The organism is Pseudomonas sp. NPDC087690, from assembly GCF_044743175.1.
In the GTDB taxonomy this organism is placed as follows: Bacteria; Pseudomonadota; Gammaproteobacteria; order Pseudomonadales; family Pseudomonadaceae; genus Aquipseudomonas.
Genome location: NZ_JBIUVX010000026.1, coordinates 1 through 55,258, shown reverse-complemented (window position 1 = coordinate 55,258; position 55,258 = coordinate 1). Strand labels below are relative to the sequence as shown.

Sequence of the window (55,258 nt, the reverse complement as noted above, 5' to 3'; positions counted from 1 at the left end):
AATGTGCACTTCCAGCCGCAGATCGACGCGCGGGATAACCGCATCATCGGCGCCGAAGCCCTGGTGCGCTGGAATCACCCGGAACTCGGCGCACAATCGCCCACAGAGTTCATCAAAGTGCTGGAAGACAGCGGTCTGATTCTCGAAGTCGGTACGTGGATCCTCGACGAAGCCTGCAATGCATTCAAACAACTGATCGCGCTGAAACTGGTCGACCCGCTCAATTTCAGCCTGTGCGTCAATATCAGCCCGCGACAGTTTCGCCAGAACGACTTTGTCGAGCGCATCGAACACAGCATGACCAGCCATGGCCTGCCGTGCTCGTTGCTGAAACTGGAAATCACCGAAGGCATCGTCATCCAGAACCTGGAAGACACCATCAGCAAAATGCGTCGTCTGAAAAAGCTCGGCGTGAGTTTTGCCATGGACGATTTCGGCACCGGTTATTCGTCGCTGACTTACCTCAAGCGTCTGCCAGTGGACACGCTGAAAATCGACCAGTCGTTTATCCGTGATGCGACCACTGACCCCAACGATGCCGAGATCATTCGCGCGATTGTCGCCATGGCCCGCAGTCTGGAGCTGGAAGTGATTGCCGAGGGCGTGGAAACACCGGAGCAACTGGCATTCCTGCAAGGGCTGGGCTGCCATTTGTATCAGGGTTATTTGCACAGTCGGCCGGTGGCGCTGGAGGATCTGAAAGTGCTGCTGGAATGACGGGCACAAAAAAGGGCGCCAGTGGCGCCCTTTTCATTGCTCGGTCTTATTGCAGAACCGGCTTCTCCACCCCGTTGATCGGAATGCGTTTGGCTTTTGCCTCTTCCGGGATCACTCGCAACAGGTCGATGCTCAACAGACCGTTTTTCAGATCCGCCGCCTTGATCTCGATGTGATCAGCCAAGCGGAAAGACAGCTTGAATGCACGCTGGGCGATGCCTTGGTGCAGGAAGGTCACGCCTTCGTTGGCGTCACGTTTGCCGCCACTGATGGTCAGCACACCTTTCTCGACTTGCAGCTCCAGGTCTTCTTCCTGGAAACCGGCGGCGGCGACGACAATGCGGTACTGGTCATCACCGTGCTTTTCGACGTTGTAAGGTGGGTAGCTGCTGCCTGGCTCGTTGCGCAGGGCGGTTTCGAACAGGTCGTTGAAACGGTCGAAACCTACCGAGGAACGGAACAGTGGCGCGAGGGAAAATGCGGTACTCATGGTGCAAATCTCCTGAAAAAAAATCAGCAAGTTTTCTTGTCTCCGCGACCCGTATTCGGCATCGCGTAACCCTTAAATAGGGACCGCTGAAATGATTTCAAGAGATTATTTGCAGATTTTTTTCAGGCCGCTTCGGCGACTGGCAGACCGAGCAAACGCGAAACATGATCCGGCTCGGTCTCGCGCCGCAGCACGGTAAACAGCTCCGTAGCCTCAGGATAATTGCGCGTCAGCATCGCCAGCCATTGCTTCAAACGGCCCGGCGATTGGCGTGCGGTCATCTGCGCTTTGGCTTGCAGCCAGAAGTCCTGAATCAACGGCATCAGCTCGGCCCAGGTCATTTCGACGACGTCTTCACCCGCGCGCGCAGCAGCGATCTGTTTGGCCAGATCGGGGCGCGAAACCAGTCCGCGACCGAGCATGATGTCTTCCACGCCGCTGATTTCGCGGCAACGGCGCCAGTCTTCGACGCTCCAGATATCGCCGTTGGCGAACACCGGGACCTTGACCACGTCCTGTACACGCGGAATCCATTCCCAATGCGCCGGCGGCTTGTAGCCGTCCATCTTGGTTCGGGCGTGAACCACAATGTGCTCGGCGCCACCTTCAGCCAACGCCGTAGCGCAGACCAGCGAACCGTCCGGGCTGTCGAAACCGAGGCGCATCTTCGCCGTCACGGGGATGTGCGCAGGTACGGCGCGGCGCACGTGCTCGACGATCTGGTTGAGCAGTTCCGGCTCTTTCAGCAGTACGGCGCCGCCTCGGGACTTGTTGACGGTCTTGGCCGGGCAGCCGAAGTTGAGGTCGATCACTTCGGAGCCGAGTTCGCAGGCCAGCGCAGCGTTCTCCGCCAGGCACACCGGATCGGAACCGAGTAACTGCACACGCAATGGCACACCGGATGCGGTGCGGGCGCCGTTGAGCAGCTCCGGGCCGAACTTGTGGAAGTACGCTGGAGTGAGCAACTGGTCGTTGACCCGAATGAATTCAGTCACGCACCAGTCGATGCCGCCAACGCGGGTCAGCACGTCGCGGAGGATGTCGTCGACCAACCCCTCCATGGGCGCCAGAGCAATTTGCATGGGAAAAACACTACTTGAGGAAAAAACGTGCGGCAGTTTACTGGATATCGCACAAATCCGCAGAACAACACATATTCCTTGTAGGAGTGAGCCTGCTCGCGATAGCGGTGTGTCAGTCACATATGTTTCGACTGACACACCGCTATCGCGAGCAGGCTCACTCCTACATTAGATTTGCGCAGACTCTGAGAGCAGGATAGCCGGGCCATAACCTTCGATGAACTCTGCCGGCATGCGCTTCGGCTTACCGGTGGACAGCTCAATGCAGACAAACGTGGTTTGCGCGCGCAACAGCGTGGTGTTGTCGCTCGGGCGCTTGAGCTGGAAATGCCGGGTCATCTTCAGGCGCTGATCCCAATCGACGATCCAGGTCGCCAATTGCAACTCATCGCCTTCATAGGCGGCGGCCAGATAATCGATCTCGTGACGAACCACGGCCATCGCCCGATCCAGCCGCCGATATTCGACCAGATCCAGGCCCAGACGCTGCGAATGGCGCCAGGCGCAACGCTCGAGCCAGGTCACGTACACCGCGTTGTTCGCGTGGCCGAGCCCGTCGATGTCCTCGGCGCCTACTTGCAGATCAATGGTAAACGGCGTTTCCCGATCCCAGCCCATGCCCCACTCCCGGTCAGTTATTCAACCGGGGCAGTGTAACGGAGCTCACGCCGATTGGCGCGTCTGAAGGCTGCGACCGGCCAGCAGTGATAACACCCCATCAATCACCCGAGGGTCGGCCAATACGCGCTGATGACCACCGCCCTCGAGGCGCAGCAAGCGACTGTCGAACCAGGATTCGTGGATCAATTGCGACTCTTTGACCGAGACGAAGTTGTCGTCCTCGGCGTGCACGATCAGGCCGGGCATATCCAGTTGATAGTGCGCGACGTCCAGCGTGGCAGCGCGCATGCCGACATCCTGCTCGACTTGACGAATGAACGCGGAGCGGGCTCGCGGCGGCATACCGACGTATCGGGCAAAACCACGCAGCACACCAAGAATTCGCGCTGGAGCAGCGATGCTGACGAGGGTTTCGGTGCGCAAGCCCAATTGCACGGCGAGCATCGCGCTGGCGCCGCCCATGGAGTGGCCGATGACTGCTTGCAGCGGCGGTAACTCCGCCGCCGCTTCGAGCATCGCCCGAGCGAACAACACCACATTGGCCTCACGCCCCGGCGAACGACCGTGGGCCGGACCATCGAGCGCGACAACGGTGTAACCGGCATCGACCAGCGCGGTGATCAACGAGGCGAATTGAGTGGGCCGCCCTTCCCAACCATGCATCAGCAGCACGGTCGGACCTTGACCCCAGCGCAGTGCCGACAGACCGAAGCGCAACGTAATCCGCTCGGCATTGGCCAGCATCGGCAGTTCCCATTCGCGCAGTGGCAGCGCGCGCGGCGTCATGAATGCCAGACGCATTTTGCTCGCCACCCGTTTCGGTGCAATCCAGCCCAAGGTGCCATTAACGCCACGAACCCACTTCAACGTGTTCATCGCTCTCTCCTCAGGCGTGTTGCCTTCAGGTCAACGCACCGCCGACTTGGCAGCGCGCAGCAATCGGTCGGATAAATCTCCCGGACCCAGCGCTCTTGCGAGTGCCAGACCACCCACCATCAAGGCCATGTCGGCCAGCGCTTTATCGGTGTCCTCAGGGCTGGACGCCAACTGCGCCACCATCAATTCCAGGTGTTCGTTCAGCGCAAGCCGGAACGAGTCCGGCAAACGACCCAGTTCGCCAATGGAAGCCGGAATAGGGCACGCCGCTTCGCTGGAGTCACGGTGCTTGCGTGACAGATAGAACGCAGCGACCAGAGCACGGCGTTCTTCACCGGTCAGTTGCGTGTCCATGTCAGCAATCAGGTCGCGGCGGCGACCGAGCAATTGCTTGAACGCTTCAAGCATCATCGCGTCCTTGCTTTCGAAGTGCGCATAGAAGCCGCCGACGGTCAGGCCGGCTGCGCCCATCACTTCGCCCACGCTAGGGTCTGCCGGGCCACGCTGAATCAGTGCGGAGCTGGCAGCCTTGAGGATGCGTTCGCGGGTTTGAGCTTTTTTATCGTTCATCGTTGCCTCCGAATATTACGACTAGAATATTATTCGCATAATAATATTCTGCAAGTCAAGGATATGACCGCTGGTCTGAAGCACAGTGTAAGGAAAAAGGAGAATTGGCCAAACGCCAGACAAACAAAAGGGCCATTCAATAATTGAATGACCCTTATAAAATCCCGCAGAGCGGGTAATCGTGGCGTCCCCTAGGGGACTCGAACCCCTGTTACCGCCGTGAAAGGGCGGTGTCCTAGGCCACTAGACGAAGGGGACACAAACCTTCTATACAACTGATCAGTGCTGAGAGCTGATCGATTCAAGGCCGGTGTGGCCAGACCTTGAACCTGTAAATTGGTGGAGCTTAGCGGGATCGAACCGCTGACCTCCTGCATGCCATGCAGGCGCTCTCCCAGCTGAGCTATAGCCCCTCATCGTTGATGTCATCGCTGAGGACGGGGCGAATCTTAAGGGCGTATCGAAAGCCTGTCAAACTTATTTTTGAAATTTTTCAAAGTTTTTCGTCGGCATAACAATCACTTACCGCCCTCCTCCCGAAAATCCGGGACTTGGGATAAAGCATGCCCCTGTAGGAGCTGCCGAAGGCTGCGATCTTTTGACGTTGCCGTTTAAAGATCAAGATCAAAAGATCGCAGCCTTCGGCAGCTCCTACAGGGGGGTTAAGCTATCAGGCGATAGCGCCCAGCAGCTTTTCCCACTCTTTGTTTTCTTTCTTCGACACGCCGCCCAGCAGGTCGATCGCCTGACGCAGACGGAAGCGGGTCAGATCCGGGCCAATGATTTCCATGGCATCGAGCACCGATACCGAACTCGCCTGCCCGGTGATCGCAGCAAACATCAGCGGCATCGCATCGCGCAACTTCAACTCAAGGGATTCGACCACGGCCTGAATCGTTGCGGTGATGTTGTCCTTCTCCCACTGACGCAGGCTTTCCAGCTTCCACAGGATCAACTGCATCAACTGCCGAACCTGATCACCGGAAAGCTTTTTCGATTCGAACAGCTTGGCATCCGGGTTAACACCACCGGCGAAGAAGAACCCGCCCAGCGGTGCAACCTGGCTGAAGGTTTCAACGCGACCTTGAACCAGCGGCGCGATCTTCATCATGTATTGCGGGTTCAACGCCCAGGTCTGCAAGCGGCTGGCGAATTCTTCCACCGGCAGATCACGCAGCCATTGGCCGTTGAGCCACGACAGCTTCTCGATGTCGAAGATCGGCCCGCCAAGGGACACACGCTTGAGGTCGAAGTTGTCGACCATTTCCTGCAGCGAGAACTTCTCGCGCTCGTCCGGCATCGACCAGCCCATGCGGCCGAGGTAATTGAGCATCGCCTCAGGCATGAAACCCATGCGCTCGTAGAACGTCACCGACGTCGGGTTCTTGCGCTTGGACAGCTTGCTCTTGTCCGGGTTACGCAGCAGCGGCATGTAGCACAGCTCTGGTTGCTCCCAGCCGAAATATTCGTAGAGCAGAATCAGTTTCGGCGCTGATGGCAGCCACTCTTCACCACGCAGGACGTGGGTGATGCCCATCAGGTGATCGTCGACGACGTTGGCGAGGAAGTACGTCGGCAGGCCGTCGGTCTTCATCAACACTTGCATGTCCATGCGATCCCACGGGATCTCGACGTCGCCACGGAGCATGTCCGGGACTACGCAAACGCCTTCGCTCGGGACTTTCATGCGGATCACGTGGGGTTCGCCGGCAGCCAGACGAGCCGCGACTTCTTCTTTCGACAGCAGCAGCGCGCGGCCGTCGTAGCGTGGAGTTTCGCCGCGGGCCATTTGCTCGGCGCGCATCTGATCGAGCTCTTCAGCGGTGCAGAAGCAGGGGAACGCGTGGCCCATGTCGACCAGTTGCTGGCAGTACTTCTGGTAGATGTCGCCGCGCTCGCTCTGCCGGTAAGGACCGTGCGGGCCGCCAACGTCCGGGCCTTCGCTCCAGTCGATACCCAGCCAGCGCAGAGCGTCGAAGATCTGCTGTTCGGACTCGCGGGTCGAACGCAACTGGTCGGTGTCTTCGATCCGCAGGATGAACTCACCGCCGTGCTGCTTGGCAAAGCAGTAGTTGAACAATGCGATGTAAGCGGTACCTACGTGGGGGTCCCCGGTAGGCGATGGCGCGATGCGAGTGCGGACGGTGGTCATGGCATGTCTCGAAAAGAATGAAAAGCAAAACAATCAAGCGGCGAATGGTAACAGGCGACACCCGCCCCGCTCCAGCGGGCAGGGCATTTAAGCCAAGTTTGCGTCTGTAAGGCCCGTAAGCCGTGATGAATGGCGGAATATCAGCAGATGGCATTTACCGTTTATCGGCTGTATGCCAGATTCGCCGGCTGATAACTTTCCTTACAATTCCTCGACTACAGTTTGCCCATGCCTGCTCAACTCAAGCGTCGCCTGTTGATTTTCCTGCTGCTCGTCCTGCTGATTGCCGGGGGCTTCTTCGCCCATTGGTTTTTCAAGGGACGCTTTTATGAAAGCACCGACAACGCCTATGTCCAGGGCGAAATCACCCGTGTGTCGAGTCAACTGAGCGCGCGCATCGACGAAGTGCTGGTGCAGGACAATCAGCATGTCGAAAAAGGCCAGTTGCTGGTGCGCCTCGAACCGAATGATTTCCGCCTTGCGATTGATCGTGCCAACGCCGCCCTCGCCACCCGCGAAGCCGAACGCCTGCAGGCGCAAAGCAAACTGACCCAGCAGTCGAGCCTGATCGCTGCCAGCGATGCTCAAGTGGCGACCACCCAAGCGACGCTCGGCCGCTCGCAGATGGACTTGTCGCGAGCAGAAACCCTGCGCAAACCCGGTTATGTTTCCGAAGAACGGGTGACCACCCTCTCCGCCGACACACACATTGCTCGCTCGCAAGTGGCCAAGGCGCAGGCCGATGCACAGGGCCAGCGCCAGCAGGTCAACGCCCTGAACGCGGAAATCAAACGCCTCGACGCGCAGATTGCGAACGCCCGCGCCGATCTCGCGCAAGCCGAACTCAACCTGACCCGCAGCGAAATCCACGCACCGATCAGCGGCCTCGTCGGCCAGCGTGCCGCCCGTAACGGCCAAGTGGTGCAGGCCGGCGCTTATCTGCTATCGATCGTTCCGGACGAAGACATCTGGGTGCAGGCCAACTTCAAGGAAACCCAGATCGGCCACATGCAGCCCGGCCAGAAAGCCGAGCTGACCTTTGATGCGTATGGCGACACGCCGATCGAAGCGCGGGTCGACAGTCTGTTCGCCGCGTCCGGCGCGCAGTTCAGCCTGCTGCCGCCGGACAACGCCACCGGCAACTTCACCAAAGTCGTGCAACGAATCCCGGTGAAACTGACCTTCAAGGCCGATAACGCGCTACACGGCAAGATCCGCCCGGGCATGTCCGTCACCGCCACCGTGAATATCAAAGACGCCCCAGAAGATGGCCGGTGATTCATTGATCCGACCGGTCGGCGAACCGACCCGGCGCGACTGGATTGCAGTGATGAGCGTAATGCTCGGCGCCTTTATGGCGGTGCTGGACATCCAGATCACCAACTCGTCGCTGAAAGATATTCAGGGCGCGCTGTCGGCGACCCTGGAAGAAGGTTCGTGGATTTCCACCTCCTATCTGGTCGCGGAAATCATCATGATTCCGCTGACCGCGTGGCTGGTGCAGCTGCTCTCGGCGCGACGTCTGGCGGTGTGGGTGTCGCTGGGGTTTCTGGTGTCCTCGCTGCTGTGCTCAATGGCCTGGAGCCTGGAGAGCATGATCGTTTTTCGCGCCATGCAGGGTTTCACCGGTGGCGCGCTGATCCCGCTGGCGTTCACCCTGACGCTGATCAAACTCCCCGAACACCACCGTGCCAAAGGCATGGCGATGTTCGCCATGACCGCCACGTTCGCGCCGTCGATCGGCCCGACGCTGGGCGGCTGGCTCACGGAAAACTGGGGCTGGGAATACATCTTCTACATCAACATCCCGCCGGGCCTGATCATGATCGCCGGCCTGATGTACGGACTGGAGAAGAAAGAAGCGCACTGGGAATTGCTGAAAAGCACTGACTACACGGGCATCCTCACGCTGGGCATCGGCCTCGGGTGCTTGCAGGTTTTTCTCGAAGAAGGCCATCGCAAGGACTGGCTGGAATCGAGCCTGATCGTGACGCTGGGCAGCATTGCGCTGGTGAGCTTGATAACTTTTGTGATCGTGCAGATCTCCAAACCGAATCCGCTGATCAACCTTGGCATTCTGCGCAATCGCAATTTTGGGTTGTCGAGTATTTCCAGCCTGGGCATGGGCGTCGGGTTGTACGGTTCGATCTATTTGTTGCCGCTGTATCTGGCGCAGATCCAGAACTACAACGCCCTGCAGATCGGCGAAGTGATCATGTGGATGGGCGTGCCGCAGCTGTTTCTGATTCCGCTGGTGCCGAAGCTGATGAAGATTGTCTCGCCGAAATGGCTGTGCACGCTTGGCTTCGGGTTGTTCGGCTTGGCGAGTTTTTCTTCCGGAGTGCTCAACCCGGACTTTGCCGGACCGCAATTCAATCAGATCCAGATCATTCGGGCGCTGGGGCAGCCATTGATCATGGTGACGATTTCGCTGATCGCCACCGCGTACATCCTGCCGCAGGACGCGGGGTCGGCGTCGAGTCTGTTCAATATCCTGCGCAACCTTGGCGGTGCGATTGGCATTGCCTTGCTGGCGACATTGCTGGATGCACGCACCAAGACTTACTTCGATTATTTGCGCGAGGCGGTGGTGCCGACCAATCCACAGGTGGCGGAGCGATTGGCGTCGATGACCGATCGGTTTGGCAATGACACGGCAGCGTTGGGCAAGCTGAGTGAGATCGTCCATCAACAGGCGGCGATCATGGCTTACAACGATGCGTTTCATTTTGTCGGGATTGCGTTGGGGATCAGCATGCTGGCGATTCTACTGACCAAAAAATTGCCGGAGGGGTTGAAGGCCGGGGAGTCTCATTAAGACCGCGTCGCCTCAATCGCGAGCAGGCTCGCTCCTACAGGTCTTGTGAGCGCCACAGAACCCTGTAGGAGTGAGCCTGCTCGCGATGAGGCCCGACCAGACAACACAAATCAAACAGCCAAAAGCCGCTCACGCAGTTTGGCAATCTCATCACGCATCTGCGCCGCCGCTTCAAACTCCAGATCCCGCGCCAACTGGTACATCTTCTCTTCCAGCGCGCGAATGCGCTTGGTGATCTCGCTCGGCGAGCGCAATTCGGCTTCGTACTTGGCGTTCTCTTCGGCGGCCTTGGCCATGCCTTTGCGTTTCTTGCTGCGCGAACCCGGCACGGTGGCGCCTTCCATGATATCGGCGACGTCCTTGATCACACCGCGCGGGGTGATGCCGTTTTCCAGGTTGAAGGCAATCTGCTTGTCGCGACGACGCTCGGTCTCGCCAATCGCCCGCTCCATCGAACCGGTCATGCGATCGGCGTAAAGAATCGCCCGGCCATTGAGGTTGCGCGCCGCACGGCCGATGGTCTGGATCAGCGAGCGCTCGGAACGCAGGAAGCCTTCCTTGTCGGCGTCGAGAATCGCCACCAGCGACACTTCCGGCATGTCCAGGCCTTCACGCAGCAAGTTGATCCCGACCAGCACGTCAAAAGTGCCAAGGCGCAGGTCGCGAATGATCTCGACGCGCTCGACCGTATCGATGTCCGAGTGCAGATAACGCACGCGCACGCCGTGATCGGCGAGGTAATCGGTAAGGTCTTCGGCCATGCGTTTGGTCAGCGTGGTGACCAGCACCCGCTCTTCGACCGCCACGCGTTTGCTGATTTCCGAGAGCAGATCGTCGACCTGCGTCAACGCCGGACGCACTTCAACCTGCGGGTCGACCAGACCGGTCGGCCGCACCACTTGCTCGACCACGCGCCCGGCATGTTCGGCTTCGTAGTTGCCCGGTGTCGCCGAGACGAAAATGGTCTGCGGGCTGACCCCTTCCCACTCGTCGAAACGCATTGGCCGGTTATCCAGCGCAGAAGGCAAACGGAAGCCGTATTCGACCAGGGTTTCTTTGCGCGAACGGTCGCCCTTATACATCGCGCCGACCTGCGGCACGCTGACGTGGGATTCGTCGATCACCAGCAAGGCATCGGCCGGCAGGTAATCGTAAAGCGTTGGCGGCGCTGCCCCGGCCGGACGTCCGGACAGGTAGCGCGAGTAGTTTTCGATGCCGTTGCAGTAGCCCAGTTCGAGGATCATTTCCAGGTCGAAACGGGTGCGCTGCTCAAGGCGCTGCGCTTCCACCAATTTGTTGTTGCTGCGCAGGTATTCCAGCCGCTCCTGCAATTCGACTTTGATGTGTTCGATGGCGTCGAGCAGGGTTTCCCGTGGCGTCACATAGTGACTCTTCGGATAGAACGTGAAACGCGGCATCTTGCGGATGACTTCGCCGGTCAGCGGATCGAATGCGGAAATGCTTTCGACCTCGTCATCGAACAGCTCGATGCGGATCGCTTCCAGATCGGATTCTGCCGGGTAAATGTCGATCACATCGCCGCGCACGCGGAAGGTCGCGCGGGCAAAATCCATGTCGTTGCGGGTGTATTGCAGGTCGGCCAGACGGCGCAGCAGTGCGCGCTGATCGAGTTTGTCGCCGCGATCGACGTGCAGCACCATCTTCAAATAGGTTTCCGGGCTACCGAGACCGTAGATGCACGACACCGTGGTGACGATGATCGCGTCCTTGCGCTCCAGCAACGCTTTGGTCGCGGACAGACGCATCTGCTCGATGTGGTCGTTGATCGACGCATCCTTCTCGATGAAGGTGTCGGACGACGGCACGTAGGCTTCGGGTTGGTAGTAGTCGTAGTAAGAAACGAAATATTCAACGGCGTTGTTGGGGAAAAACGCCTTGAACTCCCCATACAACTGCGCAGCCAGGGTTTTGTTCGGCGCCAGCACCAGCGTCGGGCGCTGAATCTGCGAGATGACATTGGCGATGCTGAAGGTCTTGCCCGAGCCGGTCACACCGAGCAGCGTCTGGTGCGCCAGCCCGGCTTCGATGCCCTCCACCAATTGGCGGATGGCTTCCGGCTGATCGCCGGCGGGCTCAAAGCGGGTGACGAGCTGGAATTCGGACATATACACCTCTGGGATCGCGGTGTTCCGCGCAAAGCGGAGCACTACGGGGACAACCGCAAACGACCGGTGTCGCGCAAGAAAAAACCTGGATTGTGCTCAATGTGGTGGCGATTGCCCGCTCTTTCAAGGCAAACGTCCTACATCCGCTAAAGACTCTGACAAGAGCAGTCGACTAACGGTCAAGAAATAATCGGAAAAACTTACCCTAAAAGCCGAATCGCCTGTCGCCATTGCTCAGTAATGGCCTCTATACTAGCTCCCCGTTTGTGCACCGCTCTAGTGCATTCGGCTGGAGCGCCACACGTCCCTCCACTATCCATTCAGAGCCGCCGTAATAATGAGCCTGTTCTCCGCTGTCGAAATGGCACCCCGCGATCCAATCCTGGGCCTCAACGAAGCATTCAACGCCGATACCCGGACCACCAAGGTCAACCTGGGCGTTGGCGTGTACTGCAACGAAGAGGGGCGAATTCCACTGCTGCGCGCTGTAATCGAAGCCGAGACGATTCGCGTCGCTCAACACGCTTCGCGCGGTTACCTGCCGATCGATGGCATCGCTGCCTACGACCAGGCCGTGCAAAAGCTGCTGTTCGGCAACGACTCGCCGCTGATCAGCGCCGGTCGCGTCATCACCACTCAGGCCGTCGGCGGGACCGGCGCACTGAAAATCGGTGCCGACTTCCTCAAGCAATTGCTGCCGAACGCCGTTGTGGCGATCAGCGACCCGAGCTGGGAAAACCACCGCGCGCTGTTCGAAACCGCTGGTTTCCCGGTGCAGAACTACCGCTACTACGACGCAGCCACCCACGACGTCAACCGTGCCGGCATGCTCGAAGACCTCAACGCCCTGCCAAACGGCTCGATCGTTATCCTCCACGCTTGCTGCCACAACCCGACCGGCGTCGACCTGACCCCGGCGGACTGGAACAACGTCCTGGAAGTGGTCAAAGCCAAAGGTCACGTGCCGTTCCTCGACATGGCTTACCAGGGTTTCGGTGACGGTATCGACGAAGACGCCGCAGCCGTGCGGCTGTTCGCTGAATCCGGTCTGACTTTCTTTGTATCGAGCTCGTTCTCCAAGTCGTTCTCGCTGTACGGCGAGCGCGTTGGCGCCCTGTCGATCATCAGCGAATCGAAAGAAGAAAGCGCGCGCGTGCTGTCGCAAGTCAAACGCGTGATCCGCACCAACTACTCCAACCCGCCAACCCACGGTGCAAGCATCGTTGCTGCGGTGTTGAACAGCCCGGAACTGCGCGCGCAGTGGGAAGCCGAGCTGGCCGAAATGCGTCTGCGCATTCGCGGCATGCGCGAGCAGATGGTTGCCCTGCTGGCGGAAAAAGCGCCGGGCCACGACTTTAGCTTCGTCGGTCGTCAGCGCGGCATGTTCTCCTACTCGGGCCTGACCACTGAACAAGTGCATCGCCTGCGTAACGAGTTCGGCATCTACGCACTGGACACCGGCCGCATCTGCGTGGCTGCGCTGAACCAGAACAACATCAAGGCTGTGACAGATGCGATCGTTCAGGTCATCTGATAACGCTGCGTGATGAAAAACGGGAAGCCTTGGGGCTTCCCGTTTTTATTTGTCCGAAGGAATGCCACATTCCCTCTAAACTGCACACAAATCAAAACTGTAGGAGCGAGCCTGCTCGCGATAGCGTCTTGTCGCCCGAAGCATCACTGTCTGACGCACCGCTATCGCGAGCAGGCTCACTCCTACAGGGATTTGAGTACACCTTGGAATTCTGTGAGAAGCCAAATGAAAAACGACAACCTGCGCGCCGACCGTGACGATCTGGATGATTTCATCCCGCGCGCCTCGGCCAAGCGCGAAAAAAGCCTGGTGCTGCAAGTCGCAGCCGGGGTGTTTCTTGGCGGCCTGGCCCTGTGGCTGGTGCAACTCGCAGCTACTGCGGCCTACGCCAAACTGATGCTGGGCACAATTACCTTTGGCAGTTAAGCCAGTTCAGTCGCACGCTGAGTCGCGGCATCGTCATAGGCGACGTACAGCGATTCGGCGATCTGGCTTTTGATCGCTTTGGTGCTTTCCAGACCGAGCACAAAACCTTCAGCCTTGCCGCCGGCACGATTCAGTTCTTCAGCGGTGCTGGCCTGAGTAATCGCGTCGAAGAGTTTTTCGGCATGTGGACCGACACCCTTGGGCAGGCTGATTTGCGCGATGCTCATGCGAACACCTCGCTGTTGCGGGACAAATGGTTCATGACGCGGACCTTTTTCGGCGAATGGCCGGCAGCGCGTGTGACCACTTCCGGGCGGTCATGGTAGACCTCTACTACGGTTCTGGTAACCGCCAATCGCTGACAAACCACCGTCCGTCCCGGGAATTCACTCGTTTTTGCAACCGGCGCTTGACTTCTCTTTTTGAATCAGTAACATACGCACCAATTCCGCAATAGCTCAGTTGGTAGAGCAAATGACTGTTAATCATTGGGTCCCTGGTTCGAGTCCAGGTTGTGGAGCCAAATAGCAAAGCCCCTGAATCGAAAGATTCAGGGGCTTTTTTGTGGGCGCTCGAAAAGATCAAAAGATCGCAGCCTTCGGCAGCTCCTACACAGGTCTCGTATTCCGCCCATTTTGCGGATGAGCGCTGAACCTGTAGGAGCTGCCGAAGGCTGCGATCTTTTGATCTTCAAACAAAAAGGGCCGATCTGATTAACAGATCGGCCCTTTTCCATTCAGCTACAGCGGTCAGACATGCTCACTGCTTTTCACCTGCACCTTCGGCGCGCCGTGCCCATGGTCGTGATCATCCGGCTCGATCACTGGCACTTCCTTGCCATCGCAGTCATGCAGTTTGCCGTCGCTGAAGTAGTCGCCTTCGCGCAGCGCATCCAGATCGCGATAACGCAAGGTGCGCTCCTCCGCCGCCGCAAACACCGACTGCTGATCCGAATTACCGGTGGTGAAGTGGTTGAACGCCAGGTTGAGCAGGATCGCCATGATCGCCGACGAGCTGATGCCCGAGTGGAAAATGGTCGCGAACCAGCTTGGGAAGTGATCGTAGAAGTTCGGCGCAGCAATCGGGATCATGCCGAAACCGATCGAGGTGGCAACGATGATCAGGTTGACGTTGTTGCGATAATCAACCTTCGACAGCGTACGAATGCCACTCGCCGCCACCGTGCCGAACAGCACGATACCCGCGCCGCCGAGAACTGACGTCGGCACTGCGGCAATGACCCGGCCCATGAACGGCAGCAGGCCAAGAACCACCAGGAACACACCGCCAGTGGCGACCACGAAACGGCTCTTGATCCCGGTCACCGCCACCAGCCCGACGTTCTGGGCGAAGGCGCTCTGGGTGAACGAACCGAAGATCGGCGCAAACATGCTCGACAGCATGTCCGCCCGCAGGCCGTTACCCAGACGCTTGGAATCGACCTTGGTGCCGATGATTTCACCGACCGCCAGAATGTCCGCCGACGTTTCCACCAAGGTCACCATGACCACAATGCACATCGACAGGATTGCGGCGAAGTGGAAGGTCGGCATACCGAAGTGGAATGGTGTCGGGAAGCCGAACATCGGCCCGGTGGTGACGCTGGAGAAGTCCGCCATACCGAGGAACACCGCCAGCACCGTACCGATCACCATGGCCAACAGGATCGACAGACGCGAGATGGTCGAGCTGCCGACCTTGCTCAGCAGCAACACCAGCACCAGCGTGACCGCCGCCAGTCCGATGTTCTGCATACTGCCGAAGTCCGGCGCGTGGCTGTTGCCGCCCATGGCCCAGCGTGCAGCCACCGGCATCAGCGTCAGGCCGATGGTGGTGATTACGATACCGGTAACCAATGGCGGGAAGAACTTGGTAATGCGCGAGAACACCGGCGTTATCAGCAGCCCGATCAAGGACGCGGCAATCACCGCGCCCAGCACCGACTGAAAACCGCCCTCCCCGCCGCTGCTGACGATCGCGACCATGGTCGCCACGCCAGAGAACGATACGCCCTGAACCAGCGGCAACTGACAGCCAAAAAACGGTAGACCCAGGGTTTGCAGCAGCGTCGCCAGCCCCCCCGCAAACAATGAAGCAGCAATCAGCAAACCAATGTCCGCCGGCGACAGGCCGGCCGCCTGGCCGATGATCAGTGGCACCGCAACGATACCGCCGTACATGGTCAGAACATGTTGCAGGCCGTAAGCCATATTCGCGCCGACCCCGAGATTCTCGTCCTCGGGCCGTTGGTGTGAAACATGGGGCGTTTTCATGGTGGGGGGTTCCCTGGTTTTTGTTATGCGCACACTGTATTCAATACTCGTGACAAATGTCCATAGAGTTGTATACAACTTGTCAGTCACATAATGGATAGGTAGCCACCCAACCTTCTATCCCGGCGCTTGCATCCCCCACAAATCCGGCAACACATCCCTACCGGCGTCTGCGCCAACCCCCACTAGGCTGAACTGTTCATGGCGACCGACGGTACGGTCGCATCGTTTTTTATACATATAAAGTATGCATAATGAAGTCATTGGACATTCAGTACGACAAAAGCAAGAACGCGGCCAACAAACTCAAGCACAAAGGCGTCAGCCTCGCCGAGACCGAACCGGTCTTTCACGACGAACGAGCACTGACGATCGAGGACAACGACCATGACGAACAGCGCTGGATCACTATTGGCCTCAACGGCAAAGGGCGCTTGTTGGTCGTTGCGTACAGTTACCGAGACGCGAATGTCGTACGAATCATTTCTGCCCGTCTCGCCACACCGAGCGAACGTAGCGCATATTTTCAGGAGGCTTGACCGATGAAAGATGAATATGACTTCTCCCAGGGCAAACGCGGCGCACTGGCGCCCGCCAAGGGCAAAACCCGTATCACCATCATGCTCGACGATGCTGTCATCGAGGCGGCGCGCAACGTCGCGGAAAACGAGGGTTTCGGTTATCAGACGGTGATCAACAACACGCTGCGCCAGGCGTTGCTCGAGGGTGCCACACAGCCGGCCGATGATCCGGCCCTTTCCGGGCAGTTCAAACAGGGCATTACCGCCGCCGACCTCAAGAGTCTCGAGAAAAAGCTGTCGGCAGCCGTCGGGGAAATCCGTCGCGTACTGGAGCCGGATACAAAACCCTGATTGTCAGACAGGCACGAGCATTCGCGCCAGCGACTGGCGTACATGCGGCTGATCCGGCACGCGCAGACCGAACGCCTGTTGCAGCACGTCGATGAGTTCATCGACGTCGGATATTTCGCGCCGCTCACTGTCAGCGCCCATGCGATGCAGGGCGAAACTGCCGTTGTTCAAGGTTTTACGCCAGCCGTCGCCAGTACGCGCAGCCATCAGGCGCGTGGCGAAAGGAGATTGCGGGTGGGTCGAGACGTACCAGTTGCCGATGGTGTAATCAATGTCTTCCTGGCGCTGCAGATCGAACAGGTACATCGACCGCCACTCGCCGGCGACCTTGGCGCGCAGCATGTAGCCATCGGCCTGTTTTTCGATGCGATAAGGTTCGTGAGGGGTGACCTGCTCAGCTTCGGAATCCAGCAACAGCGGTGCGGTCGGCACCATGCCGCCAAACCCGACGTCGGTGATGTAACGCACATCATCGATGGTCACCAGACTCAATCGGTGGGTGCGCGCAGTCCAGGTGCCTTCAGGCTGGTTCATGACCACTCGACCACTGATCGCACGAGCATCGAAACCCAATTCGAGCAACAGGGCATAAAACAGGTGATTGAGTTCGTAGCAGTAACCGCCACGCCCCTGATGCAGGACCTTCTGTTCAATGGACGGCAAATCAATCAGTACCGGCGCGCCAGTAATGGTCGAGAGGTTTTCGAAGGTAAAGGCGCCGGTATGACGCCATTGCAATTCACGCAGCGTCGCCAGTGTCGGCGCCGGCGGCGCAGCGAAACCCAGGCGTTGCAGATACAGTTTCACATCGTTCAGGCGTGGCTCACTCATTGCTCGATCCTTATGCATGGGGCCGCAGGTCACTGCGTTGATGGTCGCCATGTATACGGGATCGGGCAGCTGTTTCGATAATTGATTTCGCCAATCGTCCGCTAGCGCCTTTTGCGCGAACCGATACGAATCCACGTCGGCGCATGGTCGCTGGCATGCGGCTCGTTGCGTACCCAGGCGTCTACCCCGGCCTCATGCAAATACGGACTGAGCGCCGGGTTGAGCAGCAGGTGATCAATGCGCAAACCGGAGTTGGTTTGCCAGTGTTGGCGGAAGTAATCCCAGAATGTATAAAGCCGATCCTCGGGATACAGATGGCGTAGCGAATCGGTCCAGCCCTGATCCAGCAACCGCTGATAACACGCACGGCTCTCGGGTTGCAGCAACGCATCCTTGAGCCAGGAACGGGTGTTGTAGATGTCCATGTCGGTGGGTACAACATTGTAGTCACCGGCCAGCACCACCGGATGATCGCTGCCTTGCAGGTCTTTCGCGTAGCTGATCAGTCGTTCGAACCAGGCCAGTTTGTAATCGAATTTCGGTCCCGGTTGCGGATTGCCATTGGGCAAATAAAGGCAGCCAACCAATACCCCGTGCACCGCCGCTTCCAGGTACCGGCTGTGCTTGTCATCAGGGTCGCCGGGCAGCCCGCGCCGACTCTCCAGCGGTTGCGCATCGCGGGCGAGAATCGCCACCCCGTTCCACGCCGCCTGCCCTTGCCAGATCGCGCCGTAACCGGCCGCTTCCAGTTCAGCGGCGGGAAACGCACTGTCGAGCGACTTGAGCTCTTGCAGACAAGCAATGTCGGGCTGCTCGCGCTTTAGCCACTCCAGCAGGTTCGGCAATCGAGCGCGCAGGCCGTTGACGTTGTAAGTGGCGATCCGCAGATTTTTCATTGGCTGAGGCTCCTGCCCATGGTCTGTAGAAAATCTGACTCCGCGTCACTCGCGCCGGTTGCATCGGATCGGCACGTTGCGGCGTAATAGGCCATCCACCTGCACCGCCGAGAATCGAATCCATGCAAACTACGCTGCAAGGCCAGCGCATCGTTCTGCGCCCGCTTCAGTATGCCGACGCCGACGCCCTGCTCCACGCCGCCGCTGACGGCGAGTTGTGGAACCTCACCGTCACCGTCGTGCCGTCGCCGGGCACCGTCGACAGCTACCTGAAAAAAGCCCTGGATGGCCGCGACGCCGGCACGGTCATGCCGTTTGTCATTGTCTTGAAGGACAGCGGCGAAGTCATCGGCTCAACGCGGTTCTGGAAGATCGACCCGCTCAATCGCAAGCTGGAAATCGGCAGCAGCTGGATCGCCGAACGCTGGCAGAAATCCTTCGTCAATACCGAAGCCAAATACCTGATGCTGCGTCACGCCTTCGAAGTGCTCGACTGCGTGCGCGTGCAGTTCACCACCGATGAAAACAATCAGAAATCACGTCAGGCGATCCTGCGTCTGGGCGCACAACAGGAAGGTATCGTCCGCCATGAACGGATCATGCCGGATGGACGCAAGCGCAACTCCGTGCGGTTCAGCATCATCGATGACGAGTGGCTACAGGTTCGCCAGCGCCTTGAGCAGAAGTTGGCGGCGTTCGACTGAGGCGACCGCTCGTCACCCGACAGGCACCAAGTGCGACGCGCCTCAGACCAATGTCAGGTAACCGGCCCTATTCTGGAGACCCACCATGACTACCCGCACACTGACGTCACTCGTGCTTGCCGGCCTGCTGGCAAGCACTTCCGCCGCAGTCTTCGCCGCCAACGATGGCGCGGATGCCACCGGCACCAAATCCGGTGCCACCAGCGGCTCGAACATGCCCCCCAACAGCACGCCTGGCGCCCCTTCAAGCAGCACTGGCAATGGCAATGACGGGGCCAGGACTGGCACCGGCACCAACGGTGGCGCCAGCGGCTCGGGTTCAGGTGCCGGGGGTGGCACCGGTGCAGCGGGCGGCGGCACCGGCGGCGCGGGGGGTGGTACTGGCAGCTGAACGAACAAGAGCAGGCCATGGTGAGCGCCATGGCTTGTCTGATTGCGCGCCGATCAACGATCCGAGCGCATCAGCTCCCCGATCACGGTTTCCATCGACAACACGGCGGCGCGATTTCGTCCGGCATTTTTCGCTTGGTACAGTGCAGCATCGGCGCGCTGGATAAACACCTCGGGGCTGTCATTGCCCAGAGGGATAAAGGAGTAGCAACCGAGGCTCACCGTGAGATACCCCGAAGGCGAGCCGCTGTGAGTGATGCGTTTGTCCATCACACTACGCCGGATCTGCCCGGCAATGGCCAGTGCGCCATTGATGTCGGTGTCCGGTAGCAACACGGCAAACTCCTCACCGCCATAACGTACGGCCAGATCAGCCTTGCGCTGACAGCAACTCTTCACCACCTGCGCCACCTGGGTCAGGCAATGATCCCCTGCGACGTGGCCATAGGCGTCGTTGTAGCGCTTGAAAAAATCAATATCGAGCATGATCAGACTGACCGGGCTGGACTGCCGTGCGCCGCGGGCAAATTCGATGTCCAGCGAACGCTCGAACAGCCGCCGGTTGGCCAACCCGGTGAGGCTGTCATGGGTGGCAATCTGTTCCAGCGTACGTTGTGCCTTGCGCAGGTTTTTCTCGATTCGTTCGCCGTCACGCACCTGGTGGATGAACACCCAGCCGAACAGACCGACCCCCAGAATCACCAACGCGATGATCACACTGGACTGGAACGCGCGCGCGTGCCAACCCTTGAGAATCGTGTCGCGCGACGTCGCCGCCGCCACCACCAACGGATACGACGCCAGTTGCCGGTAACCATATAAACGCACGACGCCGTCGACCACCGAGTTGATCATCGCCGTACCGGCCGAAGCCTCGGGCAACAACGACTGATAAATCCTGCCCTGCGCCAGCGAAGAACCGATCAAACCCTCATCGAAAGGTCGACGCGCCAACAGTGTGCCGTCAGTCAGACCGAGAAACATGATGCCGTTGTTATCCAGGCTGAAGCTTTCGAAGAACCGGTCGAAGTAGGACATTTTGATCCCGGCCAGCAACACGCCCTGGAAGTTGCCGGCGCGGTCGTTGATGCGTTTCGAAATCGGGATGATCCATTCGCCGTTCTCGCGGCTGCGAATCGCCGGGCCAATGTGCGCAAGCGTCGAGGTATTCTGCTGATGAAATTTGAAGTACTCGCGATCCGCAACACCAGCGTCGCGCGGCAGATCGGTAAACGAGGTGATCGCCCACTGCCCCTCGCGATCGAACAGGAATATGCCATGCAACTGATCCAGTTGCTGCACGCGCCGGGCAAAGGTTTTCTGCAAACGCGCCTTCTGGCCGGAACCGTACCCATCGTCCTCGATCCAGTCGGCCAGGCTGGTCAGCACCAGATCAGCGGCCAGAAAGGTGTCCTCGGCCTGTTGCGCCATGGCCCGGGTCAGATTGCCCGAAACCATTTCAGCCATTTCCAGATCCTGCCGGCGCGACTGCTCGAGCTGCAGGTACAGCAAACCGAACAGGCACAGACATACCGCAACGATAAACAGCGCCGCCGCTTTGCGCAGCGGCAGACGCTTGAGCGTGCCGGAGGCTTGTTGCGGATCGTGAATGGGGATAGGCAAAAACGTGTCCTGGGCAGGTACGACAGGGGCAAACGCCCGAAACCCTTGTGTTGATGAGCGTAGCCCACCGGGACATACCGGGCAAACGCCCTGATCCCGCCCAGTAGTATCGGCGCGCAGCGAGTTTGGATGATCGCTGTTCGCCGATTTATTTTCGATTGTTCTTTACGGTTAGTCCGTTGTGAAGTGCCAGGCGGCGCAGTGCACCGTGCAGTGAAGCGCGGGCTAGCGACCTCGATCTGGAAATCCTGCGCATCGGCATGCCGGAAGACTTCGATGCCCGCCGCATGGCGCTGATCCTTGCCGGCGTCACCCGCACACACCTGCACGCGTCTGGAAACCATCAGCGGCATGAGCCTGGAGCTGCGCCAGCGGCGCGATGCTGGCGACATCGACATCGCCGTGATCAAACGCGAACCGGACAGCGGCCCGGCATGGGCAACCTGGCCGGAACGGCTGGTGTGGGTCAAAGGCGTGGATTTCGATTCGTCCAGTGGCGTGCTGCAGCTGACGCTGTTTCCTCAAGGCTGCCTGTATCGGCAGCGGGCGATTCGTGAGCTCAATGTTGCGCAAAGGCCGTGGCGGCTGGCGTTGATCAGCCGTGAGGGGGGTCTTGGATGGGTTACAGCACGGCTTGGTGGAGTTTTTGCGTGGGGAGTTGGGTGTGGATTCAAATGGGCAAGTCTGATGGCGCGTCTGGCTTCACTGCCAACTTTGGAGAAATTGCAGCCTGGTTATTATTCGATATAGCTGTTGGAAATAGTGGACTCATGAGTAAAAAAACTAAATGAACCCGCGAACCTGTTACTTCTTACAGTAGAGGCTTACGAAAAATACGCCGACCCTAGGACGCTCAAGACCCGCTCAGAATTCGCTTAAAGCACAGCAATCTCTGACACGGGTCAGAATCGGTTTCGAGGGAATAACCATGCAAACGACAAGACTTGCCTACTGCGCACTCGCCCTGCTATTTACACTCGATAGCCGACAAATTCTTGCGGCACACGACCAGGAATGCCAAGGGGCTTGGGCCCAGTCAAAAGCCTATAGAAGCTGCACCGGCGATGACTGGACCACTCAAAGTCCTGAAGGTGTTTGCAATTTGAAACAGACCTGCCAAAAGATTAAAAAAACCGACCCACTAACAGGTAACAGCCCGGCGAGTTCCACGTATCAGAAACAGTCTGTCAGCTTTCCACTGAACGATGTATCGAAGTTGAATAACTGCGACGGCATTCTAAAAATCACGCCCTGCTAATGATAAGAACGAGGTGAGCACCAATAGCCCACCGCGTTGAAAAACCATATCGTCTTGAGTTATTAATCGATCAGCGCGACGGCGGCACCCGAATATCTCCCGCCCGGCACTGGGTTTTCACGCCCTTGCCACACGCGCCGAACTGTAGATCCTTACCCATGCACACGCGCACTTCCGACAGTTCCGGGCCGCTGCAAATCACCGCGATCCCATCGGCCGGAATTCCCGGGTTGGCCTTGCGGAACAGATCGGCGATTTCCTGGGCTTCGAAGTAATAGGAACTGCTGAACGGTTGCAGTTCGTCCGGGATTTTCACCGTCGCCACGGCTTTGTCCGCTTCATCCAGATAGCCCATCGCGCCGAGACCGCTGCACGTGCCGTGTTTGGACCATTCGTGGTCGAGCAGTTTCTTGGTCGGGAACAGCGTCAGGCCCTGGCTGGTTTGCGCCGCATTCAACGTCGTCAGCGGTGGGCAGGATTCCGGCCAGCCGCCCTTGGCGTATTGCGGCCACAAACCGTGAAGCACAAAGCCGTAGCCTTTGCCCGTGCACTGCGAGTCATCTTTGTGCGTCAAACAAAAGGTCGGCGACCAGGACAACGCCAGCAGGTAGTAGTCGAACACCCCCGCCACCGATTCCGTCTGCGCCTTGCTCGACTGTGATTGCCGCGCCGAACTCAAGCCGATGCTACCGGCCGTCAGCGCGATCACCGCGAAAATTGTAAACAGCTTTTTCATCTACCCGCTCCTTGGGACGCCTGCGTCCGTGGTTTTCGATCCTGGCCAGACTGGGCCAGCGCTGATTTCGCCATGTTTGTGTTGCAAGCGCATGACGCAAGGCAAGGCCGTACGCCGTTGAAAGGTCTACGATTAACAGGCAGACATCAAACCAAGGGATCCGAAATGAGTAAAGCAGACGAACTCGCCGCCAAACTCAAGCAAACCCGGCACACCCACGCGGATGCCGCGCTGGAGATCGATTGCTGGCCGGCGCAGGTGTACGACTTGTACCACCGCATTGAAGCCTGGTTACAGCCAGTCACCGAGGTCGGGTTGAAGATTCGGCGCAATCCTACCCACGTTTGCGAAACGTCTCCCGATGGTGAATCCCACGATTACGCCATCGACCAACTGGTGATCGAAGCCAATCATCAAAGCCTGACATTCGATCCCATTGCGCGGTTTACCGAGGATGGCGCCGGGCGAGTGCAGATCATCCCGTCAGCCACGGACACCTACCTGCTGCGTACCGTGGATGAACACGGTGAAAGCCATTGGTGGGTGCAGTCGATTGAAACAGGCCAACAGTTGGACGCCATCGCCCTGACCGAAAACAATCTGTTGCTGGCGGTGCAGGAAGGCCTCGGCCTGTAGAGCAAATGATCAAACTGTCAAAACTGTAATCCCCGCCTCAGCCAACTGAAAGCTGGCGCTGGTTAGCCTCCCCGTCATGAGTCAAACGGGGATTTCCAGCGCATGCCTTCCAACCCATCACGACGCACCTTCGTCAAAGGCCTCGCCGCCGGCAGTCTGCTCGGCGGCCTCGGCCTTTGGCGCACGCCGGTCTGGGCGCTCAACGCACCAGGCCAGGTGAATGAACTGAGCGGCAGCGACTTCGAACTGTTCATCGGCGAAACCCCGGTCAACTTCACCGGCCGCCCTCGCACGGCGATGACCATCAACGGCAGCCTGCCCGGCCCATTGCTGCGCTGGCGCGAAGGCGACACCGTGACGCTGCGGGTGCGCAACCGGCTCAGCGCCAGCACCTCGATCCACTGGCACGGCATTCTGCTGCCGGCGAACATGGACGGCGTGCCGGGCTTGAGCTTTCACGGCATCGAACCGGGCGGCGTGTACGTCTACCAATTCAAGCTTCGGCAGAACGGCACCTACTGGTATCACAGCCATTCCGGCTTGCAGGAACAGGCCGGCGTCTACGGCCCGCTGGTGATCGACGCCCGGGAGCCTGAGCCGTTCCAGTACGACCGCGAGTTCGTGGTGATGCTCAGCGACTGGAGCGACGAAGACCCGACCAGCCTGATGAAGACCCTGAAAAAACAGTCCGACTACTACAACTTCGACAAACGCACCGTCGGCGACTTCATCAGTGACGTCAGCGAGAAAGGCTGGGGCGCCACCATTGCCGATCGCAAGATGTGGGCAGAAATGAACATGAACCCCACCGACATTGCCGACGTCAGTGGCGCCACCTACACCTTCCTCATGAATGGCCACGCACCGGATAACAACTGGACCGGCCTGTTTCGCCCCGGTGAAAAGCTGCGCCTGCGCCTGATCAACGGCTCGGCGATGACCTACTTCGACGTGCGCATTCCCGGACTGAAAATGACCGTGGTCGCGGCGGATGGCTTGCACGTCAAACCGGTCAGCATCGATGAACTGCGCATCGCCGTGGCCGAGACTTACGACGTCATCGTCGAGCCGGACGCCGAGGCGTACACCCTGTTTGCGCAGGCCATGGATCGCAGCGGTTATGCCCGTGGCACCCTCGCCACTCGCGCCGGGTTATCTGCGCCCGTACCGGGTCTGGACCCGCGCCCACTGGTGACCATGGACGACATGGGCATGGGTGGCATGGATCACGGCTCGATGGACATGAGCGCCATGGATCACTCGGCGATGGGCCCGATGCAAGCCCATCCCGACAGCGAAAAAGACAATCCGCTGGTGGACATGCAAGCCATGAGCACCGCGCCAAAACTCGACGACCCGGGCCTCGGTCTGCGCAACAACGGCCGTCGCGTGCTGAGCTACGCCGACCTGCGCAGCACTTTCGAAGACCCCGATGGCCGCGACCCGAGCCGCACCATCGAACTGCACCTGACCGGTCACATGGAGAAATTCGCCTGGTCGTTCAACGGCATCAAATTCTCCGACGCCGAACCTTTGCGCCTGAAGTACGGTGAGCGCATCCGCCTGGTGCTGGTCAACGACACGATGATGACCCACCCGATTCATCTGCACGGCATGTGGAGCGATCTGGAAGACGAAAACGGCAATTTCCAGGTGCGCAAACACACCATCGACATGCCGCCCGGCACGCGCCGCAGTTACCGCGTGACCGCCGACGCACTCGGCCGCTGGGCTTATCACTGCCATCTGCTTTATCACATGGAAATGGGCATGTTCCGTGAAGTGCGGGTGGAAGCATGAAGGGGCCGTTGATGACTCGATTCACTGCGTTTTCCTTGCTGCTGATCGGCAGTTCGGCGATGGCTGCCGACGAGATACCGGGCATGGATCACAGCCAGATGTCCGGCATGGATCACCCGGCCATGCAAAGAATGGACGACGGCATGATGCAGCCCGCCGCGCCGACCGAAAGCCGCACGCCGATCCCGAAGTTGACCGACGCCGACCGCGCCGCCGTATTCACCAGCCCCGGCGGCCATCAAGTCCACGACAGCACGATCCACACGTACTTCCTCGCCGACAAACTCGAATGGCAGGACGCCGATGACGGCAGCACGTTGGCCTGGGATCTGTCCGGCTGGATCGGGGGCGACATTGATCGGCTGTGGCTGCGCTCCGAGGGCGAACGCAGCAATGGCAAAACCGAAGATGCCGAGCTTCAGGCGCTGTGGGGCCATGCGATTTCGCCGTGGTGGGACGTGGTCAGCGGCGTGCGTCAGGACTTCAAACCCGGCGCGCCGCAGACCTGGGCCGCGTTCGGTTTGCAGGGCATGGCGCTGTACAACTTCGAAGCCGAGGCCACCGCTTTTATCGGTGAAGGGGGTCAGAGCGCCGTCCGGTTGGAGGGTGACTACGACATCCTCCTGACCAATCGGCTGATCCTGCAGCCGACCGCCGAAGTCAATGTCTACGGTAAAAACGATCCACAACGCCGCATCGGTTCCGGCCTTGCCAACACTGAAGCCGGCCTGCGTTTGCGCTATGAAATGCGCCGCGAATTTGCGCCGTACATCGGCGTGACGTGGAACCGCACCTACGGCAACAGCGCCGATTACGCCCGCGAAGAAGGCGAGGATCGCAGCGAAGCGCGAGTCGTGCTCGGCGTGCGGCTGTGGTTCTGAATTCCCTTAGAAAACACCCCAGAGGTCTTGCATGCGCACCTTGAAAATCACCCTCGTACTCGCCAGCGCCTTGCTCCTGAGCAACCTCGCCCAGGCCCACCCGAAACTGCTCTCGTCGACCCCGGCCGAAGGGGCCGACGGCGCCGCACCCGGCAAGATCGAACTGCATTTTTCCGAGAACCTGCTGACAAAATTCTCCGGCGCCAAACTGGTCATGACCGAAATGCCCGGCATGGCCCATTCGCCGATGCCAATGAAAGCCAAAGTCAGCGCCGGCAGCGACCCGAAAAGCATGCTGATCACCCCGCTCGCGCCGCTGCCCGCCGGTACTTATCAAGTCCAATGGCGCGCGGTGTCTAGCGACACGCACCCGATCACCGGCAACGTCACGTTCAAAGTGAAGTAAGCGATGGCTGAACTGATCAACATCGTGCTGCGGTTTGCGCTGTATGTGGATTTGCTGCTGGTGTTCGGGCTGGCGTTGTTTGCGCTGTACAGCGCTGAGACGCTGCTGCGGTTGCGGCCAATGCTGCGCGGGATGGCATTGATCGGGGCGTTGCTGTCAGTGGCAGGATTGGTGCTGATGACCAGTACCATGAGCGGCGAAACCGCGCTCGCGGCGCTGTGGCCACATGTGCAAATGATGGTGTTGGAAACGGATGTCGGGCTGGCGTGGGCCGTGCGGATGACTGCATTGATCGTCGTGGTGATTCGGCCGGGTTTGTGGCTTGCATCGTTTGCCGGCGCAATCGCCCTCGCCTCTCTGGCCTTGAGCGGGCATGGGGCGATGGACGAGGGCGCGCTGCGCTTCTGGCATTTTCTCAGCGACATTCTGCACCTGCTGGCGGCGGGTGCGTGGCTGGGGGCGATGCTGGCGCTGGTGTTGATAGCGCGGGGGCTGGTTGATGAAGCGCACATTCGTTCGCTGGCGTTTGCGGTTCGGCGCTTTGAGTGGGTCGGCGCAGCGATTGTGCTGACGCTGTCGATCACCGGCGTGGTGAATTACTTGTTCATCATCGGCCCGAGCCTGGATGAAGTGTTACTCGGCACGTACGGGATGCTGCTGGCGATCAAGGTTTTACTGTTTGCCGCAATGTTGGTGTTGGCGGCGTTGAACCGCTTTCATCTCGGGCCGGCATTGGCGCAAGCGTTACGCGATGGGCAGCATGTCGTCGCGGTCAATGCGCTTAGACGAAGCGTTGTCGTTGAACTGGCAATGGCGTTGCTGATCGTGGCACTGGTGGCGTGGCTAGGCACATTAAGTCCGGACGCGGGATGACCCCCGGGAAAGCCTTTCACTACACTGGGCCACCTTCCTTTTCAGAAGCCCATTTGCAATGACAATTCTAAAAAGCACGATGATCTTCTGCGGCCTGCTGACCCTCGCCGCCGGCGCTCACGCAGAGCAAAACCCTGCACACCTCGACAGCATCCAGCAACAGGGAGAACTGCGCGTCTGCACCACGGGCGACTACAAGCCCTACACCTTCAAACGCCCCGACGGCGACTTCGAAGGCATCGACATCGCCATGGCGCGCTCGCTGGCCGACAGCCTCGGCGTCAAAGTGCAATGGGTGCAAACCACCTGGAAAACCCTGATGCCGGACATGCAGGCCGGCAAGTGCGACATCGGCATGGGCGGCATTTCGGTGACGCTCGAACGGCAGAAAAAAGCCTACTTCAGCAACACCCTCGACACCGACGGCAAGATCCCGCTGGTACGCTGCGCCGATGTCAGCAAGTACCAAACCATCGAGCAGATCAATCAGCCGAACGTGCGCCTGGTCGAGCCCGCCGGCGGCACCAACGAAGCCTTCGTCCACGCCTTCCTGCCGAAAGCGCAACTGGCCCTGCACGACAACGTGACGATCTTCCAGCAACTGCTCGACAACAAAGCCGACGTGATGATCACCGACGCCTCGGAAGCGCTGTACCAGCAGAAACTCAAACCGGGTTTGTGCGCGGTCAATCCGCATCAGTACATGCAATATGGCGAGAAGGCTTATCTGCTGCCGCGCGATGACATCAGCTGGAAACTGTACGTCGATCAGTGGCTGCACTTGAGCAAAGTCACCGGCAAGTATCAGCAAACGCTAAGCGAATGGATTGCCGTGCCTGCCGCGCAGTAATCCTCAATCGTCATGCAACATGCCGGAGCTATATTGATTGAGACTGCTGCCGATACTGTTGCCACCAAACTTCAACGTATTGGCGTTGCGCCCCTCCGGCGACTGACAGTCGCTGGAGAAACAACGGGTGGTGGTCAACCCACCCGCGCCCGAACAGGCACTCAACACCGATACCGTTGCAGCGATCAACAGCACTTTGACGACATTAAGGCGCATGGCACGATTCCCCTCGGGATGAACAGCGACGGTCTTGTGCCAACATCCTAGGCCCGCGCCGCAATCGGCAAGATGAAACTTTGCTGATCGACAGCGCCGGTTCAGAATCGCTTACCCGCCGACAAGGACATCCCAATGCAATTCTTGCCCCTCACCGACGCCAGCCCCGCTGTCCAGGCCCACGTCCGCACCCTGCGCAATCAGCCGGACGTACGCAAATTCATGTACACGTCGCATGAAATCTCCGAGCAGGAACATGCGAATTGGCTGAACTCGTTAAAGGGCAATCCACGCCAGCAAGTGTTTGTGGTGATCAAGGATGAGCAGGCGGTGGGGGTTGTTTCGTTGAATGCGATCAATGATTTGCACAAGAGCGCGGATTGGGCGTTTTATCTGGACGTGGGGTTGCAGGGTAAGGGCCTGGGCAGTGTCATTGAATTCTGGATGCTTGATTACGCGTTTGGCGTGGCGGGGCTGGAGAAGCTGAATTGTGAAGTGCTGGCGATGAACGCGGCGGTGGTGAAGATGCATCAGAAGTTCGGGTTTGAGGTTGAGGGGGTTAGGCGGCAGAACGTGGTGAAGGATGGGGTTCGGATCGACGTTGTTCTGCTGGGCATCACCAAAGACGAATGGCAGAACAAGCGCCCTGCCTTACAAAGCGTGATTGCCCGACTAGAGAGCAGCGCTGTCGGCAGCCCTTAAACACCAGGCGGATATCTTCTCACTCCCACAGCACCTGAATGAAAGTCAGAAAATGGTAGAGCCGGCGCCGCGAACAATCGACCCAGCCAAACGTGAATGGGCATCAGCAACTGAACAGCAGCGATTCGACGTTCATTGGGCGCTGTCAGATGCGTTTGTCGACAATGAGGTCAACTACGCATTTATCGCGCGCGAAACCGAAGACTACGACCCACAAGAGATAAAGCGAATCCTCTACGAAGAGGTCGCACCTGTTTGCCATACGAATCTTGAAACCGTGATTCCAATGATCTGGTCTGCCTTCAACTCGGAGCAGTTGAAGGCAGACATAGCAGAGACTTTGAAAGCCCGGGAAAACAGCCGCTTTCGACGGCAGATAGACAAACTGCTGATACGTTGGCTGACGTTTCGATACAAATACATCTGGAAAGAGATCTCCAGGCATTATCGAAAGTGACCGACCCCATCGCTAGCCAATAGTTGACGACCGCCGCAGCCTCAAGGCCATACCAAAAACCGTTTTTGATGGACGCTTGGACTTGCGCTCAAGGACAGGTCACCAGCCACCGCAACTCGCCCTTCAGGATGGGACTCATCAGTGAAAGACTGTGCCAATCCTCGATCGATCTTCTGAAAACCAGATTCCGGTGACCTTACCGACAATGTCCTCAACGGCGACCTGCCCCATGAAGCGGCTGTCGTTGCTGCTATCGCGGTTATCGCCGAGCAAATACACGTGGTCTTTCTCGATCACCGTCTGCGGCGTTTGCTGATAACGAGGATCCTTCACGCGCTCTGGCGGCGCAAAGAACAACCCCATGTTTTCACCATTGCGAATGACCTTACCGTCAACGATCGACAAGGTATCGCCACCCACTGCGGCGACACGTTTGACCGCCTCCGTGCCGTTGTAGCGATAAACCACAATGTCGCCAACCTGCGGCGCGTCGATACGCATTTTGGTGACGATATAGTCCCCGATCGAGAGGGTCGGAACCATCGAGCCAGACGGAATGAAGTAAGTCTTGAACCCCAGAATCGGCCCTCTCAACGGCCCCAGCAGAACAAGCGAAACGATGATCAGCGTCACCACGTAAAACACATGGAAACGGGTGCTGGGACTGTCCACCGAACTGCCTTCTTTACGCGCCAACATCGCCGCCGCCGTGGCCGATCCCAGTTTGACCAGCACGACAAAAATGCCGAAGACATACAAACCGATTGGCGTCGTCGTTACTCCGCACACGCCAAGCAAAACCACACCGACATAGAGCAGCGCGGCAACCCGCACCGCCCATTTAACGCGACCGACATAAACCAGACCCCAGCCGGCCACCAGGCACGACATCACGAACGCTAGCAGCGGATTTTTACGAGTATTCATAAACTCTCATCGACGAGGTTGAAAGCAATCAGTGCTTCCGTGGGATTGCGGCGTTTTTAAACGCGGAGTGCGCGAAATGCTACTGAATGGCCATCATTCTGTCCATTTGGGTAAATGGGGTAACTCCCGCGCCTGACCCTCATGGCGACGGACTGACCGCCGTCGCCACAAAGGTCAGGATTTACGCCTTCAACTCGACGTTATCCAACGCCTGATTCACCGCCAACTCACCTAGCATCACCACCTGTGCAATGCCCAGCGCGGTTTTGCGGTGCGCAGGGTCGAGTGCTGCGGCGAAGTTGTTGAGCATTTCGGAGGCTGAACTCAGCGTCTCACTGGCATTGGCCAGCAGGGATTCCGAGTCGTACTTCGGGTTGGCGAGGTACATGCGCTCGGGCTCGTTGACGCTGGCCATGATGTGGTCGGCGGGAAGGAGGTAGTGATCGAGGGCGCGTTCGGCGGCTTCGTGGAGTTTTTTGGAGTTGAGGGATTGGTAGGGGGATGCGGGATCGCTTTCTGGTGGATTCGGGAACAATGGGGACAGATCTATTTATCGTCTAAAAATGAGCAAACAAATCTATCCCTTTCTACTGTTAGCGAGGCGTGTTAAACGCCAAAGTATCAAACTCAGAAAGATTCGACCGGTTTTTTGGTCTGCTCAACAAGCTTGTTCTCGTCAAGCTTCGGGAAAGAAAACTTGATCATGATGACCGATTCCTCACCCTCGCCCGTGACAATCAGGTCAGCCCCCCTGACATTCGCAGGCGCGGCTGCCATCAAACCAGAAACGCTAGGTGTCCCTTTGATCGAGGCGGCGCCCTCGATAAACGAATAGGTCAGATTATTGGCGTTTAGAGCGACACTTTCGTAGTTGGTGAGTTTAGCGGTGTACTCATCCTTGCTTTTAGCTTTAGCCGCCAGATCGACAAGATCCAGCATCGACTTGCCGTCAGCCAGTGCGACCAGACCGAACGACTTGGCCAGCGCACCGATAGCACGCCCGAACAGCTCGCGCTCATAGGGCGCGAACAGTGAAACCATAATCAGCTTGTCACTGCTGAACACCAGGCCAGCAGTGAATTTCTGATCAATGAAATCGACGTCATCAATACACCGAGCGGGCGCGCCCACCTCTTCCGAGCAATCATAGTAACCGCCAGCCTCGGTGTATTTCGTGATCGGCGTGTCGTAGCCGTAGCTCTTGAACAGATTTTCAGCTGCAACGGCACTCTGTATAGCGCCAACGAGGCCGCCCAGGCAAAGCACTAACGCATGGATTTTTTTCGACATGGATTCCGTTCCTGCAAGGATGTGGATATTGATAGCCACATGCTATCAATCCTCGATTGGATTTGTCTCGCTCAATCCAATGCAGGTTGAGCAAGCTCAGCAGGTCCAGAAGTAGGACGCTGTAAACCCACTCTGCCATTCCTGCCCCCAAGCCCCGTCCTCCCATTCCTGATAAACTCCCCAACCTCCCAGCCACACCGATTCCGTACCCCTAATGTCCCCTATTCCCGCCACACCCGCCCCACTCTCCCGCCGCTTTTCCGTCGCCCCGATGATGGATTGGACGAATAATCTTCAAAATTCCTTCAAATAAAGGCCCTCTCAGCACCTCAAAAATCTCTGTACCAGTTACGTACCATTAAGATTTTTCTTGTTGAAAATTCCGCTTTTTGCTCTAGTCCCTGTAGCAATTTCTAAGCAGTCAATTTCAGCTCCAATCCGAACACTATCGACACTGTCAAAACTACTCCCGTTGTGACGACGATGCACCGATCGCCCCGCGCTTCCCTGCCTGATGAATTAGTCTCCAGACTAGCGCTTCTCTGCATTTTTGAGCATGCAGCGGGCACTGCGGTAGGTCACTGCCAGTACTATGCTTCTTCTTTTTCGAAAGGAGTCGATGCTGTGTTAAACAAGTATTCGTAATCGGTTGTGCTGGAAAGGATGTACCAGAATGAGCTCGGGCTGGAGGCCGCCGTGATGGAGCTGATGCTTCATGCTGAACAGCAAGGTTCCACCGAAGTTGGAGACAACCTGCGGGGCGCGTTGTGGGCGAGTGGCGAGAACGCAGGAAACATCAAACAGGACTTAGCTAGGCTGAGGGGGAAGAGTGCGGGCTAAATCCGTATCAATGCAGCCCACTCATGGTCATTTATGAACGTAACTATGCCAATAGCGGTCGCTCTCCACCCGCTTAATCGTGTTGTTGGCGAGGCCAATTGCCATTAATCTCGAATAACCGCCACCTGCCTTACGCACTTGGGGATCGGACGGGCACATTTAACAAGGGAAGGAACATGGCGATTTCAAATTTTACAAAATATCAGCTTGATCTCGACAAGCTGTTAGATGAGGCGAAACAAGTTCAGCAAGCCTTCCTTCACCAGGCGTACGGCCAAGAGTACTACCAGAGCCTCCTCGACAGTTTGGAGGGTGACAAGAAAAAAACCGAAGCGATCATTGCCAAGATAAGGCCCTTCAGAACAGCTTACCAACAGTGGTATTCAGAAGCCTTACCGCTTGTGAAGCAGTTGCTTCCTGATCGACTCTCGGATTTTGTGCGACTTTATGAAAAGCCAAAAACACGCAAAGCAATTGATTTCGAGAGCTATCGAATTGAAGATGCTTGTCAGGGATTGCAGACCAAGCAGTACGGAGAAGTTAAGGCCAGCATGAAGTCTGCTACGTCATTGTTGGAGCAGCAGATTGCCATCGTAGGAGCCATTAAGCGGCGTTTCGAAAGCTCACTTTTCGACGTTAAGCAGTTGGTCCAAGCGGACCTGTTCGACTCCGAACTTGATACTGCTAGGGGACTACTCAAAGCTGGGTTCGCCCGCGCTTCAGGAGCAATCGCAGGTGTTGTGCTTGAAGGCCACTTGAAGCAGGTATGTGACAATCGCAGCATCCCTAAGAAATCTGGCACGATCGCAGTTCTCAATGACGCTTTAAAAGCTGCTAACGTCATCGAGCTCTCTCAGCATCGTCACATCCAGTTCCTTGGCGACATCCGCAACAAATGCGGACACAAGAACACCACAGACCCTACGACTGAAGAGGTCAACGACCTCATTAGTGGCGTTGATAAAGTCATCAAGACTATCTTCTGAGTGACGGGCCGCAGCCGGACCCTAACCCCACTTTCACGCACGGTTCGGCGCGGCATGTAAACGCGTTGACGCATCCGAATAGCCGTTTCTGGCCGATGGCTGCCACTCAGGAATGACCCATTCGGCCAAATGCGGATCTTGGGAAACGACCGCCACCGGCCAAAAAGGCTACCTCCCGTACATTGATGAAGCCTCAGGAGGGGAAAGTCATTCTGATTGTCTCCTCCAAACCCATCGTCAGTCTTGACGCTTATCTAGGGGCGGTATATAGCAGCGATTGCGCTGTCGTCCATCATCGAGCGTACGACTAGTTGGGAACCGTGCTACCTAAAAAGAAGGTACCACCTTTACCCACACATCATCATAAAGGCATAATGCCATCTTCATTCTACATATGGAGATGTAAAAATGCTTGTTTATGCAAATAGATTCGAATTTGAACCCGAAGAAGGTGTTGAACAATTAATTAAAATCATCGCGAGTTGGACAGGACGGAAAGCCAGAGGATATGTAGATCCTGCGAGGTTAATTCGAGGAATAAGCAGCCTAACTATAAAGGAATTCGCTATTAGCTCCTGGTCAACAATTGGCGCAGATGAGCAGGCTACGTTTCCCTTCCTATTTAGCTTCCGGCTTGTGCATCAAGACGAGATCATTAAAGGCCGCCAGTGGATAACAGAGGTTGGCGTACGCCAAGATGAATACGGAGGTGTCGTTGATTGTTCAGTTTTGCTGAAAACTGATGAGGTTAGTGCAAAGGTAACTGCACCTATAAAAGTTACTAGACCCAAACTTGTTGCCGAGCTAGTTGAGAAGTGCAGGCCTATCAATGGCACGCCTGGGCTATTTATAAAAAACCTCACGGAAGAAACCGCTGATGCCTTTCTACAGGAAATAGAAAAAACCTCCCGTAAAAATGCCATTATTCTAATAAGCTCTAAAGAAGGTGTCTTTTTTACTGATCCCGAAATATTGAGACGCCAAGTACTCGGACTAGCTCAAGTAGTGGTTATTCCATCCCACGTTGACACATTCAAGCTCGAAGAGATTGTGGGTCGAAGATTTACAGCTTTCGCCGGTGCTACAAAGGTGATTTTTCCTGGCCGAACCACTACACATGGAGTGTTTTGCGAAACAGCCATCTTCATGCCGGATAATTTCCCCGAAAAAAGTAGAGAAGCAATAACAATTGAGTCAGAGATTTTAGCTGCTATTACTCACAGAAGTAACGTCCCTCTTTCTAGAAAGCATGTTTCGATCGAAGCGGTACGCTTCGAGGTTTTGAGGTCTAAGCTAGGACACGCTGCAGCACAAGCTAAAAGCACAGACAGTTCAGAAGAAATCAAGTACTTCGCTGACTTGCTTGACGAGGCTGATAGAGAACTAGATGCGAAGGGCCAAGAAATTGAAATATTGAACCAACAACTGGAAGAAATGGAATCAGAATCAAGAAAATCTCAGGCAACCATCGACGCATTAAAGCATCAGATATCCGGCCGCCAATCAAATGAATTTGATGAAGATGAACTAGGTGAGGTGTTTTTTGATATCAGAAACACGTTATCAGCTTTAAAAGCCGGATGTGCGAAGCTTGAAGATGCTCTGAGGCTTGTTAGCGTTTTATATTCAGACAGACTAGTTGTTCTTGATACGGCCTTTTCGTCAGCCGCAGAATCCGACAAAGCCGGATTTAATCATACTTCCAAAGCTTATGAGTTACTTACTCGCCTAGTCACAGCATATTGGCAATCTATGGCTGATGGACAGGGAGACCAACAAGCGAAGAATGTATTCGGATCTTCGTTTACTGCGAACGAGGCAGGCATGAGTAACGAAGGAAAAAAACGTCGAATATTCAACTATAGAGGCCATGATATATTGATGGAGAGACATCTTAAACATGGAGTTAAAAATTCTTTGGCGGAGACATTAAGGGTTCATTTTGACTGGGTAGCAAAAGATAACAAAATTGTAATAGGCCACTGCGGAAAGCATCTGGATTTTTAAAGTTTCGCTGCTCCTTCTTTTAGTCCTTCGCGTCAATTAACGCGAAGGAACTTTTAAATTGAAAAAAGTAGCGTATTAGCACGAAGGCGCTAACAATTGATACTTATCGGACTGAAATGGTAGAAACCCATCTGGCCATGGAGTAACAGATTCGCAAAACACTCGGTATTGTTCAGGAGCACTGAAGTTAACCTTTAGGACAGGGACTTGCGTGACTAAGTTATTATCATCCACTCCTAGCAGACGATTGACTCTAATTAAATCTTCATTTAAGTAGCGGGGATAATATCCGAGCCGGTGACCAGATACTGGATTAATAATAGCGATTGCGTTAGAGTCTGCTCGATTTTTGTCTTCAATCACACACGATAGCAAATCTCGAGAATCCAAGGTGATTAAATCTCGCTTCGCCGCATCAGAAATATAAGCAACACCGCTAATAAAAAACTTTAATCTATATTCGTTGCTTAGCGATTTTTTAGGAATTTTTACGATCCTGAAGTTATCTGTCTTTTTAGAGCCGCCAGACGCACTTAGAATATCTAGCGGATCATTAGCACCAGGCATCATATCTAACCATGAAAGCATGGTGTAATATTCGGGGCGCCGTTCAGGAATGATACGGTTTTGGAAAAAAGGGAACAGCTCATGAGAAACATATTCTTTTTCCAGAATACTCATGCGTGGAAAAGGAATGAAGTTTTTGTGGAGAGCTCCGTGTGTATACGAAAAAATATAAACACCATGTAACTCTGTCAGTTTGGCAACTGGCTCCCACATCGTTGTTTCAGGGTCTTGCCAAATGACGAATACACTATTCATATGTCTTAATCTGCCGCTTTCTAAATGATGAGTCCAAGTTATCCTTGAAAAAAGGTATAAGTTTCATCATATTCGATTTATTGCAAACAAGCATTTCAAGGGCAAATTTTTTAGATACATTGCTCATTATTTCCACAGGCACTGGCGCGATAATATCCTGCATTTTCTCAGCGGTCAATCCATCGAGCTGTTCTAGCCAACTCAGCGCAGCTCTCGGATTAAGTATTCCGAAATACTCAAATGCTTTAAAAGTTTTAAGCCTTTTTTCCTTCAGGTAAAAATAAGACCTCGCCCTTTGCACATAGGTTCCGACCTGCTGGCCCTTATCAATTGAAGTGAGTCTATTTAATTTCGTTTCGTCCGATTCGTTCCTTCCTAGACCAGCTGCATGATCGAAAGAGGGAGCAAGATGAAATCTTCCTTTTCCCGTTACGATCAAGCCCCAGTTTTCGCTATGTCGGTCTTGATTTGATAGAAGGGAGTCGAGCATCAAATAGCCCGTAAAAAAATCAGCTGCAGTTTTGATATTAGGACGACTATTAAAACCCAAAGGCTTGTTTCTAATTATTCTTCTGAGAATAATATAAACATGCATGATGTTTTGTTTTTCAGTTTTTTTTGCGTTTTCGATATTTACCGGAGCGCTGTAATTTTTAAGAATTTCATTGCCGGTAACAAGATACGCATTATCGCTTGTAATAAAATTTCTTGTAATAACACCTCGCGTTTCGTTGTCGTACGCTAACTCATAGTCCGCGCAGGGGATTAGTAACGACTTCGCAATTTCGCAAGATACTTTCTCCGACCAATCTTCACCGTCACGCGAAACTGTATTGTTTTTAGAGTCATGAGTCTCTATGGATTTAAAAAGATAATCATTGCCGGAGCTATCAGAGCACCAATATTTGGCTTTTGTTCCCAGCGGCTCAAACTCTTCATGCTTGAAGTTAGAAATATCCAATATTTCGTATTGCATAGCTCGCCCCGAACCATATCGATAGTTGACTTCTTTCAAGTACGGCTAGTGATCTAACGAATAGTTATGATCAAGATCGTATTGGACCACCCCTAAAAGCTGCGTATAAATGGTTTCACTGATTCTAGCATGCACCATGCTCTAAACACAGGAGCTGCGATATGTAAGCACAGAATGGAATTATCTGACATCAACCGCGGATGCTCTTAATAAGATTGGCGAGTTGCTCAGTATCTTTAAAAATGGAGGATACCCTCGTTTTCAGAGACAAGACTGCTGAAAACAATGGCTTCAACCTTCGCAGTGATCCACGCTACGCACCGTGAAGTCCACCTGTAGCCGAAAAACGGCCATTTGCGAATGGCCAATTGTTGGCAGATTTCTGCATGCGACGAAGGGCCGCTTTTGGCCGAAAGCAGACACTCGCATATGGTGCTTCGGCTCACTCTAAAAATCTTTACAACTCCACGCTGAATCCGCTCAAGCCCACGCCTTCGGCAAAACGTCCTACGGCGGTCAAACTGGCCCAGGTGCGCAGCCGCTCACGCCGCGAGCGCACCGGCACCCAGCGCGCCCCGCTACCGCCCAGGCGAATCGACAGGCCCCAGTCGGGGCCACCCTCGATTCTGGCCACCAGGCAGTCACGCACGGCGTGTTGCTCGACCAGGGCGCGCAACACCTCTTCGTGAATGCCTTCGCCGATCACTGTGCGTGCTCCAGCCGCCGCGCCGTGGCCGCCGCCTCGAAGGTCTTGTACAAGCCTTCGATACTCGCCGCGTTCAGTACCTTGACCGTCTCCAGGCCCAGCACGAAACCTTCGGCGCGATCACTGGCGCGAAACAGATCGTCCGCCGTGTGCGCCAGCTCGATTTGGTGCAGCAGTTTCAGGGTTTGCACCTCCACCGCGTTCGGCAGGTGCAGTGCCGCCAATGTATCGGCCATGTTCACTCCCATTTCCAAACATTGGCATTGGCCGACGGCTCAGGCGTCAGCTCGAATTGCCCGATATTGATCAGCAGCCAACCGCCGCCGGGCTCATTAAAGCCATCGATCAATTGCCCTTGCAGCATGTGCCCATCAGGCAAAATTACCCGCAGCAGGTTGGCCGCCTTGGGTCCTTGTAAATACTGCTGCAGTTCAATACGGGCGCTTCCAGTGCCGGCATCGGTCAAGCGCACGGGACATTCGAGCGTGGTCCGCTCGATCGGGTCCTGCCCCAGATAACGGGCGATCACCACAACGGTGGCCAGGCCCTCATAAACTTCAGACATGCACGGGTGTTCCCTGTTCGAGTAAAAGGCGATGCCGGCATCGACCAGACAGTCAGGCAATGGTAGACCAGAGCCGGGGGGACTGGTTTCCGTGTGGCCAAAAAAAGGCCCCCACGCCTGGGCCAGGTGTGGGGGCCGATTGAACATAGGCTGGAACTCAACGTACCCATCTTCGAAGCCACTATCGGTCAATGCTTGGCCGCCGCGCTCATTGCTTCGTCAAGCACAGCGTTCGAAGCAATCGATCCGTAGATGTAGGAGCTATGACTCCCGGGGATCAACCGCGCAAAATGCCATACTAAATGCAGGAAATTAAGAAACGTCCTATATCGGTGGGTTCTTAGCGTCTACTAGTATGCTGCAGATGAAAAATACAAATTCGACACTTAAAACCGTGATCTTGGCGCTGTCACTCTATTCTCAAGGTGCGTTTGCAAAATGCACCATGTATTCAAATTCAATCCAAACTCAAACAGTTAATGTTGGCGCAAACTTGGCTTCTGCTTTGAATATTCCTCGAGACACACCGAACGGCACTGTCATTTATGAAGAGACTGGAGCGACATATCAAAAGTTCGAATTCAGTTGTGATTCTCAAGTAGGCATGGGGATTAAATTAAATCCATCATTAGGCGTAGTGCCCGAAGGCAGCACTATATTCCCTCTAGGTAATACAGGGCTCTCATTTCGCCTGCGCGGCGTAGTAAATGAAAGTTACTATAAATCTGTCCGCCCTATGCCTAGTGGACCTTGGTATCTCTTAGGCGATACTGTGCGATTTGAAATTATAAAAACAGGCGAGCTGTCGCCTCAATCTATTGTACCAGCAGGTTATTTGGGGCAACAAATAGCAGATGAACTGGTGGCTATGAACCTATACTTAACAAAACCGATTATAGTGAATGCCTCCGCTTGCCAAACCCCAGCAGTGTCCGTTCAAATGGGCGATGATTATCGTCTTGACGAGTTTGGCAACGCGGGAGATACACCAAGGCCGATAAAGTTCAATATTGCCCTTAACGAGTGTCAGAGCGGGATTAAAAAAGTCACTTATTCCTTGAAAGCCACGTCTCAAATAATTGACCAGCAGCAGGGGGTTGTGGCACTGAATTCCGACTCAACAGCGAAAGGAATCGGATTAAAACTGATGAACGAATCAGGTCAACCCCTCGCATTGGGAACCACCTATCCCTTTACTAGTTTCAACTCAACGAGCACTGACTTCAAAATACCCCTCTCCGCGGCTTACTACCGCCTGCCTGACAGCAAACTTGAAGCCGGCACCGCAAACGCTTCCGTAACGTTCGTTGTGAATTACCTATAGCCCGCATCGATTGAACTAAGCCAGACGCAATCGCAAAATCGCTTCTGCAATCGCTTTTGCGTTTGTATCCAAGGTTTCTATCGCCACGGTCGCGTTCACTGCTGCCGTCTCATCGCCATTCTTTGAAAGCCATTTTGTGACCTCCTCTATGGCTGCCCCTAGCGCGTGCTGGTTGTGCAGGAGCAATGTCAGCGCATCTGCAGTGGCAATATTCGAATCTGAGTTGTTTGGCATAGCAGCCTTCCCTGGAGTTCGGTTCGCATAAGCCTAGTTCATCGAATTGCTGGCGGTGGTGAGTCACCCATTCGGCGGCCGCCATTTCCGCACCAAAATAGCGCGCCAGTCCCATCTCAGTCCCATATGGCCATTTTTCGCATGCCAAAAACCACAAACCCCCGACTTTCTCTAGGAAAATCAGGGGCTTGCGTTTACTGAATGTGGCGGTGAAGGAGAGATTCGAACACTCACTACATGTACGCAATGGTAAACAATAATGCACGTATTCGGTAGACTGCCGCCAAAGCGGCCGCTCATTATCGACAGTGTACTGTCCACAATTGGTCCAAGCGCGTTGTATAGCTTTGACTCATCATCTCCCGTCGCATGCCCCAATCTGGATTGATAGGCACACTCGCGGCCCGGAGCGTGCCCCTCCCCCATCGCCCATTGATCTCATCCAGCACTGCCATCACCCTGGTCGCCTCAGTGGGCTGCGAAATCGCGAAAAGATCGTCCGTATACTCACCCGGCTGACACAGGTTCAATAGCATGACTTCCGCTTTGCTGTAACTGAAACCAGGACGGAACACGCGATCAAGAGCATCGACGGCCGCCGTGGTCAGTAGCCGAACGTCATCCGTAGGGTAAGGTAAATCCACCACTACACCATTCGCATATTTAGCTTCTTCGGGATTGAACATTCCGGTGCGGATACTGACCCGGATCTTCTTGCACAGCGACTTTTGCGCTCGGAGCTTTTCCGATGCCCGCATCATGTAGGTTGCCACTGCTTCCTTAATCGGCGGCAGCTCCTTCAGCCTTTTGCCGAACATCCGGCTGCAGCAGATCTCCTGCTTGGGAGGATCCGGCTCATCCAGCTCCAGACACGATGTGCCAGCCAATTCTCGGGCAGTTTTTTCGATCACTACACTGAAGTTTTTTCGCAGTGTCCACGGGTCTGCCTTGGCCAGATCCATGGCGGTCTTGATCCCCATGCCGTCGAGGTGCACTTTCATGCGGCGTCCTACTCCCCAAACCTCCGCTACGTCAGTGTTACGCAGCACCCAGTCGCGCTTGATTGGGTCGCAGATGTTCACGACTCCACCGGTTTGTCCCTGCAGGCGTTTGGCGGTGTAGTTGGCCAGCTTGGCCAAGGTCTTGGTGTGCGCGATACCGACACCAACAGGTATACCCGTGCAGCGCAGTACCTGGCTGCGGATCTTGCGGCCGAGGCTGTCCAAGTCATTGATGCCGGTGAGGTCGGCGAAGGCTTCGTCAATGCTGTAAACCTCAACCGCCGGTACCATCGACTCAATCAGGGTCATGACGCGTTCACTCATGTCGCCGTACAACGCGTAGTTCGAGGAGAACGGGACGATGCCGTGCTGCTTGAGCTTGTTTTTGATCTGAAAGTACGGCTCGCCCATTTTAACGTAGGGCTTGGCATCGTAGCTGCGGGCGATGACGCAGCCGTCGTTGTTCGAAAGCACCACGATGGGCACCTTGGCAAGGTCGGGTCGAAACACGCGTTCGCAACTGGCGTAGAAGCTGTTGCAATCGATTAGGCCGAACACCGGCATTACTTTAGACATGGCTGCGCACGCTGCCGATGATTACACCCCAGATGGCTAGCTCATCCCCTTCCAGCACATAGCGTGGTGGATACTTGGGGTTCTCCGACAAAAGGATCACATCCTTTCCGCGGATGCATAGTCGTTTGCACAGCGGATCGTTGTTCAGCAGCGCCACGACGATGTGACCATGGGCCGGCTCCAGCGAACGATCGACGACCGCCAGGTCCCCGTCAAAGATGCCCGCACCCTGCATGCTTTCCCCGGTAATTTTCACCAGGTAGACATGCGGGGCGCGAATGTTCAGCACCTCATCCAAGGAGATGTGTGCCTCAATGTGATCCGCTGCGGGCGAAGGAAACCCAGCCGGTACTTGGAACAGACATAGAGGCAGTTCCCGGCCGACTTCTGCAATACGGCCTAAAATTGAATAGCTCATGACGCACGACTTCCGACACTGTACGAATGTACAGTTAACTTTCAGAAGCGCTTGCGGTCAATTTTTGTAGGAGATATCTGATAGGCGGGCGAGCTATGTGCGGACGACTTTCACAATACGACGGCATACACGACTTTGTGGCGGCGCTGAGCATGCCCAACGCGCTAGTCAATCACACCGGCGACCAACCCTTCGAGCGCTACAACGCAGCTCCCACCACCCAGCTGGCGATTTTCCATCAGGAAGGTCAGTACCTGAACGCCGACATGGTTCGTTGGGGATGGCGTCCACACTGGGCGAAGGATCGCGCCGCGCCGATCAACGCTCGGGTAGAGAAAGTCGCACATGGCCCTTTCTTCCGGGCAATCTGGCCGCACCGGGCGATCATTGCGATTAACAATTGGTTTGAATGGGTGGATGAAGGTGGACCCAAGAAGCAGCCCTACTTGATTCGCCGGCGAGACCGGGCGCCGATCCTCTGCGCCGCGATTGGGCAGTATCCCATTGCAGAACATCCATCTGGCGAACACGACGGCTTTGTAATCATTACCGCCGACAGTGCTGGGGGCATGGTGGATATTCACGACCGACGTCCAGTAACGCTTTCGCCTGAATTCGCTAAGGAATGGTTAGACCCGGCCACGCCTAAGGACCGTGCCGAGCTCCTGGTGTTACAACAAGGCGAACCCACAGAAGCTTTCGAATGGTTCAAGGTCGACCGAGCCATTGGCAATGTCCGCAATCAAGGGAGGGACTTGCTAACCCCTAAAGAGAACTAGTGCTTAATACTTGATTTTCGAGCGATGGCGATGAATCAAAACACCTTTTATTTCTTTATTTCTTTATTTCGTCATTTCGTCATTTCGCTAATTCGCTAATTCGTTAATTCGTTAATTCGTTAATACGCTAATTCGTCAATCCACTACTAAATACATATCCTTCCGATATCCTTCCGATATCCTTCCGATATCCTTTGGTTACTCAGATTTGCAAAAGCCCTAGTGCAAACCTGAAGATATCTCGTCCCTATACACCCATTGCCCTAGTCCCCTGCCCCATATACACCCTTAGCCCTAGGACAAAGTAGGTGACGCGGGCGCATACACACTCAGCCCTACAACAACTTCCCCGAAGGGGACTGCGACAGCAGACGAAATTAATTTCAATCAACCATTGACGAATACCGCAATAAGCAACTAGCTTAAAAACAGTTCGACCTACCTCCTTTCCGCTACCGCGCCAATAAGCGCGGCATGTTTCTTTGCGAGAATAAAAATGAATGTGCTGATTCTTCTGATGGCGACTGTCGAGTTTCTTATCAAACTCACCGAGCTGTTGCAGCTTTGGGGCATCGGATGTCCTGGGTTCGCACAATGGTGATCAGAACAATCCGCCCAACGCTACCGGCTCCCAATTCATGATCACCAGCTCGCCACTGATTTCGGCCTTCCCCTGCCGCTGGTTGGTAGTGGTGTAGCGAATGTCCAGTGTCTCGAAGTGGAAGCCCTTGAACACACGGCGGATGTCCGGATGATCATTGATGCTGACCATCACCTTGCCTTTGCAGCGGCGCATGAAGTCGGCCATCCGTTCGTAGTTCTCGAACGGAAAGTCCACGCCGTACCCGGCGGTCTGCCAGTAAGGGGGATCCATGTAATGGAAGGTATGGGCGCGGTCGTAACGTTCAGCGCATTCAAGCCAAGGAAGGTTTTCGACGTAGGTGCCGGACAGGCGCTGCCAAGCGGCCGAGAGGTTTTCCTCGATCCGCAGCAGGTTGATGGCCGGGGCAGTCGTCGCCGTGCCGAACGTCTGACCGGAGACCTTGCCGGCAAAGGCATGGTGCTGCAGATAGAAGAATCGGGCGGCGCGCTGGATGTCGGTGAGAGTTTCGGGGCGGGTCATTTTCTGCCATTCGAACACTTGCCGCGAGCTGAGCGCCCATTTGAATTGGCGCACAAATTCTTCAAGGTGGTTCTGCACGACGCGGTAAAGCGTGACCAGGTCGCCGTTGATGTCGTTCAGGACTTCGACCGGCGATGGCTGGGGCTTCATGAAGTAGAGCGCGGCACCGCCGGCAAAGACTTCAACGTAGCATTCGTGTGGCGGAAAAAGCGGAATGAGGCGGTCGGCCAGGCGGCGTTTGCCGCCCATCCAAGGGATGATGGGTGTAGACATTGAGAGCAAGACCTTTACTGTATGGATAAACAGGTGCTAGGCTCGCCGCGCTTTGTGCACGGAGCAAGAGCCTTGGCTGGACTTGCAGGGACATTCTGCAGGGACGGCGGTCGATCCGGATGTTGACGCATCTGGACCGGCCGCTCTTTTCACTTCGGTGTCGAGACTTCTTTGGCGTATGCCTGACAGGCCGCGAGGGCAATCAGCCCCCGGTCGCCGTCATCGGTGACGCCGATAATTCGTTGAGCATGCGCTGGGTCAAGTTCGGCTCTTGTGGGGCCATGAACCACGCCGCCGGTGGCGGTGGTGGCTGGCACCGATCCATTACCGGCGCCAGTGGTGGCGTCGAGTAGGACTGACAAGCGCAGATCAGCAGTGGCAAGGCGGTCGCGCAGGCGACCTTGATCACGTTGGACATCACTCAAGGCTCGATAATGGATCTGTTCACTGGTTGCCAGGCGCTGCTCGAGCGCGAGGCGCTTGTCTTGTTCGGCACGCTGCTGAGCGACCGAAGCAAGGGTTATCTGATTGAGCGTTTCGGTGTGGAGTCGGGCCTGCTCTGCGAGCTGTTTGCCGTAGCGCCAATCCTGGACTCGCCAAGTAATGGCAGCGGAACCACCGACCAAGACGACCAGCAGCACTCCTTTTGCCAGCAGCCGATACGGGGCCGGGATCAGTTCGCCGAGGCGCATAGCACCGCCCTCGCCCGCCCCCACAACTCCAGCCGATCCTGCAGGCCATTGAGGCCGCCGTTGATCCTGCGGGTGATCGTGTTGAATTCATTTTGATCGGCCAGCGCATTCAGCCCATTCACAGACCAAAACCATGCGGCCGACTCGGCGGCCCACTGCGGCAGCTCCAGCAGTTCAGGCGTACGCAGCAATCGCTCGTTACCGAACAGCGCCAAGCTGCAGCGCAGGTAGTTGTCGTGGCCAGTGACCTGGATCAGGCCGCGACCGCGATAGCGCTGGCCATCACCATCCGCTGCTGGCGTGTTGCCCAGTTTCGCAGCCAGGCTGCCCGTGTCGTATTTGCTCAGGTACTGGTCGCCGCCCAGTTCCCGGACGTACTGCAGCTGACCTGATTCGTGACCGACTTGCGCCAGGAACGCGGCTTGGCGTTTCGGCGTGTTGATCTGTCGATGGGCCATGGCTGCGTTGAGGGCAGATACAAAAACGCCCGCTTGGCGGCGGGCGTTGGGCATGATGCTTTGCAGCTGTTGTTCAGTGATGGACATACAAACTCCAGACATGAAAAAGCCGCTCAAGGCGGCGGATGATTGAGACTGATGGCGTTATGCGAGGTTGACGATTTTGACCGGCTTGGCCGGCTTTTTCCCTTTCTTGCCCTTGGCGTTGGCCTTGCCCTTCTTGCCGCCGTTACATTCAACGGTGGTCGACCAGCCGGATTGGGTGTACGTCTGCTGCACCGACTCGGCAAGAAACTCGCCATCAAGCCCAACCTTGAAGCCCTGGGCGATGATCAGGCATTCCGCAAACAGATCAGTACGCCCTTCCATTTCGAGGCGCACGCCGGCGGTGGAGCGGTTGAAGGCCGCCAAACGCGCCCGTGCCGCTGCCTGGGCGGCGGTCTTGTTCGGGTAGATATGCCGATCGGTATGCACCGCCGGCAGCCCGGCCGGGGCGTCGTCGTTTTCCAGCGACACCACAGCCAGCTCACCGGTCTTTTTGTCTTGATGCTTGGCCCCGACCGCCTTGTGCGAATCGCGATCCTCAAAGTTGAACTGCCAGCGGCTGACGTCACTTTTTTTGATCAAGATCGGCGGCAGCACCTTACCGCTTGCGCTCTGCCCGCCCTGACGCGGCATGACCAACAACTTGCCGTCGGCGACCTTCGCCGTGCAGTCGTATTGCTTAGCCAGGCGCGTGACAAAATTGAAGTCGGATTCGTTGAGCTGATCGGCCCGCGCGACCTTCGTGCCCACCGGACACGCCGGCGACCAGCCGTTGCGCGCGGCGATATCGCCAACGATCGTCGACAGCGGCACGTCTTCCCAACTGCCGCTGCGCACGGTCTTGCCACTGCCACGCATGTCGCTGGCCTTGCCCTTGATCACGATCGTATCGGGCGGGCCGGACACCACGACCCCGTCGACCACATAGCGGCCTAGCCGGACCAGCGACGTCTCCTGATAGCCCAGATAGATTTCGATGCCCACGCCTTTGCGCGGCAACGTGACCAACCCATCCCGATCGTCAATGCGCAGTTCGAATTCGTCGGACTCCATGCCCGTCTTGTCGGTGACGCTCAATTGAATCAGCCGATCATTCAACAGGGCCGTGATGTCGGTCCCGTCGACCACAATACGAAAGCGCGGCGTCATGAATTTTTCCCAAAAAAAAGCCCCGCACAGGACGGGGCAAACAACCACAGAGCGTTACGCGTAACGCGAGGATCCGCCGGTGAGGACTCCGGACGGGGGTCAATTCCACAAGGTAATCGCCTCGGTCACCGGCTGCGGCAGATCCGGCAACACGATCACCACACCAGCGCGGTAGGGCTGCTCTTCATCGGCCAGCCCCTGATTGGCATCAAGCACCGCCTCGACACAGCCATCCAGATGCCCGTAATAGTTGTGACAGATGGTATCGAGCAGATCCCCGTCAGACGTCCTGCATGTCGTCGCCATAGCGCACAAACTCCAAGGTAAAGGCCTGCTTGCGCGGGATACCGCCCTGCATCAGCGCGCTTTGTTCTTCATCGACGTTTTCAAGGCACCACGTTCCCAGCACGTCGCCATAACCGGTGGTCAGGGTCAGCGGCTGAAGCTTTCCGCCGATCGCGCGCAGGGTGTCGAGCTGCTTTAACCCGCCTTTTAGCCCCGGCAGGATCACACCCTTGAGGGTGATTTTCTCGTCACCAATTCCCACACCCTGCTGCGCCGGACGCCGCGAGAGGCGCTCTTGCGAGGCCCAGCGGAATTTGCTCGACCGCCGCAGCTCGTCAAACGCCGCTGTGTCCAGGTTGAAGAAATACGGCTGCGCCTTGGGGTCTTGCGGCTGGATGATCAGCAGGTGCGGGAACGGCTTCACCGCTTCCGGCGCCGGCGTCTGATCCGTGGCAAAGGTGCCCGTGGGCACGATGTTGGCCAATGCCGGACTGATCTTGCCGGCGATCTTGTTGATGGCCGTGGCGGCCTTGCCGGCCTGTTCCTTCAGCACGCCCAAACGTTCCTCCACCTGGGCGACCGCGCGGGTGGCCGTGCCGTACATGGCCACCACCCGCCCGACTTGCGCCTGCGCGGCGTTGATACCGCGCATCGCCCGCTGAAGCTTTTCTCCGATCGCCGACCCGACAAAGGGCAGGCTTTCCAACTCGGACGCGGCGCCGGTGATTTCGCCGATCGCGCCATTCACCGGTGACAGCATTCCGTCCAGACTGCGGCGGCCGGTTTCGCCTGCCGTGGCCAAGTACTTCAGCCCCGATTGCAACTGCCCCAATGCTTCCATGTGCCCCCCTTATCAAACGTGTGGCGTGTCATAGAGCTGATTGCCCCCCATCTGCTTGGCCATGTCGCGATAGTGCTGATCGAGCATTGGCTTGATCTGCGCGAAAAGCTGATTGCCATCCTTCACGTCGCCGTTGACCACCAGCGAAAACGGCGCCTGAATCGCCACGTTGGACTCGACTTTTGGCGCCGCCGGCGCCGCTGCCATCGGCTTGACCAATGCCCCCGCCGCCGCGTCTGCGCTGGCCGGTGGCATCATCATGTCTTTGGCGGCCATGCCGATCTGCGGCGGCTCAGGATCTTCCAGTCCGGAGCGAATCACCTTTGGTCGACGCAGCTCGGAACCCGGGAAGCGCACCTTGTTGGCAAAGTGCGGCAACAGCATGGCGTCCTTCGAATTTAGGTCGCGCGGGTCATACGACACCGGCGGCGCCTCCGGAACGGCCGGGGCCATCGTCGCGCCGACATCCAGCCCCTTGCCGGGATTGGTCAGCATCAGAGGGCCAGTGGTTGCCGGCGCGAACGCCTTGGCCGTAGCACCCAACGAGGTGTCGCCCAGCTTCGGCGCCATGTCTTTGCCGGCATTGGCCATCATCAACGGCCCGGCATCCGGGATTTTCTTCAGCGCGTCTTCAGTGCCGAACATCGATTTGCCGACGTACCCGCCCAAGGCATCGCCGCCGTAACTGCCAATCAAGCCACCGATCAGCCCCCCGATCGCCGTGCCGATCACCGGCATAATCATCGTGCCGAGGGCTGCCCCCGCTGCTGCACCAGAGAGCGAACCGGCCAACCCACCGGCAGCCGCACCATAACCCTCGGCCTTTTCGTCCTGCGTTTCGGCGCTCATGTAGGTGTCATAGGCCTTGAAACCGGCATCGGCCACCGCCACTACGGCCGTGCCCTTCACGACGTTGCCGACCCCGCGTGCCATCTCGACACCGCCACCAACACCCTTTCCACCAACACCCTTGCGACCGACCTTCTTGCCCTTCTTGCCCTTCCTGTCTTTTTTATCCTCGCCGCCATCCACGTCGCCGATGTCCAGCCCGTCACCCAGGCCACCACCGGCGCCCATGTTGGTCACGATCACCTTTTGCGGAATGTTCGGATTGCCCATCAGCGAGCCACGGCCGATGTTCATCAGCCCCTTAGCCATCTTGAGAGCGCTCATCGCCGTCGACAGACCAATCAAGCCAGCAGTGGCCAGACCGATACCCGTCACCAGTCGCGGCGATTCGTCGGCCAACTTGGCCAACTTGCCCGCCACAGAGCCGATACCCTCCGTCACGGCATCCGTCACCGGACGCATGGCGTCGCCGATCGCGCGCATCGAGTCGTCGAGGCTCTGCACCATTTCCGACTGTTTTTGCGCCGACGACTGCCGACGCTCTTCCAGGTTCTTATCCAGAATCCCGGTCGCGCTGGCCGACTCCTTTTTCAGGCTGTCGTACAGATCCTTGTTCTGCATGTACGCAGTCAAGGCGCCCTTGACCTGCATATCGGCGAACAGGTCGCCCGTTCGCAACGCCGATTCCAACGAGGCGATCATGGCCTTGGCTTTCTCGGGATCAGACTCCTTGCTGATCGCAGCCGTGGCCTTGGCCATCTCGGCGGCCTTCTTGGGGTCGGTCGCCTCAATGTATTTTTGGGCCAGTGCAAAGCTGGATTCCAGAGTGGACTTGCCATTCTGCAGCCCGGTGTTCATCGAGCCTTGATAGTCGATGCCGGCTTTCTGGTACGCCTTGACGGTGTCGCCTGAGCCGATTTTCTCCATCCAGTTCTTGAGGTTGTTGGCCGCCTCGTCCGAGCCGCCGGCAGTCTTCATCTGCACTTGCAGCATCGACCCCAGTTGCGTCACCGAGTCCATGCCGGTAATGCCCAGCTTGCCCATGCCTGCGAGCAGTTCCGGGAACCAGCGCGCCATGTCGGCCGCCTCAAAGCTACCCGCCTGCCCTTGATAGGCGATCGCTTCCAGTGCCTTTTGCATCATCGCCGGGTCGGTGATCTTGGCGTTCTGCCCCAAGGCGTTGATCATCCGCGCGGTTTCAGTACCGTCCGAACCCTGACCCACGGCGAACTTGGCCGCCGTCGGCGCATAAGCCATTGCCTTGTCCAGCTCCATGCCGGCGCCCACCAGGGCGTTGACCACCTCGGCCACCTGATTGCGCGCCATGCCGGTATCGCGCGACGTATCGATCACGGTTTTGGACAGCGTCGCCTCTTCTGGCGTGTTGGCAATGTTGGCCTTGATCGCGATGTCACGAATGATCGCGCCATAGTCCGCGCTGATCTTGGCCGGAATCACCATCGCAGCCGAGGCGGCGGTGGCTTGCCCGATGCTGCTTTTCATCTGCTGCTTGCCGGCATCGAGCTGCGTGTGCCCCTTGGCCTTCAGCTCGGCCCCGCGCGCCGTCCTGCCCATCTGAGTGTAAGCCTTGCCCAGATTGCGGACTTCGACGCCTTCCTTCTTCAGCGCGGCGAGGTTGGCTTCCAGCTTCTTGCGCAGGGCGTCGGCACCCTTCTCACCCGCCAAATGCGCCTTTCGCCACTCATCGCGCAGGCGCATGGTGTCGCCAATGGTCTTTTCAAGAACCCGGGCGCGCTTGCCGGTTTCCTCCAATTTCTTGATGCGGCCGGTGACGTCCTTGAACGCCGCTCCCACCGTGGAACTGACCGCCCCGCCAATGACCAGCCCGAGCGCAAGTTTATTGCTCATGTGCGTGCCCTTTCTTGCTCAGTCGAAAGCGGCTCAATCCCTGAGCCACCACAGCATCCGGTCAAAGGGCATGGCCTCGATCTCGGCGGCAGAGAAACCCGTCTCTCTCGCCAAGGTCTTGGCCGCCACCCGTTGGGTCTCGGCGTTAAAGCTCATCCTCTTCGACCAAGCGAAAATAGCCGGCCTGCAGGCGGTTGTAGTTGCGCGTAGTCAGTGCCGCAATCTCGTCCGGCAGCGCCTGCAACAGACTGCAAAACATATTGATTTCGAGCTGTTCATAGTCGCCTTTCGCGCCCGCCGAAGCAGCGCGCTGATCGCGCACGGTCGGGGCGCGCATGGTCAACTTGTCGACCTTGATGCCGCCGAACTCGGCGGCCCCCTTCAGGGTGATGACCACGCCGTCGTCACTGACGACCAACCAGGAAGGATCTTTCTTTTCCGCGTTTACTTGAGTCATTTTCTAATTCCTTACATGCCCAGGGCCGAACGTTCGGCAGCCAGTTGGTCAACGCCATCCACCACAAAAATCATGGCGAGCGGGTCAACTTCGAACATCACGCGCCCGTCGATTTCGAGCTTGTAATAGGTGATCTTCACGCCGTGCTTGATTTCACCCACGGTCGACGGCTTCCAGTCGCCCATGTCCACCTCTTTCACACCGCCGCGCATGGTGACGATCACCGGCGTCACGCGGCCTTTCAGATCTGCGAAGGCGCCACGGAACACCAGATTGGCGGCGGTCTGATCAGCCAGACCGAAGAACTTCAGCGCCTCGCGGCGCACGCCGTTGGTGGTAAAGGCCGACTCGATTTTTTCCAGACCTACCGCGAACTCGATCGGGGCGAACATGCCGCCGCCTTGGTAGTCCTCGACTTTTTGGGTCAGCTTGGGCAGCGTCAGGGTCGGCACGTCGCCGGAGAAACTGACGCCGTCGACAAACAGGTTCATGTTCTTCAGAACTTGAGGAATCATTGATAAGCCCCCTTAGGCTTCAAGCACTTCGGTCAGCCACTCGTTCGTGACCTCGATCATAAAATTCGGGTTTTCCGCCGGCGGCACGTCGGTGAAACGGATGCGCCAATACACTTTGCCCTGCTCGATCTGGCTGGCCGTGTTCAGCTCGGTGTCCGCGTAGACCTCAAAGTTGATGATCGCGCCGGCGTTCTTCTGGTCGCGCATGAACGCTTGCAGGCCTTCGGTCACGTCCTTGACGTAGGTCTTGGTGATCGAGCGGTCGACCGCCCACTTGTGCCCGGCCTGAATCGCATCCATCAGGATGTCGCAGGTACGCACGCGGGTGACGAACGCCCATTTCGAATCGCTCGACAGCGTGCGGTTGCCCCACAGGCGATAACCGCCGTCGCGAATGATCGTGGTGATATTGGCGTTGTTGAGCAGGTTGGCCCGGCAAGTGGCGTCGCCGTCCAGGTACTCGACCGGGCGCGAGGTGCCGGTGATGCCGACAAACTCCTTGTTCGACGGCGAGGCCCAATAGCCGTAAGTCTCGTCAGTCCAGGCGAACAGCCCCGCGACCCACGCCGAACCCGGCGCGTCGATCGTCGCACTGGTGACCGTGTCCCAGAACTGCACACCTGGATCCACCAGATACAGGCGCTTGCTGCCGAAGTTCTCGGCGTACTCAATCACCGCTTCGTCGGTCGTGTTCGGCCCGTCGATGATCGCGATAGCGCGCAGCTTGCCGGCCAATGCATCCATGGCCGTCGCGATCGCTTGGGTTGCCGAATGCTTCGGGGCGATCAGCAACTTGGGTTGCGCGTTGTGCTTGCTCTTGCCATCGAGCAGCGCTTGCAGGCCGGTACGCTGACCCGAGGCCAGCACGCCGCCGATGATCGCCGAGATTTGCAGCGCGGCGTCTTCCAGCTTGGGCACGCCGATGGCGACGATCACCGCCTTGGTGCGCACATAGATCGCCTGACAGGCCTTGGTGATAGCCGAGTCAGCACCGAAGGCGGCGATCGCCTCGCGCTCGGTCGTGATCAGCATCAGCTCGCCGGCCTTGGCCGTGCCGCCGCCGAGAACGCCGGGGGTGAAGGTGTCGCACAGACCAATGATCGAGGACGACGGCAGCGAGATAGTGCGCGCACCGGTATCAATCAGCGTGGTCGTGACGCCGTGAAAAAAACCACTCATAAGGGTCAATCTCCAGAAACGAAAAAGCCCCGCATAAGCGAGGCTGTGAGGGTGTTCGTGTTACGCGTAACGGAAAAGAAAACGCCCCGTCAGTGCGGGGCGTCTATTGCAGCTCGGCAGGATCTGGCGGCGAGGAATCCGGCCAGCCCTGCGACAGCATGTCGTCGTGAAACTCACCGGCCTCGATCGCGCGCAACAGCGTCAGCTCACGGTCAAAACAGGCTTGGACGTGCGCCCGCACCGCCTTGGCAATGGCGATGATCTGAGCCGAGCCGATCTCGACAAAGCCCGTCACCGTCTTGAAGTTGCAGCGATATTCGGGATCGAGGACGGCGGACAACCCAGTACTGGAAACCAGCCCCTGACTTTCGCGCGTCGTCTCGATTTGCAGGCCGTCGACGGTGACGCCAGTCGCCTCACGCTTGTAGCGCTCGACAGCGACTAACTGCGCATAGTCCGGCACCGGCGCCGGGCGCTCGCCCTTAACCACCTTCCCGCCGACCAGACGCCAAATGCCGTCAGTTTCTTGAGTGATCCGAAGAAAAAGGCTGTCATCAACCTTGATAGCTGACGCGGGGATCTGATGGACGCCATCAATCAGACACGTCCGCAACGTCAAATCTTCGTTAAATACTGCGTACTTCATGGCTCACCTCAGTAACCGATGCAGATCCAGGAGAAGGCATCAGGATAAGTCGCAGCAGCGTTGCGGTACTTAAACCCCGTGGCCACCAAGTAGTTATTGTGAAAGGACAGAGTCGCCTCGTTTTGCCCAAACACCAGCGCACACGGAGCATTCGGAAACTGGATTGGAAAGGACACCAAAGCGTCAGCCGCGTTGACGGTGTTATTGCCCCACTGGATGATCAAGCCGCCGAGCCACGACGGGAACACAATGTAGCCATTAATGGCCTTCTGGATTTGAAACCCCCAGCGCATTTTTTTCGGGGTCACGATCGTGGCGTCATCGGTGCCCGCGTCGGCCTGCGTTTGCGTGGCGATCTTGGCCGTACCGAGCTTGATTTCGGTGGCCTGCGTCGCCAAAGCCTCAAGCGCGGCAATGTCGATATTTCCCTGATTGATCGGCGCGTTCCAGGCCTTAAGGCACCAGATGACAGCCAAGTTGCGTGGGCGCACAGTTCGCCAATATGCCGTGCCAAACGAACCGGATTGCATCCCTGTCGAGGTATAGTTGATATCCGCCGCGAAGCCCGGCGCAGGATCAGCATCAATCTGCGAAACGTTGGCAATTCCTTGAATCGTAGGGCCAACACCGTCGTCACCTTGAATCTTAGTGCCGACTTGATAGCTGCCAACCGCACGTCCAGCATCAACCCCGCGACCATGATCCCAGCCCCGCAGGAACTCCGCGCGGGATTCCGGCAAGCGGAAATTGCCGGCACCTTCGTCACCCTTGTTGAAAGCCGTGCCGAGAAACGTCGCCAGATCGGGATAGACGGCAATGCTTTTGACACTGCCGTCGAGTTCCAAAAACCCGGGCGGAATCTTGTCTACCGGAAACCATACGCCAGTGCCCACGGGCAACGCCGAGGCCTGAGCAATCATCGCCTCGATCTCGGTCTTGGTGTAAGTGTCCTTGATGCCCATGCCAGCGAGCGTTTCCGGGTTGTCGCCGAAAACAAAAACCCCGCGATCGTTGACTTTGACGCGCGTGTACTGGCCCGGCGCCTTGTTCTTCGGTAACACCTCCAGAATGGCCACGTCGACGTAGGCCCGCGAAGCCAGCACGATCGCCGGGTCAATCTTGAGCTGAATGTTGCCGGTACTGGTGACGATGAAATTCATGCGCACAATCTGCGTGCGGCCCGAACCCTGCGACAGCAACGGCTTGAAACTCGGTGCGCAGTTGGCCACCGCCACCAGATCCCCGTCCGCGTCGTACAGGCCGATTTCGCGGATCCACTTACCACCCTCGTCGGCCGGGATAATCTGCTCGGCGATGATCACGGCCGGGTTAACCGGATCGATCTTCAGTTGGTTAAGCGGCTTGCGGCGCCACTCATTGATCAGTTTGGTTTGTTTAACGCTCGGGATCGGGTCGGTGCCATTGGCATCACCCACGCCCATTTCCGTGAGCTTCCAGGCAATGCCGAGCGCGTCGGCGTTCGCCTGCTTGGCCATCCCCACGTCCGTGAGGATGGCGAAAAACTGCGAATTCGCATCAATCATAATAAACGTCCAGGGTGTCTATGGTGTGTTCGCGACCGACCACGCCGAAGCTGCCGGTGACCTCGA

The 55,258-nt window shown here is 57.1% G+C and carries 60 protein-coding genes and 3 tRNA genes (1 of these 63 cut by a window edge); 24 read left to right on the top strand and 39 right to left on the bottom strand.

Annotated features, from left to right (window positions below):
- Positions 1–717, top strand: the 3' end of a protein-coding gene (locus ACIPIZ_RS20995) for a PAS domain S-box protein (RefSeq protein WP_105708866.1). The gene continues 2,562 nt to the left of window position 1, outside the view; only the last 717 of its 3,279 coding nucleotides appear in the window; the start codon falls outside the window, past its left edge; it ends in the stop codon at positions 715–717.
- A 46-nt stretch (positions 718–763) separates the two neighbouring features.
- On the opposite strand, the gene ACIPIZ_RS20990 is transcribed toward ACIPIZ_RS20995, so the two are convergent.
- The 8 genes from ACIPIZ_RS20990 to gltX all read right to left on the bottom strand — a co-directional run bounded on the left by ACIPIZ_RS20990 (position 764) and on the right by gltX (position 6,508).
- A complete protein-coding gene (locus ACIPIZ_RS20990; protein ID WP_064389121.1) occupies positions 764–1,207 on the bottom strand; it encodes an Hsp20 family protein in 444 nt (147 codons plus the stop codon).
- A 122-nt stretch (positions 1,208–1,329) separates the two neighbouring features.
- A complete protein-coding gene (locus ACIPIZ_RS20985; RefSeq protein ID WP_064389120.1) occupies positions 1,330–2,289 on the bottom strand; it encodes a tRNA-dihydrouridine synthase in 960 nt (319 codons plus the stop codon).
- A 168-nt stretch (positions 2,290–2,457) separates the two neighbouring features.
- Positions 2,458–2,907, bottom strand: coding sequence for an acyl-CoA thioesterase (locus tag ACIPIZ_RS20980; RefSeq protein ID WP_401167192.1), 450 nt, complete (start codon positions 2,905–2,907; stop codon positions 2,458–2,460).
- A 45-nt stretch (positions 2,908–2,952) separates the two neighbouring features.
- Positions 2,953–3,786: an alpha/beta fold hydrolase gene (locus tag ACIPIZ_RS20975; RefSeq protein ID WP_064389118.1), complete on the bottom strand. Its 834-nt coding sequence runs from the start codon at positions 3,784–3,786 to the stop codon at positions 2,953–2,955.
- Between the two features lie 30 nt (positions 3,787–3,816).
- A complete protein-coding gene (locus tag ACIPIZ_RS20970; protein ID WP_064389117.1) occupies positions 3,817–4,356 on the bottom strand; it encodes a TetR/AcrR family transcriptional regulator in 540 nt (179 codons plus the stop codon).
- A 182-nt stretch (positions 4,357–4,538) separates the two neighbouring features.
- Positions 4,539–4,614, bottom strand: a tRNA-Glu gene (locus ACIPIZ_RS20965).
- Between the two features lie 79 nt (positions 4,615–4,693).
- Positions 4,694–4,769 (bottom strand) — tRNA-Ala (locus tag ACIPIZ_RS20960).
- A 257-nt stretch (positions 4,770–5,026) separates the two neighbouring features.
- Positions 5,027–6,508 (bottom strand): glutamate--tRNA ligase, encoded by a 1,482-nt coding sequence (gene gltX / locus ACIPIZ_RS20955; protein ID WP_064389116.1) that lies wholly within the window; start codon positions 6,506–6,508, stop codon positions 5,027–5,029.
- A gap of 228 nt (positions 6,509–6,736) precedes the next feature.
- Here gltX and ACIPIZ_RS20950 point away from each other — a divergent pair, with 228 nt between their 5' ends.
- Both ACIPIZ_RS20950 and ACIPIZ_RS20945 read left to right on the top strand, forming a co-directional pair.
- The gene (locus ACIPIZ_RS20950) at positions 6,737–7,786 is read left to right on the top strand and encodes an HlyD family secretion protein (protein ID WP_064389115.1); all 1,050 of its coding nucleotides are present in this window, start codon (positions 6,737–6,739) and stop codon (positions 7,784–7,786) included.
- Positions 7,787–7,835: 49 nt separating this feature from the next.
- On the top strand, positions 7,836–9,326 hold the full coding sequence (locus tag ACIPIZ_RS20945) for an MDR family MFS transporter (RefSeq protein ID WP_401167216.1): 1,491 nt from the start codon (positions 7,836–7,838) through the stop codon (positions 9,324–9,326).
- Positions 9,327–9,436: 110 nt separating this feature from the next.
- On the opposite strand, the gene uvrB is transcribed toward ACIPIZ_RS20945, so the two are convergent.
- Complete coding sequence (gene uvrB / locus ACIPIZ_RS20940) at positions 9,437–11,452, bottom strand: excinuclease ABC subunit UvrB (protein ID WP_007913411.1); 2,016 nt, start codon at positions 11,450–11,452, stop codon at positions 9,437–9,439.
- Positions 11,453–11,789: 337 nt separating this feature from the next.
- Here uvrB and ACIPIZ_RS20935 point away from each other — a divergent pair, with 337 nt between their 5' ends.
- Together ACIPIZ_RS20935 and ACIPIZ_RS20930 are read left to right on the top strand one after the other, a co-directional pair.
- Entirely contained in the window at positions 11,790–12,986 is a 1,197-nt protein-coding gene (locus ACIPIZ_RS20935; RefSeq protein WP_401167188.1) for an amino acid aminotransferase, read from the top strand.
- 225 nt (positions 12,987–13,211) lie between these two features.
- Entirely contained in the window at positions 13,212–13,412 is a 201-nt protein-coding gene (locus ACIPIZ_RS20930) for a hypothetical protein (protein ID WP_016983541.1), read from the top strand.
- On the opposite strand, the gene ACIPIZ_RS20925 is transcribed toward ACIPIZ_RS20930, so the two are convergent.
- A complete protein-coding gene (locus ACIPIZ_RS20925) occupies positions 13,409–13,639 on the bottom strand; it encodes a hypothetical protein (RefSeq protein WP_064389112.1) in 231 nt (76 codons plus the stop codon). The genes ACIPIZ_RS20930 and ACIPIZ_RS20925 overlap by 4 nt on opposite strands.
- Before the next feature lie 220 nt (positions 13,640–13,859).
- Here ACIPIZ_RS20925 and ACIPIZ_RS20920 point away from each other — a divergent pair.
- Positions 13,860–13,935: transfer RNA gene (locus tag ACIPIZ_RS20920), tRNA-Asn, on the top strand.
- Between the two features lie 226 nt (positions 13,936–14,161).
- On the opposite strand, the gene ACIPIZ_RS20915 is transcribed toward ACIPIZ_RS20920, so the two are convergent.
- Positions 14,162–15,685 (bottom strand): nucleobase:cation symporter-2 family protein, encoded by a 1,524-nt coding sequence (locus ACIPIZ_RS20915; protein WP_105705076.1) that lies wholly within the window; start codon positions 15,683–15,685, stop codon positions 14,162–14,164.
- Between the two features lie 254 nt (positions 15,686–15,939).
- On the opposite strand from ACIPIZ_RS20915, the gene ACIPIZ_RS20910 reads away from it, so the two are divergent.
- Entirely contained in the window at positions 15,940–16,224 is a 285-nt protein-coding gene (locus ACIPIZ_RS20910; RefSeq protein WP_105705077.1) for a BrnT family toxin, read from the top strand.
- A gap of 3 nt (positions 16,225–16,227) precedes the next feature.
- Entirely contained in the window at positions 16,228–16,557 is a 330-nt protein-coding gene (locus ACIPIZ_RS20905) for a BrnA antitoxin family protein (RefSeq protein WP_401167185.1), read from the top strand.
- 3 nt (positions 16,558–16,560) lie between these two features.
- Here the strand turns inward: ACIPIZ_RS20905 and ACIPIZ_RS20900 are convergent, their stop codons facing one another.
- The gene (locus ACIPIZ_RS20900; protein WP_064389108.1) at positions 16,561–17,388 is read right to left on the bottom strand and encodes an arylamine N-acetyltransferase; all 828 of its coding nucleotides are present in this window, start codon (positions 17,386–17,388) and stop codon (positions 16,561–16,563) included.
- A 101-nt stretch (positions 17,389–17,489) separates the two neighbouring features.
- Complete coding sequence (xth, locus tag ACIPIZ_RS20895; protein ID WP_105705078.1) at positions 17,490–18,284, bottom strand: exodeoxyribonuclease III; 795 nt, start codon at positions 18,282–18,284, stop codon at positions 17,490–17,492.
- A 122-nt stretch (positions 18,285–18,406) separates the two neighbouring features.
- Here xth and ACIPIZ_RS20890 point away from each other — a divergent pair, with 122 nt between their 5' ends.
- Entirely contained in the window at positions 18,407–18,988 is a 582-nt protein-coding gene (locus ACIPIZ_RS20890; RefSeq protein WP_122660452.1) for a GNAT family N-acetyltransferase, read from the top strand.
- 85 nt (positions 18,989–19,073) lie between these two features.
- Positions 19,074–19,379, top strand: a complete 306-nt coding sequence (locus ACIPIZ_RS20885) for a hypothetical protein (RefSeq protein WP_122660453.1) — start codon at positions 19,074–19,076, stop codon at positions 19,377–19,379.
- A 53-nt stretch (positions 19,380–19,432) separates the two neighbouring features.
- Here ACIPIZ_RS20885 and ACIPIZ_RS20880 read toward each other — a convergent pair whose 3' ends face one another.
- Complete coding sequence (locus ACIPIZ_RS20880; RefSeq protein WP_122660454.1) at positions 19,433–21,001, bottom strand: GGDEF domain-containing protein; 1,569 nt, start codon at positions 20,999–21,001, stop codon at positions 19,433–19,435.
- A 351-nt stretch (positions 21,002–21,352) separates the two neighbouring features.
- Here ACIPIZ_RS20880 and ACIPIZ_RS20875 point away from each other — a divergent pair, with 351 nt between their 5' ends.
- The gene (locus ACIPIZ_RS20875) at positions 21,353–21,751 is read left to right on the top strand and encodes a hypothetical protein (RefSeq protein WP_401167179.1); all 399 of its coding nucleotides are present in this window, start codon (positions 21,353–21,355) and stop codon (positions 21,749–21,751) included.
- A 178-nt stretch (positions 21,752–21,929) separates the two neighbouring features.
- Positions 21,930–22,259, top strand: coding sequence for a hypothetical protein (locus ACIPIZ_RS20870; RefSeq protein ID WP_401167177.1), 330 nt, complete (start codon positions 21,930–21,932; stop codon positions 22,257–22,259).
- Between the two features lie 70 nt (positions 22,260–22,329).
- Here ACIPIZ_RS20870 and ACIPIZ_RS20865 read toward each other — a convergent pair whose 3' ends face one another.
- Positions 22,330–22,995 carry a ribonuclease T2 gene (locus ACIPIZ_RS20865; protein ID WP_150648575.1) on the bottom strand — a complete coding sequence of 222 codons (666 nt, stop codon included), beginning with the start codon at positions 22,993–22,995 and terminating at the stop codon, positions 22,330–22,332.
- Between the two features lie 165 nt (positions 22,996–23,160).
- On the opposite strand from ACIPIZ_RS20865, the gene ACIPIZ_RS20860 reads away from it, so the two are divergent.
- The 6 genes from ACIPIZ_RS20860 to ACIPIZ_RS20835 all read left to right on the top strand — a co-directional run bounded on the left by ACIPIZ_RS20860 (position 23,161) and on the right by ACIPIZ_RS20835 (position 28,441).
- On the top strand, positions 23,161–23,631 hold the full coding sequence (locus ACIPIZ_RS20860; protein ID WP_016984581.1) for a hypothetical protein: 471 nt from the start codon (positions 23,161–23,163) through the stop codon (positions 23,629–23,631).
- Positions 23,632–23,733: 102 nt separating this feature from the next.
- The gene (locus tag ACIPIZ_RS20855) at positions 23,734–25,431 is read left to right on the top strand and encodes a copper resistance system multicopper oxidase (RefSeq protein WP_401167175.1); all 1,698 of its coding nucleotides are present in this window, start codon (positions 23,734–23,736) and stop codon (positions 25,429–25,431) included.
- A gap of 11 nt (positions 25,432–25,442) precedes the next feature.
- Positions 25,443–26,312 carry a copper resistance protein B gene (locus tag ACIPIZ_RS20850; protein WP_401167173.1) on the top strand — a complete coding sequence of 290 codons (870 nt, stop codon included), beginning with the start codon at positions 25,443–25,445 and terminating at the stop codon, positions 26,310–26,312.
- 31 nt (positions 26,313–26,343) lie between these two features.
- Entirely contained in the window at positions 26,344–26,718 is a 375-nt protein-coding gene (copC, locus tag ACIPIZ_RS20845) for a copper homeostasis periplasmic binding protein CopC (protein ID WP_401167170.1), read from the top strand.
- A gap of 3 nt (positions 26,719–26,721) precedes the next feature.
- Positions 26,722–27,591 (top strand): copper homeostasis membrane protein CopD, encoded by an 870-nt coding sequence (gene copD / locus ACIPIZ_RS20840; RefSeq protein WP_401167167.1) that lies wholly within the window; start codon positions 26,722–26,724, stop codon positions 27,589–27,591.
- 58 nt (positions 27,592–27,649) lie between these two features.
- On the top strand, positions 27,650–28,441 hold the full coding sequence (locus tag ACIPIZ_RS20835) for a transporter substrate-binding domain-containing protein (RefSeq protein ID WP_122660461.1): 792 nt from the start codon (positions 27,650–27,652) through the stop codon (positions 28,439–28,441).
- Positions 28,442–28,444: 3 nt separating this feature from the next.
- Here the strand turns inward: ACIPIZ_RS20835 and ACIPIZ_RS20830 are convergent, their stop codons facing one another.
- Entirely contained in the window at positions 28,445–28,657 is a 213-nt protein-coding gene (locus ACIPIZ_RS20830) for a hypothetical protein (protein ID WP_122660462.1), read from the bottom strand.
- Positions 28,658–28,792: 135 nt separating this feature from the next.
- On the opposite strand from ACIPIZ_RS20830, the gene pseH reads away from it, so the two are divergent.
- Complete coding sequence (pseH, locus tag ACIPIZ_RS20825) at positions 28,793–29,359, top strand: UDP-4-amino-4,6-dideoxy-N-acetyl-beta-L-altrosamine N-acetyltransferase (RefSeq protein WP_401167164.1); 567 nt, start codon at positions 28,793–28,795, stop codon at positions 29,357–29,359.
- A gap of 52 nt (positions 29,360–29,411) precedes the next feature.
- Positions 29,412–29,816 carry a hypothetical protein gene (locus ACIPIZ_RS20820; protein ID WP_401167161.1) on the top strand — a complete coding sequence of 135 codons (405 nt, stop codon included), beginning with the start codon at positions 29,412–29,414 and terminating at the stop codon, positions 29,814–29,816.
- Between the two features lie 138 nt (positions 29,817–29,954).
- Here the strand turns inward: ACIPIZ_RS20820 and lepB are convergent, their stop codons facing one another.
- The 3 genes from lepB to ACIPIZ_RS20805 form a co-directional block, all read right to left on the bottom strand.
- Entirely contained in the window at positions 29,955–30,743 is a 789-nt protein-coding gene (lepB, locus tag ACIPIZ_RS20815) for a signal peptidase I (protein WP_064389094.1), read from the bottom strand.
- A 181-nt stretch (positions 30,744–30,924) separates the two neighbouring features.
- On the bottom strand, positions 30,925–31,287 hold the full coding sequence (locus ACIPIZ_RS20810; protein ID WP_401167214.1) for a DUF6124 family protein: 363 nt from the start codon (positions 31,285–31,287) through the stop codon (positions 30,925–30,927).
- An 83-nt stretch (positions 31,288–31,370) separates the two neighbouring features.
- The gene (locus ACIPIZ_RS20805) at positions 31,371–32,072 is read right to left on the bottom strand and encodes a hypothetical protein (protein WP_224790852.1); all 702 of its coding nucleotides are present in this window, start codon (positions 32,070–32,072) and stop codon (positions 31,371–31,373) included.
- A 977-nt stretch (positions 32,073–33,049) separates the two neighbouring features.
- Here ACIPIZ_RS20805 and ACIPIZ_RS20800 point away from each other — a divergent pair.
- The gene (locus ACIPIZ_RS20800; RefSeq protein WP_401167158.1) at positions 33,050–33,859 is read left to right on the top strand and encodes a hypothetical protein; all 810 of its coding nucleotides are present in this window, start codon (positions 33,050–33,052) and stop codon (positions 33,857–33,859) included.
- Between the two features lie 408 nt (positions 33,860–34,267).
- The gene (locus ACIPIZ_RS20795) at positions 34,268–35,866 is read left to right on the top strand and encodes a hypothetical protein (RefSeq protein ID WP_401167155.1); all 1,599 of its coding nucleotides are present in this window, start codon (positions 34,268–34,270) and stop codon (positions 35,864–35,866) included.
- Positions 35,867–35,941: 75 nt separating this feature from the next.
- Here the strand turns inward: ACIPIZ_RS20795 and ACIPIZ_RS20790 are convergent, their stop codons facing one another.
- The 5 genes from ACIPIZ_RS20790 to ACIPIZ_RS20770 all read right to left on the bottom strand — a co-directional run bounded on the left by ACIPIZ_RS20790 (position 35,942) and on the right by ACIPIZ_RS20770 (position 38,935).
- Positions 35,942–36,688, bottom strand: a complete 747-nt coding sequence (locus tag ACIPIZ_RS20790; RefSeq protein WP_401167152.1) for an HIRAN domain-containing protein — start codon at positions 36,686–36,688, stop codon at positions 35,942–35,944.
- A complete protein-coding gene (locus tag ACIPIZ_RS20785; protein ID WP_401167149.1) occupies positions 36,681–37,703 on the bottom strand; it encodes a hypothetical protein in 1,023 nt (340 codons plus the stop codon). Before ACIPIZ_RS20785 ends, ACIPIZ_RS20790 begins: the two co-directional genes overlap by 8 nt.
- A gap of 418 nt (positions 37,704–38,121) precedes the next feature.
- Positions 38,122–38,370, bottom strand: a complete 249-nt coding sequence (locus ACIPIZ_RS20780; protein ID WP_401167146.1) for a hypothetical protein — start codon at positions 38,368–38,370, stop codon at positions 38,122–38,124.
- On the bottom strand, positions 38,367–38,606 hold the full coding sequence (locus tag ACIPIZ_RS20775) for a hypothetical protein (protein WP_401167143.1): 240 nt from the start codon (positions 38,604–38,606) through the stop codon (positions 38,367–38,369). Before ACIPIZ_RS20775 ends, ACIPIZ_RS20780 begins: the two co-directional genes overlap by 4 nt.
- Positions 38,607–38,608: 2 nt before the next feature.
- Complete coding sequence (locus tag ACIPIZ_RS20770) at positions 38,609–38,935, bottom strand: hypothetical protein (RefSeq protein WP_401167141.1); 327 nt, start codon at positions 38,933–38,935, stop codon at positions 38,609–38,611.
- A gap of 355 nt (positions 38,936–39,290) precedes the next feature.
- Between ACIPIZ_RS20770 and ACIPIZ_RS20765 the strand changes: the two genes are divergently transcribed.
- Positions 39,291–40,259 carry a fimbrial protein gene (locus ACIPIZ_RS20765; protein WP_401167138.1) on the top strand — a complete coding sequence of 323 codons (969 nt, stop codon included), beginning with the start codon at positions 39,291–39,293 and terminating at the stop codon, positions 40,257–40,259.
- A gap of 15 nt (positions 40,260–40,274) precedes the next feature.
- Here the strand turns inward: ACIPIZ_RS20765 and ACIPIZ_RS20760 are convergent, their stop codons facing one another.
- From ACIPIZ_RS20760 to ACIPIZ_RS20750, 3 genes are all read right to left on the bottom strand, one after another.
- Complete coding sequence (locus tag ACIPIZ_RS20760; RefSeq protein ID WP_401167136.1) at positions 40,275–40,493, bottom strand: hypothetical protein; 219 nt, start codon at positions 40,491–40,493, stop codon at positions 40,275–40,277.
- 299 nt (positions 40,494–40,792) lie between these two features.
- Entirely contained in the window at positions 40,793–42,070 is a 1,278-nt protein-coding gene (gene umuC, locus ACIPIZ_RS20755; protein ID WP_401167134.1) for a translesion error-prone DNA polymerase V subunit UmuC, read from the bottom strand.
- A complete protein-coding gene (locus ACIPIZ_RS20750) occupies positions 42,063–42,488 on the bottom strand; it encodes a LexA family protein (RefSeq protein WP_401167131.1) in 426 nt (141 codons plus the stop codon). Before ACIPIZ_RS20750 ends, umuC begins: the two co-directional genes overlap by 8 nt.
- Before the next feature lie 95 nt (positions 42,489–42,583).
- Between ACIPIZ_RS20750 and ACIPIZ_RS20745 the strand changes: the two genes are divergently transcribed.
- On the top strand, positions 42,584–43,267 hold the full coding sequence (locus tag ACIPIZ_RS20745; protein ID WP_401167130.1) for an SOS response-associated peptidase family protein: 684 nt from the start codon (positions 42,584–42,586) through the stop codon (positions 43,265–43,267).
- 601 nt (positions 43,268–43,868) lie between these two features.
- Here the strand turns inward: ACIPIZ_RS20745 and ACIPIZ_RS20740 are convergent.
- The 12 genes from ACIPIZ_RS20740 to ACIPIZ_RS20685 form a co-directional block, all read right to left on the bottom strand.
- Positions 43,869–44,663 (bottom strand): DNA adenine methylase, encoded by a 795-nt coding sequence (locus ACIPIZ_RS20740; protein ID WP_401167127.1) that lies wholly within the window; start codon positions 44,661–44,663, stop codon positions 43,869–43,871.
- A gap of 149 nt (positions 44,664–44,812) precedes the next feature.
- Positions 44,813–45,355, bottom strand: a complete 543-nt coding sequence (locus tag ACIPIZ_RS20735) for a lysis protein (protein WP_401167125.1) — start codon at positions 45,353–45,355, stop codon at positions 44,813–44,815.
- Positions 45,337–45,900: a glycoside hydrolase family 19 protein gene (locus ACIPIZ_RS20730; protein WP_401167123.1), complete on the bottom strand. Its 564-nt coding sequence runs from the start codon at positions 45,898–45,900 to the stop codon at positions 45,337–45,339. Before ACIPIZ_RS20730 ends, ACIPIZ_RS20735 begins: the two co-directional genes overlap by 19 nt.
- A gap of 57 nt (positions 45,901–45,957) precedes the next feature.
- Positions 45,958–47,007 carry a phage late control D family protein gene (locus ACIPIZ_RS20725; RefSeq protein WP_401167120.1) on the bottom strand — a complete coding sequence of 350 codons (1,050 nt, stop codon included), beginning with the start codon at positions 47,005–47,007 and terminating at the stop codon, positions 45,958–45,960.
- Positions 47,008–47,106: 99 nt separating this feature from the next.
- Positions 47,107–47,313 carry a tail protein X gene (locus ACIPIZ_RS20720; RefSeq protein WP_401167118.1) on the bottom strand — a complete coding sequence of 69 codons (207 nt, stop codon included), beginning with the start codon at positions 47,311–47,313 and terminating at the stop codon, positions 47,107–47,109.
- Positions 47,288–48,133: a phage tail protein gene (locus tag ACIPIZ_RS20715; protein ID WP_401167115.1), complete on the bottom strand. Its 846-nt coding sequence runs from the start codon at positions 48,131–48,133 to the stop codon at positions 47,288–47,290. The genes ACIPIZ_RS20720 and ACIPIZ_RS20715 overlap by 26 nt, the downstream gene beginning before the upstream one ends.
- Positions 48,134–48,145: 12 nt before the next feature.
- Positions 48,146–50,851: a phage tail tape measure protein gene (locus tag ACIPIZ_RS20710; RefSeq protein ID WP_401167112.1), complete on the bottom strand. Its 2,706-nt coding sequence runs from the start codon at positions 50,849–50,851 to the stop codon at positions 48,146–48,148.
- 145 nt (positions 50,852–50,996) lie between these two features.
- Complete coding sequence (locus ACIPIZ_RS20705; protein WP_401167110.1) at positions 50,997–51,308, bottom strand: phage tail assembly protein; 312 nt, start codon at positions 51,306–51,308, stop codon at positions 50,997–50,999.
- Between the two features lie 11 nt (positions 51,309–51,319).
- On the bottom strand, positions 51,320–51,823 hold the full coding sequence (locus ACIPIZ_RS20700; RefSeq protein WP_064391014.1) for a phage major tail tube protein: 504 nt from the start codon (positions 51,821–51,823) through the stop codon (positions 51,320–51,322).
- A 12-nt stretch (positions 51,824–51,835) separates the two neighbouring features.
- A complete protein-coding gene (locus tag ACIPIZ_RS20695) occupies positions 51,836–53,002 on the bottom strand; it encodes a phage tail sheath subtilisin-like domain-containing protein (protein ID WP_401167107.1) in 1,167 nt (388 codons plus the stop codon).
- 103 nt (positions 53,003–53,105) lie between these two features.
- Entirely contained in the window at positions 53,106–53,648 is a 543-nt protein-coding gene (locus tag ACIPIZ_RS20690; protein WP_401167104.1) for a DUF4376 domain-containing protein, read from the bottom strand.
- 8 nt (positions 53,649–53,656) lie between these two features.
- Complete coding sequence (locus ACIPIZ_RS20685; protein WP_401167101.1) at positions 53,657–55,192, bottom strand: phage tail protein; 1,536 nt, start codon at positions 55,190–55,192, stop codon at positions 53,657–53,659.
- Positions 55,193–55,258 lie beyond the last annotated feature (66 nt).

Coding starts and splice junctions, on each gene's coding strand:
- ACIPIZ_RS20970 (WP_064389117.1), bottom strand. CDS start 4,356: ATGAACGATAAAAAAGCTCAAACCCGCGAACGCATCCTCAAGGCTGCC.
- ACIPIZ_RS20890 (WP_122660452.1), top strand. CDS start 18,407: ATGCAAACTACGCTGCAAGGCCAGCGCATCGTTCTGCGCCCGCTTCAG.
- ACIPIZ_RS20705 (WP_401167110.1), bottom strand. CDS start 51,308: ATGACTCAAGTAAACGCGGAAAAGAAAGATCCTTCCTGGTTGGTCGTC.
- ACIPIZ_RS20855 (WP_401167175.1), top strand. CDS start 23,734: ATGCCTTCCAACCCATCACGACGCACCTTCGTCAAAGGCCTCGCCGCC.
- ACIPIZ_RS20795 (WP_401167155.1), top strand. CDS start 34,268: ATGCTTGTTTATGCAAATAGATTCGAATTTGAACCCGAAGAAGGTGTT.
- ACIPIZ_RS20730 (WP_401167123.1), bottom strand. CDS start 45,900: ATGTCCATCACTGAACAACAGCTGCAAAGCATCATGCCCAACGCCCGC.
- ACIPIZ_RS20740 (WP_401167127.1), bottom strand. CDS start 44,663: ATGTCTACACCCATCATCCCTTGGATGGGCGGCAAACGCCGCCTGGCC.
- copD (WP_401167167.1), top strand. CDS start 26,722: ATGGCTGAACTGATCAACATCGTGCTGCGGTTTGCGCTGTATGTGGAT.
- ACIPIZ_RS20950 (WP_064389115.1), top strand. CDS start 6,737: ATGCCTGCTCAACTCAAGCGTCGCCTGTTGATTTTCCTGCTGCTCGTC.
- uvrB (WP_007913411.1), bottom strand. CDS start 11,452: ATGTCCGAATTCCAGCTCGTCACCCGCTTTGAGCCCGCCGGCGATCAG.
- ACIPIZ_RS20915 (WP_105705076.1), bottom strand. CDS start 15,685: ATGAAAACGCCCCATGTTTCACACCAACGGCCCGAGGACGAGAATCTC.
- ACIPIZ_RS20790 (WP_401167152.1), bottom strand. CDS start 36,688: ATGAATAGTGTATTCGTCATTTGGCAAGACCCTGAAACAACGATGTGG.
- umuC (WP_401167134.1), bottom strand. CDS start 42,070: ATGTCTAAAGTAATGCCGGTGTTCGGCCTAATCGATTGCAACAGCTTC.
- ACIPIZ_RS20820 (WP_401167161.1), top strand. CDS start 29,412: ATGGTAGAGCCGGCGCCGCGAACAATCGACCCAGCCAAACGTGAATGG.
- ACIPIZ_RS20850 (WP_401167173.1), top strand. CDS start 25,443: ATGACTCGATTCACTGCGTTTTCCTTGCTGCTGATCGGCAGTTCGGCG.
- ACIPIZ_RS20760 (WP_401167136.1), bottom strand. CDS start 40,493: ATGCCAAACAACTCAGATTCGAATATTGCCACTGCAGATGCGCTGACA.
- ACIPIZ_RS20985 (WP_064389120.1), bottom strand. CDS start 2,289: ATGCAAATTGCTCTGGCGCCCATGGAGGGGTTGGTCGACGACATCCTC.
- ACIPIZ_RS20685 (WP_401167101.1), bottom strand. CDS start 55,192: ATGATTGATGCGAATTCGCAGTTTTTCGCCATCCTCACGGACGTGGGG.
- ACIPIZ_RS20870 (WP_401167177.1), top strand. CDS start 21,930: ATGCAAACGACAAGACTTGCCTACTGCGCACTCGCCCTGCTATTTACA.
- ACIPIZ_RS20735 (WP_401167125.1), bottom strand. CDS start 45,355: ATGCGCCTCGGCGAACTGATCCCGGCCCCGTATCGGCTGCTGGCAAAA.
- ACIPIZ_RS20875 (WP_401167179.1), top strand. CDS start 21,353: ATGAGCCTGGAGCTGCGCCAGCGGCGCGATGCTGGCGACATCGACATC.
- lepB (WP_064389094.1), bottom strand. CDS start 30,743: ATGAATACTCGTAAAAATCCGCTGCTAGCGTTCGTGATGTCGTGCCTG.
- ACIPIZ_RS20745 (WP_401167130.1), top strand. CDS start 42,584: ATGTGCGGACGACTTTCACAATACGACGGCATACACGACTTTGTGGCG.
- copC (WP_401167170.1), top strand. CDS start 26,344: ATGCGCACCTTGAAAATCACCCTCGTACTCGCCAGCGCCTTGCTCCTG.
- ACIPIZ_RS20975 (WP_064389118.1), bottom strand. CDS start 3,786: ATGAACACGTTGAAGTGGGTTCGTGGCGTTAATGGCACCTTGGGCTGG.
- ACIPIZ_RS20935 (WP_401167188.1), top strand. CDS start 11,790: ATGAGCCTGTTCTCCGCTGTCGAAATGGCACCCCGCGATCCAATCCTG.
- ACIPIZ_RS20695 (WP_401167107.1), bottom strand. CDS start 53,002: ATGAGTGGTTTTTTTCACGGCGTCACGACCACGCTGATTGATACCGGT.
- ACIPIZ_RS20905 (WP_401167185.1), top strand. CDS start 16,228: ATGAAAGATGAATATGACTTCTCCCAGGGCAAACGCGGCGCACTGGCG.
- ACIPIZ_RS20885 (WP_122660453.1), top strand. CDS start 19,074: ATGACTACCCGCACACTGACGTCACTCGTGCTTGCCGGCCTGCTGGCA.
- ACIPIZ_RS20990 (WP_064389121.1), bottom strand. CDS start 1,207: ATGAGTACCGCATTTTCCCTCGCGCCACTGTTCCGTTCCTCGGTAGGT.
- ACIPIZ_RS20715 (WP_401167115.1), bottom strand. CDS start 48,133: ATGGAAGCATTGGGGCAGTTGCAATCGGGGCTGAAGTACTTGGCCACG.
- ACIPIZ_RS20775 (WP_401167143.1), bottom strand. CDS start 38,606: ATGGCCGATACATTGGCGGCACTGCACCTGCCGAACGCGGTGGAGGTG.
- ACIPIZ_RS20830 (WP_122660462.1), bottom strand. CDS start 28,657: ATGCGCCTTAATGTCGTCAAAGTGCTGTTGATCGCTGCAACGGTATCG.
- ACIPIZ_RS20770 (WP_401167141.1), bottom strand. CDS start 38,935: ATGTCTGAAGTTTATGAGGGCCTGGCCACCGTTGTGGTGATCGCCCGT.
- ACIPIZ_RS20835 (WP_122660461.1), top strand. CDS start 27,650: ATGACAATTCTAAAAAGCACGATGATCTTCTGCGGCCTGCTGACCCTC.
- ACIPIZ_RS20860 (WP_016984581.1), top strand. CDS start 23,161: ATGAGTAAAGCAGACGAACTCGCCGCCAAACTCAAGCAAACCCGGCAC.
- ACIPIZ_RS20800 (WP_401167158.1), top strand. CDS start 33,050: ATGGCGATTTCAAATTTTACAAAATATCAGCTTGATCTCGACAAGCTG.
- ACIPIZ_RS20710 (WP_401167112.1), bottom strand. CDS start 50,851: ATGAGCAATAAACTTGCGCTCGGGCTGGTCATTGGCGGGGCGGTCAGT.
- ACIPIZ_RS20865 (WP_150648575.1), bottom strand. CDS start 22,995: ATGAAAAAGCTGTTTACAATTTTCGCGGTGATCGCGCTGACGGCCGGT.
- ACIPIZ_RS20765 (WP_401167138.1), top strand. CDS start 39,291: ATGCTGCAGATGAAAAATACAAATTCGACACTTAAAACCGTGATCTTG.
- pseH (WP_401167164.1), top strand. CDS start 28,793: ATGCAATTCTTGCCCCTCACCGACGCCAGCCCCGCTGTCCAGGCCCAC.
- ACIPIZ_RS20925 (WP_064389112.1), bottom strand. CDS start 13,639: ATGAGCATCGCGCAAATCAGCCTGCCCAAGGGTGTCGGTCCACATGCC.
- ACIPIZ_RS20750 (WP_401167131.1), bottom strand. CDS start 42,488: ATGAGCTATTCAATTTTAGGCCGTATTGCAGAAGTCGGCCGGGAACTG.
- gltX (WP_064389116.1), bottom strand. CDS start 6,508: ATGACCACCGTCCGCACTCGCATCGCGCCATCGCCTACCGGGGACCCC.
- ACIPIZ_RS20900 (WP_064389108.1), bottom strand. CDS start 17,388: ATGAGTGAGCCACGCCTGAACGATGTGAAACTGTATCTGCAACGCCTG.
- ACIPIZ_RS20930 (WP_016983541.1), top strand. CDS start 13,212: ATGAAAAACGACAACCTGCGCGCCGACCGTGACGATCTGGATGATTTC.
- ACIPIZ_RS20690 (WP_401167104.1), bottom strand. CDS start 53,648: ATGAAGTACGCAGTATTTAACGAAGATTTGACGTTGCGGACGTGTCTG.
- xth (WP_105705078.1), bottom strand. CDS start 18,284: ATGAAAAATCTGCGGATCGCCACTTACAACGTCAACGGCCTGCGCGCT.
- ACIPIZ_RS20725 (WP_401167120.1), bottom strand. CDS start 47,007: ATGACGCCGCGCTTTCGTATTGTGGTCGACGGGACCGACATCACGGCC.
- ACIPIZ_RS20980 (WP_401167192.1), bottom strand. CDS start 2,907: ATGGGCTGGGATCGGGAAACGCCGTTTACCATTGATCTGCAAGTAGGC.
- ACIPIZ_RS20910 (WP_105705077.1), top strand. CDS start 15,940: ATGAAGTCATTGGACATTCAGTACGACAAAAGCAAGAACGCGGCCAAC.
- ACIPIZ_RS20700 (WP_064391014.1), bottom strand. CDS start 51,823: ATGATTCCTCAAGTTCTGAAGAACATGAACCTGTTTGTCGACGGCGTC.
- ACIPIZ_RS20720 (WP_401167118.1), bottom strand. CDS start 47,313: ATGGCGACGACATGCAGGACGTCTGACGGGGATCTGCTCGATACCATC.